The sequence below is a fragment of the Colwellia sp. D2M02 genome (assembly GCF_018860755.1).
Taxonomy (GTDB): domain Bacteria; phylum Pseudomonadota; class Gammaproteobacteria; order Enterobacterales; family Alteromonadaceae; genus Colwellia; species Colwellia asteriadis.
This window is the reverse complement of the sequence record NZ_JAHKPW010000090.1, coordinates 9,995-67,665: the sequence shown is the minus strand read 5'-3', so window position 1 is coordinate 67,665 and position 57,671 is coordinate 9,995. Positions and strand designations below refer to the sequence as shown.

The window sequence follows — 57,671 nt, the reverse complement described above, 5'->3', positions numbered from 1 at the left end:
ACATACCAGGCTTGTGATAGGCCAATATAAAGTTGGTGTACCATTACTTCTTTTTCGCCTTGGGCATTGCTTAGTGTTAAAGCAGATTGAGCATGACTAATACGTTGTTCAAAGTCATTCAGCTGCTCAAGTAACTCCAATAAAGTGTTTAGTTTTGTGGTGGTATCGGCCTCAAGCAGTTCAGTCGAGGTGAGTTTGTTATGCCATGCTTGATAAAGCGGTGGTGGTAGTTGAGGGTGAACCTGAGCAACAATTTGATAATAGCTGATTAAAGATTTGTCTAATTCAGCCTGCATAGCTTCCATGGTGTTTTGCGACTCAAGCAACTGAGCACGTTTTTTTTCTACTTCATTATCGCTTTCATTAGCGGAAGTGAGGTTTTGTTTAAGTTGTTTTTGCTCTTGCTTTAATAGTAATAAGCGTTGCTCTAACAAAGGCTTTTGCTGGTGCCAATCATTAAGTATGGCATTGCGTTGTTGCTCTATTGCTAGCCATTGTTGAATGAGCTTGTCGGTTTGTTTTACTTTATTGGTTGTGGCAAATGCGTTATTGCTGGCAAGGAATGCAAACAACACAAGTGCGATTAACACACTTATTATTTCACTGATGTACTTTCTCATGATGATATTTCTAACCTTCAAGCGTTAGCTTGTGAGTGGATTTCTAAAATTATTCGCCAATGAATATGTGGATATAAATAAACGCCACGAATTGTAATGCTAACTATTATCATTTGCAATATTTTTAGTTTAAGGTCAGAGAGTTTAAGGTAAGCGAGCTTAGTGGAAGTGACTTGGAGTAAATGAAAAGAGTGCTTTAGACAATTCTCAGAGATAAGTGGCAGTGTTTATATTTAGCTGGATCGCGCTGGCTTAGTGTTATACACAACAAGCCAGCGCTGCTCTTTCAGGTAGGAAATAAGTAACGTGACGTTTAAACCGTCAATACTTTGTTTACTGGTAAGTCTCTAATACGAATATTACTGGCGTGGTAAATAGCGTTAGTAATACTCGGTATAATAGGCGGTACTCCTGGCTCACCAACTCCACCTGGAGGAGCGTCAGATTGCACAATGTGTACATATAATTCAGGTACTTGGTGTATACGAGTAACAGGAGCATCATGAAAATTACTTTGTTCTACCACGCCATCTTTAACAGAAATTTCTCCCATTAAAGCAATTGATAAGCCCATGATCATGGCACCTTCCATTTGTGCAGTAACGCGATCAGGGGTTACGACAATGCCGCAGTCAATCGCAGTATGCATGGCTAATACTGTTACTTTATTGTTAGTCACCTCCACCTTAGTGGCTGCTGCCACAAAAGAGCCGAAGCTACGTAAAAAGCTAATACCCCAACCTTGGTTTTTAGGTAATGGTTTCTCTACTTCAGCTTTATCACAAATTAAATTAATAAGGCTTTTCATGCGCTTAGTATCAAGCGGGTGCTCGGTCATCGCTAAATTGTAATTGCTGTACTCATAGTTATTTTCAGAGGGGTTAACATGACGGTCATCGCCAAGTAAGTTAAGCCACATTTGTCGTGTTGATAAGTTAGCTTTGACAGCAAGTTCATCAACAAAAGAACCCAAAGCAAAACCATTATTAATACAGGCAACAGAGCGTAACCAGCCAGGTCTAACGTAAGATTCTGACTCTTGTGTTTCAAGGCTAAGGTTATTAAGTGCGAAAGGAATATCGCCAAAGCCTAGTGCTAAATCATTAGGTTGTGGGCTTTTTAAGTCGGCATTCCATAGCCAGCCAATAGGAGGGTAAGCTACTCGGCTTATCCAAAAATCGGCGCTGCCGCTAGCGGTTAATTCTGCTTTATGATAATTGGCGGCAATAGACTGATAGTAACCATGTTGAATATCGTCTTCGCGACTCCAAATAACTTTAACAGGTCGTTTAGTTGCCTTAGCTAACTCAACCGCCTCAACAATAAAGTCGGCTTTTGATTTTCGGCCAAATGCACCACCCATTAAAGTAATGTTCAATTCTATTTTATGATGCTCTTCTTGGCTATAGCCTAGCTCTGTAGCGACAATACCTTGTGCCCATTGTGGGTTTTGAGTACCCGCCCAAATAGTACATTTTTCATCGGTAACTATTGCCGTTGCCGCCGGAGTTTCCATGGGTGAGTGATTATTGTAAGGCACAGTATATGTGGCTTCTAGAGTGTTTTCGCTTTGATATTGATGGGTGTAAATATCACCTTTATGGGCGGCAACACTACCTTGTTGATTAACTTTTTTAACTAACGCCTGTTTGTGACTTTCGCTACTGTGTGTGCTGTTAGCACCTAAGTCCCACTCAACGGTGAGTTTTTTTCTACCTTCAAGCGCTGCCCAAGTGTTAGTCGCTAATACCGCAACGCCAGATAACGGGTTGGTTGCCACGGGGATAGAGCGCGGCTTTAAGGCGATAACATCAACAACGCCTTTAATTTTTTTAGCTTGGCTTGCATCAAACGACAGTACTTTTCCACCAACAACAGGAGGGCGCACAATAGTGGCGATTAGCATATTCGGTAATTGAATATCTTGTGCGTATGTCGCTTGTCCTGCCACTATTTCATTAAGATCTGTCAAGCTAACATCTTTACCAATTAAGGAGAAATCTTTGGTGTTTTTTAAGGTTACGTTTTTGGCATCTGGTGGCGTTAATTTAGCAGCATGGGGCGCTAATTCAGCAAAAGATATTTGCTGGCCTGTTGCACTGTGCGTAACGACATGATTTCCTGCTTTGACTGCTGATTTATCGACTTGCCAAATTGAAGCTGCGGCTTGCTCTAACATATCGCGGGCAATTGCACCCATTTGACGAATGGTAGTGAAATGACTGCGAATAGAAGCTGAGCCTGCAGTGCCTTGAGAGCCATATTTAGCATCGGCCTTTGCTTGCACTACATTTACTTTGTCCCAATTGGCACCTAATTCATCGGCAATAATTTGTGGTACGCTGGTGCGAATTCCTTGGCCCATTTCACTGCGGTGACAAACAATAGAAACAATGCCATCGATCGCGATACTAACAAAGAAGTTCAAGGTACTAGCTGCTGCTTTGGCTGGGTCTAGTGTTTTAGCGGATAAGGGTAAGTTAATACCTAAAATAAAACCACCACTGGTGATGCCTGCCGCTTTAATAAAATTACGTCGACTGACGTTTTCAATAGCAGTCATTAGCGATTCTCCTTAACTAAAGTCTCATTAGCAGAAGGCTCACTATTTGCCGCAGATTTTATCGCTGCTTTAATGCGCTTATAAGTACCGCAGCGACAAATATTGCCTTGCATAAAATCATCAATTTGTTTATCGCTTGGGTTTGCTGTTTTCGCCAATAATGCGCTGGCACTCATTATTTGTCCGCTTTGACAATAACCACACTGAGGGACTTTGTATTCACGCCAAGCAATTTGTACTTTGTCGTTATTATGCTCATCTAACCCTTCAATTGTGGTAATTTTTTGGTTGGCAACAGCAGATATTGGGGTAATACATGAACGAATTGCTTGACCATTTAAGTGTACGGTACAAGCGCCACATTGCCCTGCACCGCAACCAAACTTGGTGCCAGTAAGTTGTAATTCATCGCGCAAAGCATATAGCAGCGGCATTTGTGGGTCGACATCAAGTTCAATGGCTTTTTTGTTTATTGTTACGTTAATCATACTGACTCCAGGTTTAGACAGTGATGGTAAATATGCTAAGTTTTATTTAAGTTATTGTTAGCTAATAGCTAATAGCTAATAGCTAAGTACTAATAACTAAGTGCTCTCTTGTCGCTGTTATTTTTTCTGTTGCGATATTGTTCATTTCAGCTAATTGCTCTGGGGTATCAACATCAAGCTTCGCCATGTCACACTGCAGTGAAATTACACGGTTTTTATGACGCTTTAAAAGTTTCGCTGCACCGATATCGCCTTGAAGTTGTACTAATTCTGGGAAAAAATCTTTAGGAAAAATAACAGGCGGTAACAATAAATCATCACTGCGTGTGGCAATAATTTTGTCAGGGTGTAGTAAAGACGTATTAACGAGTGTTTGATAATGCTGCTGTGTTACTAACGGTTGATCAACTAAAGCAATTAACAAATGTGAGCTAAAAGGTGCCACTTGCTTTATGGCATCAGCTAAAGAGTGTCCGATCCCTTTTTGCCAATGACGACTGGTTAATAGAGGGGTATTTTTAGGTAATAGCGGCGATATTTTATCTTGGTGAGCGCCTAAGCTGATATAGAGCTGACTTTTTTCATTGTTGTCACTTGTATGATTAGCATTATCATCGTTATGCACAGTCGTTTGATTAAGTTGATTGAGTTGTGCAAGAGCAGGGTTAAGTTGCTCTATCGTATGCTCAATAAGCGTTGCTCCTTGAAACTTTGCTAACTGTTTTATATCGCCCTTTGAGTTTTTGCTGCCAGCAAAACGTTTTCCTGCTCCTGCCGCGAGTAAAATAATATTAACTGGCATTGGCAATATCACCTGCTAAGTGAGTTTTGATGTTTATTGCTAATTCAATCGGCTGATGCAGTGCTGTGGACGTATCTTGGTAAACGCCTAAGGCTTGTGCGCTTTTACATTCTACGGCAGCGTGCGCCTGAGCCAGAATAGCAAGTGCAATACTTTCAGGTAATTCACCACCTAAATCTAACCCAATAGGATTAGCCAGCGCTACGGGTAACTGCTTTGTTGATAATTGAGTGGCGTCAAAAACACGCTTAGTGCGATGTTGTGGTCCAAGTAAGCCTACGTAATGCGCAGAGCTTAACTGTGGATTGCTTTTAATTAAATCCAATGCTTTAGCATCTAACTCAATGTTGTGATGCATTATAACAATCGCATCAGCTTTGGGGAGTTTCTGTTTGTTTGAGGTGGTGTTTAACGTTGCGTAATTACTATTGATAATTTGATCGGCTTGCTTGAAATAAGCCGGACGGGCGTAGCTAGTTCTACAGTCAATTAAGCAGCTATACCAACCTAATGTGTGTGCCATTGCAATCAATGGTTGAGCATCAAGACCACCACCAAAAATAATCAATGCGGGAGCAGGTTTTACTGTAATAATTAGCGAGCTCTGATGTTCAATTTGTACGGGTTGCTTGTTTATTACTTTATTCAGGCCGGGGGTATTTTCGATACTGAGTTGATAGTAGCAAAGCTGGCGATTATCTATATGAGCTTTTAAGGTGAGTAAATCGTGGTAATTATTCTCGATATTAGTAGGCTGTAACAGTACTTTGACCATACCGCCACAGCCAATACCTAGCTGCCATGCAATATCGCTTTCATCTTGCATGTCGTAACATATAGTTATGCTTTCATTTTTAAACCAACACTTTTGCGCTTGACGCATTAAATCAGCTTCTAAACAACCACCGCTTAATAACCCATAGCTTTTGCCTAGGCTATTAATTAGCATCATGGCGCCGGATTTTCTATATGAAGAGCGTTGAGTCTCAATAATGGTAGCCAATACCCATTGGCAGCTATCTTTATGCTCATACCATGAGTTTAACAGCGACGCTAAACGGTTACTCATGTTTTAAAATCCATCTCTACGTGCTCGCTGTTGGTTATAGGTTAGGTTAAAACTAGCTACCCTTGACCATAAAATATATAAGCAGGAAGATAAACTAAAAAAATGTAAATATTTAATTAATGTTTTTACTCTAAAGTAGACTAGGTTTTTGTTGATTTCTCTAGTTCTTTTATTTGGCTTGCTATTACTTCTGCCTCAGCGGTAATCATTGAATAGGATCTAATATCACCATTTCTTTGCGCATACATAGCTTGCTCAAGCTTGGCTTCATAGAGTTTATTTAGTTTTTTTATAGGGTCGCGTTTAAATATAGAGAACATTACAATGACTTCTGAGTAGGTTATTTATGTTAATACGTATAAAGTAAGATTTTAGTTCTTATGCTTCAAAATAAAAGCATAACAAAAGAGTGTAGTTTAATGGTTAATAAACTATTCAAACTAATGTATGGAATGTAAATAAAAGAACAACCAATAATTGATGATATTAGATTGAGTAATAAGGACATTTATGAAGCATATTTTATTAGCTATGAGTATTTTAGTGTTAAGTGCTTGTGGTGGTAGTGGTAATGGAACAGACGCTAGTATTGATGATTCTTCAACAGGAACAGATAGCTTTACTTTGCAAAATGTCAGGTTTGACGGGGTAGATTATTACGAGGGGGAACAGGTTACAGTCATAGAAGACACTAGATTTGAAGTTCAGTGGGTATCACCAACCTCTGCATCATACAAAATAGATTTGTATTTATCGACTAACGGTGAGAGGTATTCAGATAACAATAAAATAGTAGAGCTTAAATGTGGTAGTGATTCTTTTTCACTTTGCCCTAACGCAACAGCTGAGGTGCAGTGTGAGATCAGTAATAATAGCTTATCTTGCTTCATTGGCGATGACTCTCTGGGCAATGAACCCTTTCAAAGTGAAGATCTGTCAAGCTTAGGTTTTATCATAAAGGGTTGTGACGCCCTCAGTAATTGTGATGTTAAAACGTTTAATTTATCGGTACAACAGAACACTGACGAATAAGAGTAACTTTGGTTTATTATTCTTTATTATGAAAAGGCAGCATTAACTAAAGCCACCTTTATACTTTCGCATTCTTACTGATGAGAAGAGTGCGAATTTTTGATTTGAGTCATTATATTAGGCTATGGAATTATAGGCGTTAATGGTATTTTGGCTTGCCATGATAGCCATTCGCTTTCAGGCTCTTGGTGTAAACTGAACGTTGGCAGCTTACTGTTAGTATTGTTGTTTGCGTTTGTAGGAGTAGCAAAGGCAATACCTCCTGCAATTAATGTTTCAATTGATTCTGAGTCAATAGAAACACCAGAAAATAAACCCGCCTCTACGCTTAGCCCGCTGGCATTCCAAAACTGACTGGTATTGTTAACTAATGGAGCGTAGCGCTCTGCAATATTAATAAATACGTCAACACTATCGGCGTTATCAGACAAACCAATGCCTATGACCTTACCGACGGTAACTTGTCGATAAAGTACAGGGTTACCAATACGTACTGAGCCTAAACGTTTGCTGGTTAGTTTTACATTTAAGCCGTAAGGTAATGCGGTAACTGTTGGTGGTAAAGCGAGCGCATTAAAATGCTTTTTACTTTCATTGTCTGTATTAATGTTTGGTAATAGCGCAATAAAAGCGCCATCGAGTAAAGCGCCAACATTTTTTGAACCCACTAGACCAAGCTCGGGCTCTACTTTCCAAAATTGCGTGCCTTGTTTGGCATATTGGCTACCGAGGTCATTTAATAAAACTTGTGCAATGACGCCTTGGTGATTTGGTTGAAAGCTCAAGCGTTCAATAACGCCAACTTCTTGTTCTTGATAAATAACTTTGCTATTTACTTTTAACCCGCTAGCGTCATCAAAATGAATGCTAATATTCAAGCCTGCACTTTTAGCTTGTTCGATGTGCTTGAACAACTTGAACTGTGTTAGCTCATCAACTTGCACTTCACCTTTTTCACTTTGGCTTGGGTTATAAAAGCTTAGACCACCACGTAAAATACTATCGATAGATTCAGTTTTCACAACAAAGTCACTAATACCACCAGATACGGTTACACCACTAGCGTTATAAAAACGACTATTTTGCTGGATGAGTTGCTGGTGTTCTTCATCAATACTCAGGTTGATATGAATTTTATCACTTGTTTTGTCTAGGCTGACATTATCAACTTGGCCAACAACAACGCCTCTATAGCTTACTGCGCTACCTGGTGTTGCAACGCTAGCGTGGTCGGCGATTAACGTTAGCTGTAAGCCTTGTGCGCTGGCATGCTTAGCAGGCGGATTAGTAAGTAGGTTAAATGCTGATGCATTATCGCCTTGACCGACATTAAAGGTAATATAAGTTCCACCTAGCAAAGCGTTAGTATCGGTGGCGCCCGATAAGCTTAAATTAGGCTTAACTAACCAAAATTGTGATTGGGCTTTCAAAATATAATCATATTCAGGCAACAAGCCCACTTGTAACTGTTTGTTGTTGCCATGATAGTCAATATTATGAATGGCACCAACCTCAACACCACGATATAAAATACGTGTATTAACATCTACTTCAGTGGATATTTTGGTTGTTAAGGTAAAGTTGGCTCGGTGTTTAGCTAACTTGTCGTTAGTAAATAACTTAAATTTATCACCATTATTTACTTGAGAGCTGTTGCTGTTAGTAGCTGTTTCTTGCTCATTGTTAGTAAATGAAATACCACCCGTTAATATACTTTGTAAAGACTGAGCTTGTATATTTACGCCTTGTAAACTGGCTTTTATTTGTAAACCTGAATTATTATAAAAATGACTAGTATTGGTAACGTAATGACTATGCTCAGGTTGTATGTGAATATGAATTAAGTGCTTTGCCGGAGCTAAGGTTTCAATTGCTTGCACATTACCGACAACTTGTTGCTTATAATAAACTTCACTACCGACTTGTAGCGAGTTTCTGTCTATTGCATTAAGCATTAAATGCAAACCTGGCTCACTATATTTGTAAGGTGGTTGGCTATTGAATACGCTAAACTTATTGGTGGGCTTGCCAGCAAGTGAAGGTCTTATACTTACGTAAGCTCCGGTCAGTAACGTTTTTGCATTAGACACACCTGTTAGACCTAGCTGTGGTGCAACAATATAAAATTGTGATTGCTCTGTTAAGTAAGGTGCAACTCTGGGGTTTACTTTCGCTTTAGCGGTTATCTTACGACTTACAGGGTCAATTTTACTAAATGACTCAATTACACCAATGGTTAAGCCTTGGTATAAAATTGCGGCGTTATGATCAATGCCTGAATTCCAATCTAAGGTTAACTCAATTTCGTGTCCCATTTCAGCAGACTGAAAATCAGGGTGTAACGGGTATACTCTACCATTTTTAGCTGGCGCTAAATCTGCTTGGTAACTTAAGGTGTCGACGGCAATTCCACCAGCCATTATCGAAGCGATAGAGTCGGTGTTTATTTTTAAACCAGCAGACAATGAAGCCGTAACTTGTACGCCACTGGTATTGTAAAATAGGGAGTTCTCTTTGATTAAGTGTGCGTGCTCAGGCTTGATAAAAACATTAATCGCAATTTTTTTACGACTTTCAATATAATGATAGCTAGTTACATGGCCAATAGGAATTTGTTTGAAGCTAATAGGAGAGTTCTCGCCTATTGAGCCTAAAACGTCGGTTTCTAAGGTTAAATGTAAACCTGGTGTGGTCATATCAAGCTCAGGTGGCTCGGTTAGCGCAATAAAGCTGTCTTGACTGTCGGCTGATTGGTTGGTGTCAGGTAAAATGTTAATGTAACTACCTGAAATTAAAGTATCTAAACCTGAAATACCTTGTAGGGAAATATCAGCACTGACCAACCAAAATTTTGTATCGGTCGTTAAATAATCACTAAAGTCTCGTGAAATTTCTACTTCAGCAATTACTTGGCTTAAGTCGCTTGATGGTAATACCTTTTTTACTAAGCCGGTAACTAAGCCTTTGTACCGTACTTCGGTTTTATTAGGAACAATACCTGCACCATTATCAAATTTAATGGTGATAAATGTGCCTTGCTCTGAAATAACCTTAATGGTTAACCAAAGTCCAAAAATTAAGGCAATAAAAGGTACAAACCAAATAATAGAAACCCCTTTGCGTGGTACAACCTCGGCTTGGTTTTGAGGCGGAACTACTGGGTTATGTTGTTTTGAGTGCATTTTTTTCCTTTGATTGTATTTCTTTTTTATCCCATAACAGCCGAGGATCAAAACTATTGGCAGCAAACATGGTAAAAATAACGGTAATGGTAAAGTAGTTAATAGCAGGCCCAGCAGCAACGGAGGTAACAAAGCCTAGTTCAACAATGGTTACCATCAAAGCTACGACAAATACATCTAACATTGACCATGGCCCTAAAAATTCAAGTATATGATAAATTTTACTATGTTTGTTTGGTTTTAAGCGCATTCCAGTATGTACTTTATAAACCAGCACAAATAAGCCAATTATTTTCATCAGCGGTACTATAATACTGGCGGTAAATATAATAACGGCGATAGGGTATAAACCATGGTCAATAAACTCACCAATACCCGAGAGTATAGTTGCCTCTTTCGGCACACCTAGCTGATAAACTACCATTATCGGATATAGGTTTGCTGGAATAAAGGCGAGTAAGGCAGCTAAGTTCCATGCAAAAGTGTATTGCAGGCTGTTATATTTTCGTTGATAAAAAGACCCCATGCAACGACTACATTGTATAGGTTCACTCACAACCTTATTGACTTTATGGCACTTGGGGCACAACGCTAAGCCCTTGCTTTTAGCGGTTCTCATTTATGCTATTTCATCGGTAGTATTTGGTTCGAGAAATGCTTGTTCTAGTTCTTCCCAAATATAATCTTGATCGAGTGCTGCTGATGCCATGGTTGAACATACCAGCCATAAAATAAAAGATAATAAGCCTAAATTAACAGAAAGCTCTGTGTCATCAAGTAATTTATACATAGAGACAACAATCCCTAGCATAAAAACATTAAGCATAGCCCAGTGATCTAAATGATGATATGCCCGAAAAAAATTAAGTAATGATGGTTTTAAACGGTTAAATTTAAAACTGTACGATAAGTATAAAGCGCCGGATAGCCTGACTATTGGCACGGCAATAGCAAATAAAAACAACAAGCTGGCAATCATAAAAAAGTCACGTTCTATCAGTACTAATACACAATCAAATAGTGAGGCTTGATGGTGTTGTCCGGCTAAAGTCACTCCCATTAAAGGTAGTAAAATAGCAGGTAACATTAATATTAAACCCGCTAGAGACCAGTGAAAGCTACGCTCAATAGAGTCGACTTTACGTTCAACTAAAACGCTGCCACAACGAGTACATTTAGCACTTTGTCCTTGTTTTAATAAAGGCTTGTCAAACAATGCATCACATTGCTGACATGCTACCCACTGTTTCGGTTGTTTTTTTTGTGTCATATCACAGCTGTTAATATCTGCTTTAATTAATTTTAAAGAAAAAAAAGCAGCGATAAACGCTGCTTTATATAGATTAGTTTATAAGTGAATATTGAGCACTTATTTTAAAGATGACATATATTGAGTTACTTCTTCAATATCAGCATCAGATAATTTAATAGCAATGTTGCGCATAATGCCGTTGTTGTCATTGGCACGACTACCATCACGGAAAGTCGCTAATTGCTTCTTCAAGTAATCTTTACTTTGACCTGCGATTGCAGGGAAGCCAGCTTGTTGCATGCCTTTACCATTAACACCATGACAGGCGATACAAGCGGTAATGCCTTTAGCGGCATCACCACTGAAGTATAGTTTTTTACCTAAGTCACTACCTTCACCAGTACCCGCTTTAGGTGCTTGAACGGCAAAGAAAGCGGCTAAGTCATGCATATCTTCTTCGCTTAATGCCGCAACCATACCAGCCATAACCGGGTCGTTACGATCACCCGATTTAAAATCGTGTAATTGTTTCGCAATATAGTTAGCACTTTGACCGGCTAAACTTGGGTACATAGGAACTAAGCTATTACCGTCAGCACCATGACACGCAGCACACGTTGCCGCTTTTGTTTTACCAGCACTCACATCGCCTTTATAAATTGCTGAAGCAGGTGTTGAGGCAACTATTTCAACATTACCAGCAACTGGCGCTGCGCCCGCTGGAGCATCGCCTGTTGCCGCTACCACTTCGCCTGAACGAGGAATGCCTGAGAAATATGCTGCCACGTCGGCCATATCTTGCTCAGATAAATTAGCTGCCATTGGTGACATTAGAGGGTCTGAACGAGTGCCTGCTTTAAAGTCGGTTAACTGCTTAATAATATAAGCGCTGTTTTGTCCGGCAAGGTTAGGGTAGTTTGGAATAGCACTAATACCAGTCGCACCATGACAAGCCGCACATGTTGCAGCTTTTGTTTTACCAGCGGCGGCATCGCCTTCTAGTGCTTGTGCAGCACTTATTGAACCTATAGCTAAAAATAGCGAAAAGATAATTTTTTTCATTGAGTTGCTCTCTGCTTGTCATTAATTACACAGCTTATTTGAGTAGTATAGTCGCTATCTAATTAAAAAATGATAAAAAAGTACTAAGTAATTATTTTAAAAAAGTGACCGCATTTTACACTAATATTTGTACGGTGTAAGAGCGACAGAGTAAAAATCCTGATAAAATCTACGTATTTTAACTTTTTATGTGTTTTTTAATAATAAAAGTACAAGAAAAACGCTATAATGCGGAAAATTTTTTAACGAGTTAAGCTCTTGTCTTCTACAAAGATCCATTTAAGCAAAGCCACTTTTACTTTAAGTGCACCTGATATTCGTCGTTTACCTGAAGATACAGGTATTGAAGTTGCTTTTGCTGGTCGTTCAAATGCCGGTAAATCGAGTGCATTAAATACATTAACTAACCAAAATGGGTTAGCTCGTATCAGTAAAACCCCAGGACGTACGCAACTTATTAACGTTTTTGAAGTTGCCGAGAATAAACGTTTGATTGATTTACCGGGTTACGGTTTTGCTAAAGTGCCGTTAGAAATGAAAAAGAAATGGCAAAAAGCACTAGGCGAATATTTAGAAAAGCGCGATAGCCTTAAAGGGTTAGTGGTATTAATGGATATTCGTCACCCATTAAAAGATTTAGATATGGATCTTATTCAATGGGCAGCCGATAGTGATCTACCTGTACTGGCTTTATTAACTAAGTGTGACAAATTATCTCAAGGTAAGCGAAGCGCAGAAGTCTTAAAGGTGAAAAAAGCCCTAGCAACATTAAATGCTGATATTCGAGTACAAGCCTTCTCATCATTAAAGCGCACCGGTGCCGAGCAAGCAGATGTTGTTATTTGTGATTGGTTAGCACAAGACGACTTTATTCAAGATGAAGCAGACAACCTCGAACTATCATAGGTACTGTCATACTTTCTCGTAGCTATAAAAAAGCCGATGACATAAATGGCATCGGCACATTAGCTTATGGGGAAGCTAGAAAAATTATTACAATAAGTGTTCGCTTAAGAACTAAATAATTATAGAGTGATAACTCTATTGTTGTAAAGCACTTGTTTGTAGTAATTTTGTACCACTTCTCTCCAACTCAAGCTATTTAATTCTAACCTCGATTAAGATATTTCTGTACTACCCTTTGTCGTACTACTACATCTGATTGTTTCTTCTCCAAGGTGGTAAATATTATTTACCCCGACATAAACGCCCGATACCACACCTGATATTGGTAATAAAATAATACCACTAATGGAATAGTAGCTATTTGAGCCTTTAGCGATATCTACCACTTTTAGATATTTTCGGTCGCTAGAAATTTCGCACTGATTGATGTAGCCGCTATCCGTTACTGGTAACACTACACACCCAGATAATGCGAGATAACAACTTAATAAAAGGAGCACAGGTTCTCTCACGATAAACTTCCCTATAATTGCAATGATGTTGGTGCTTGCATTGAGTGTATATGTTGTTGTTAACAATTAATAGGCTGAGATAACAAGGTACTGTTGAAATAAAAGTGCTTGAGAGGAGAGCGTGGTAAATTTTAGGCAAAAAAAACCGGTAGCAATTGCCACCGGTGAGTTAGCTATGAGGAAAGCTAGAATATTCAATTATTACAACAAGCGTCCGTATAAGGGAACGAAGAGAATTATAGAGTACTAGCTCTAATGGTGCAAGCAAATAATGTAATTTTATTTCATATTTGTTGCTTTGTTACAGAATTATTGCAGGTTTCTAATGATTAAAGCGATTTTATGTGTGAATTTATTGTATTAAACGCTATTAATATTGGTATAGATCAAGAAAAAACCAGTTGGGTATTTGGTGATTTAGCATGCATACAGTAAACTATCGCTAATTATCGTTTTAAGTGAAATAATCATGTCAACATTAGATAAAAATACAGAGCAAAATAACTCTGCTATTGATCAACAATCCCCTTCTAATGGTGCTAACGACAGCACTACTCATTTTGGTTATAAAACTATAGAAAAAGAAGACAAAGTTTCTATGGTTGCTGGTGTTTTCCATTCTGTTGCTAAGCAATATGATGTTATGAATGATTTGATGTCATTTGGTATCCACCGTTTATGGAAGCGCTTTACGATTGATGCCAGTGGCGTAAGACCAGGAAATAAAGTACTTGATTTAGCAGGTGGAACTGGCGACTTAACGGCAAAATTCTCACAGTTAGTGGGTCGTAATGGTCAAGTGGTTTTAGCTGATATCAATAGTTCAATGTTAAATGTGGGTCGCGATAAATTACGTGATAAAGGTTTAGTGCAAAATATTGAATATGTGCAAGCCAATGCTGAATACCTACCGTTTGAAGAAAATACCTTTGATATTGTTACTATCGCCTTTGGTTTGCGTAATGTTACCGACAAAGATAAAGCATTACGTTCTATTTATTCAGTGTTAAAACCTGGTGGTCGTTTATTAGTTTTAGAATTTTCTAAACCAGAACATGATGTTGTTAGCAAAGCTTACGATTTTTATTCATTTAACGTATTACCTAAAATGGGTGAATTAGTAGCTAAAGATGGCGATAGTTACCAATATTTAGCTGAGTCTATTCGTATGCACCCGGATCAAGAAACCTTAAAAACAATGATGGATGAGGCTGGGTTTGAGCAAACCAGTTATAAAAACCTAACCGGTGGTGTTGTTGCGTTGCATAAAGGTTATAAATTTTAGTCATGAGCCTTATGTCGCAAATATCACAGCAGCTATTATTACCTCAGGTATTAAGTGCTGTAATTGAATATATTGTTAATAAAGCATTGAGCTTAAGTACAAACAAAGTAGCGCTAAACACATTAAATGAAAGTACGTTAACAGTACACTTAGCTGAATTAAAATTTCCGTTAAGTTTTAGTGTTTGTAGCAACTTACAGGCTAGTCAAAGCGAACATAAGTCAATTATTGTTGGCAGTACGACAGAGCGCAGTGATTGTACTATTTATACGAGTATTCAAACGTTAAAAAAAATTAACGCCGAACAGCAAATCACTCAACTGATTAAAGCGGGTGAATTAGATGTTGAAGGCGATATTAAAATTGCTCAGCAATTTGCGACGATAGCGCAGCAGCTTGATATTGACTGGCAAAGTGAAATAGCGAAACACATTGGTGATGTACCAACACATAAAGCGGTACAGTTTGGTAATAAAATTACCAAAAACATGAAGGCAACGAACAAAAGTGTCGAGAGTGATATTGTTGAATACTTAGTTCATGAAAAAAGACTAATTGTTACTAAAGGGCAGTTAAGTCAATTTAATCAATCTGTTATTGCGACTGCACAGCAGGTAAATACTTTATCTGAACGCATGGAAAAATTAGAAAAAACCTTAGCTTCAGCAAATAACGATGCCCCCGTTAAGTAACCTAATAGGAAGATCAAACCTCTCGTGAGTAGTTTACGCCTTTATCACATAGTGAAAACCTTTTTACACTTTGGTGTAGATGACATGGTGCCTAAGCACTTACTCCCTTGGTATGCTAAATTGGCAAGGGCTTGCATTTTTTGGCTGCGTAACAAGCATAAAGACAAAAGCCCAGAGCAACGCTTTAGACTTGCGATTGAAAGTTTAGGCCCAGTGTTTATTAAATTTGGGCAAATGCTTTCTACGCGTCGTGATTTATTACCACCTGAACTCGCAGATGAACTCGCGTTATTACAAGATCAAGTAAAACCATTTTCGGGTGAGCAAGCTAAGCAGCTAATTATTGATTCTTTAGGTAAAGACGCGTTTGAGCAACATATTCATGATTTTGAGCTGCTACCTTTAGCCTCTGCTTCCATTGCACAAGTACACACAGCGACATTAATTGAAGAGGGCGTACAAGAAAAAATCGTCATTAAAGTACTGCGTCCCAATATTGATAAAACTATTTTAGCTGACATTAAGGTGATGACCTTATTTGCTGGTATTGTCGCGCGTTGGTTACCCGATGGAAAGCGCTTACGCCCGAAAGAAGTGGTTAACGAATACCGAAAAACCATTCTCGATGAGCTTGATTTAAATCGCGAAGCGGCTAATGCCATTCAATTAAAGCGTAACTTTACGCAAGGCAGTGAGTTTGACAAAGCACTGTATGTGCCGAAAATTTACAGTGAATATTCATCAAAAAACGTTTTAGTGATGGAGCGAATTTACGGCATAGGTGTCGGTGAGGTTGATAAGCTAAACGCCCTTGGTGTTAATATGAAACTGCTAGCAGAGCGTGGCGTAGAAACCTTTTTTACCCAAGTTTTTCGCGATAGTTTCTTTCATGCAGATATGCACCCAGGTAATGTTTTTGTCGATGCAACTACGCCAGAAGATCCAACGTGGATTGCCATTGATTGCGGTATTGTTGGTACGTTAAACCGAGAAGATAAACGCTATTTGGCCGAGAATTTTGTCGCCTTTTTTAATCGCGATTATCGTAAAGTTGCGCAGTTACATGTTGATTCGGGCTGGGTGCCACATAATACCAGCGTTGATGAGTTTGAATTTGCTATTCGTACAGTTTGCGAGCCTATTTTTAATAAGCCGTTATCAGAAATTTCTTTTGGGCAGGTATTGGTTAACCTTTTTAATACTGCACGCCGCTTTAATATGGAAGTGCAGCCACAATTGGTATTGTTACAAAAAACCTTACTCTATATTGAAGGCTTAGGTCGTCAGTTATATCCTCAGTTAGATTTATGGCAAACCGCTAAGCCATTTTTAGAAAACTGGGTAAAAGAGCAAATGGGCGTAAAATCAGTATTTGCTAAAGTAAAAGAGAACCTTCCATTCTGGAATGAAAAACTACCTGAAATACCTGATTTAATTTATGATTATTTAAAATCAGGCAAAGAAAACCAACATCAGCAAGCACAATTAATGCGTGAAATGTTAGCGGCGCAAAAGAAGCAAAACCAATATCTGGTTTATAGCGTAATAGCCGCAGCGTTAATTATTGCAGCAGCAGTTGTTTATAGTGCTTAGTCGTAGTTACCTATATTTCAACTTCATATAATGTTTAATTTTGGGGTTGAGCAAACCGTAAAGTTAAGTAGGTCAACAGAGAGTCTAAATAGCTAGTAAGCGAGGAAGGGAGATCATCTTAGTTAAAGCTCCTTTGATACGATAGAGGAAATTAGCTTTGGCTTAGCTAATGAAAGAAAATCCGATAAATAGCCCAAATAAGACTTCTTATACCACCTCATTTTCAAATTTATAAAATTCAATACTAAAATTTAATCGGAAACTTCGAAAGCGGACATTCGAATGTAATGAACTATAGGCGTAAAAAATTAATTTTCTATCTCACTTTGGGGCACAAAGTGAGTTGGCTAATATGTATTAAGCAAACCTCACCACCTAAAATGAAAAGCTAATATGATATTTTTCACAAACGCATGTAAATCCAGTCTGGAAGTTAACTAAAAAATGATAAATAAATTAGGGCTAATTAGTGTGCTTTTTTGAGTGTACTTAAAACTTACAATACCTATTCAATGTGCTGAGCTTATAATTACTATGTTCCCATGATTCATCGACCCATAACAGTCGATACTGTTAGATAAGTTTAAGGTGTAAAAACATAGAAAGCATCACTTAATAATGAATCTATTATATTAAGTGATGCTTTTATTTTGAATAAACTAACTAAGGACAAACACCTGCTTTCGGTGTAGGCGGAACCCCTGTTACACTATTTGGCACTCCATTAGTCACGCCAAGGAGATCATCGGGAACAGTTTCTAGATTACAGTTATCACCTTTGCAAGCTGCTGAAAAGCTAAAGTGCCTGTCTTTCAATATGACCACATTGTATTTATGAGCAAGTGGGTCGAGTCGTCCCAAATGACCAATATCTGTCCCTGAATTCGTATTTGCTTCGGTAAAACCTGTCGCTTTGCCAGTAAACCAATCATGATTTACTTCTTCCGCAGTAGCGCAGCGACGGGTTACATAGCGTGAACCATCTTGGAGGTTTTCAATATCATTAATACAATATTGTAAATCGGAATTGACCGTACCCGAGGCATGATTTCCGAAAGAAACATCACAAACTGTTAAAACATGTGAGCGCTCACAAATGAATTTAGGTCCACGGCAAATTTGACAGCTGACTGGTTTAATAGGATTTAGGGAAGGTGTGCTACTATATGTTACATCGCCAGTAGCGGTATCACCATTTGCATCTGTAACGGTGAGCGATATTTTCCCTGAAATAGCGGTACAAGTGCTAGGTACCGCAGGAAAAGCGACGGTTGGATTGTCTGTAGTACCACCGGTAATTACTAAACCATTGGCATCGGCACCTAGCCCCCAATTATAATGGTAAGGTGGTAAACCTCCTGAGATGGTTGGGACATGCAGTGAATGATTGCCTGCAATACCTGCCACTGTTAGCCCTGTATTCGCACTAAGATCAACAGTTTTAGGCATCGGCGGAGTAGCAGGTTTAATGTCAATAACAAATGACTTGCTGCCTGATTGGTAATGGTTTGCAGAATCACCTGCTGTCATCGTCGCTGTGTAAGTACCTTTTGAAGCGCCAATTGGGTTGATTTCCAAAGTTGCCGTATTCAATCCAGAAAACACCATGTCCAATGTTGCGGGGGGAGTAGGATTAGGAGTAATCGTCCATGTTGTTGTGGCTGGCGTGACGTCACTACCACTTACGCTATCTGCAAAGGTTGTGTCAATAAAGGTCGGCGGCTCCGAATCATCTGCAATTAGGTTAATACGGTGGGCGCTGTTCGTATTTACTACGATGGTTGGTTCGAAAATAGTCACATTAATTGTGTCAGTTCCCGGTATTCCACCACCTGTTACATCAACTTCAAAGGTCAGTGTTGTGTCCGCAGTTACATCAGGCGCGACGAAACTTGCGCCATTGGTATTGCCATTAATCAGCGTTACCGTAGGAGTGCCTACTGTTTGTGACCATGCGTAGTTAGCCGCATTGCTTGATACAGCGTGTAGCTGGACCGTTGCGCCCGATCTAACGCGAATATCGCCACCTGCACTTACCGTTAAGGGATTAGCAATAATAGTAACCGTAACAGGTACATGTACTACATTGCCTGCGCCTGTTGCGGTAAAGTCAAAGGTCAGGGTTGTATCTGCGTTAACTGCAGGTGCAACAAAACTCGCATTTAAATATTTTACATCGCCTATTACAGAAGCGTTAGTAATAGTACCTACAGATAGTCCCGCTGAACTCTGAGTCCATGCTAAATTTTCGACAGTACCAGCGCCTGTAACACTACCCGCTAGATTAACCGTTGCTCCCGCATGCACTGAAACATTGTTTGAATGCGCCGCAATATCAGGAACTCCCTGAACAACAACATTTACAGACGCACTTTTAACTTGTCCATTGCTGGTTCCTGTCACGGTAAAGCTAAATGTTTCTTTCACGCCTTCCGCTTGTGAAGGTGCAATAAAGGTTGGGTTAGCCAGTGTTGCATCAGACAATGAAACGTTTTGACCTGCGGTTTGTATCCATTGCCATGTTGCTCCTGCACCATTTACTCCCTGAGCGCGTAATTGAACGGTACTGCCTTCTGTTACCGAGAAGTCAACGCCTGCATTAACACTAAACGGCGGTTGTTCTACGGTCATTATTATACTACCAGAAGCGGTATTATTAAGACTGTCAGTGACCGTTACGCCAAATTGTAAATCAACACTGTGGGTAACATTAGGTGCTGTAAAACTCGGGTTATTGGTGCTAGTAGCGCTAAGGCTAGGAGGGGTAGAGTCTGTCCATGCATAACTAAAAGGACCTTTACCGCTAGTAACATTGGCATGTAAATGGCCGGTGTTCCCAGAAGGGATATTTGCCCCCGCCCCTAAGTCGACTCGCATTTTTAAATCACTAATGTTAATAGTAACTGTCGCTTTAGCGGTTGCAGAGTTAGCACTGTCAGTTGCAATAACTTCTAAAACCAAGATTCTATCTTGGTCAACTGCCGGAATATCAAGACTGGTATGAGCTAGCGCGGGGTTGGCAATATCTCCTGTTACCACACCGGAACCGCCATCACTCACAACGCTCCAAGCATAAGTCGCCGTGCCATTTACATCTGTTGTTGATGCAAGTAAATCAACTGTATTTCCTTCAGATACCGCACGTATAGGAGCTCCTGCAGTGAGTTTGATAGCTGTTTGCACTTGATAGCTTACCGTGTCCGTAATAGGGGTATTGTCATTATCTGTTACGGTGACTTCAAGTACTATCGTGCCACTGGTTGTGGGCGCCGTAAAACTTGGCGTTGCCGTATTTGCATCGGTAATTATAATGGTTGTGCCACTGGTTTGAGCCCATGCATAAGTCGGCGTGCCATTAGAGTTTGTTACAGTCGCTCTTGGGGTTACCACTGCGTTAGCAACAACTGTTTCATCATTAGACGCGACAACAGTCAATGGTAATTTCGGTGGTATGTTTAATGGGTCAATATCAAAAGTTACTTGCGCTGTTTTGACGTCAGTGCCATCACCCACTTCAACTTCTAATACTAAATTTTGATGACCACCGGTGATGGTTGGCACTGTAAAGTAAGGATTGCCTGTTGTATCACCAATGATACCCCCAACAATATTTGGCCCACTTATTTGTGTCCACTTGTAAGTGATGGTGCCTGCTGCATTCATGACCGAAACAGTAGGGTTCGCTAGACGACCACCAATCACACTTTCATGCCCCGCCATGCTTAATGTTAATGTGGGTTTACTAGGTGAATTATATGGGACAACTTGATATTGAGAGTGAACCGTTTTACTAATGCTTTTACCATTAACGCTATAAGAGATAACAGCTTGCAACTCAACAGGTGTTGTACTGGTAACACTAGGTGCACTCACAACGGGCTGTGCAGTATTGGCACCTGCAATGACTAAATCTGCAGGTGCGGGGTTAGGTTTCACTACTGTCCATACATACGTAAAAGTACCACCAGATGCAGCATTTTCGTGTACATCAACACTGGGTTTAAAGGTCTTGCCTGACTCAATTTGATTGTTCTGATGTGTACTTTGATTAGGACCTGTGGCTAGGTTACTGCCGCTTTGGTTCTGATGCGAATTTACCGTAAATAAAGGTTTAGCTGTGTATCTTACACTTCGCGTGATTTGATTAACGCCGTCGCTCACTGCTAAATTCACAACAATTGTGGTGTCTTTGCTGACTGTTGGTACAACAAAGCTTGGTGCTGCGGTAGTTTCATCAACCAAGGTAACTACAGAACTCGTCCAACGAATGGAATAATTGCCTGTGCCTCCACTAATGTGTGCTTGCGGTAGTACGGTGTCGCCTTCAGCAACGTCCGTGCTTGCAGGGTGTAATATAGAAACAGCTAACTTAGGGGCTGCTTTTACAGTGACTACATGCGTAGAAGTAACACTTTGATTATTCGAATCTGTTACTGTAACAACCCAAGTAATGTCTGTATCGGTTGTGACTATTGGCGGTGTTACAGATGGATTTTCAGCACTTGTGCTGCTAATTATAGCTTGTGGACCAGTTGTTTGTGCCCATGAATAGCTAAAAGGCGCTGTTCCTCCATTAACCCTACCTTTTAATTCAATTTGTCCATGTCCACTAAATACCGAATGCAGCGCACCTTGTTGTGGGGTAAACGGCTTGCCTAATACGTTAACTACTTGCGTTTGCGAAATGCTTTTTCCACTGCCAGATTCCGTAGCCGTTACACTAAAAGTTAATTTCCCCGCGACAGAAGGCGCGACAAAAGTTGCGGTAGGTTGAGATATATCTGGATGAGCTATAGCAACTGGAGTACCTGTCACCTGTTGCCAAGCATAAGTAAATGAGCCGCCACCGCCAGTTTGGCTAACCTGTGTCGTTAAGTGAACTCTATCACCAGAAGTAGCTTGTTTTACTGTATGAGCTGTTTGTTGTTGACTGTTAACTTGTGATTGCCCTGTATTAGGCTGATTAGTAAATGCAATATCGGGAGGAGTTACTGTAACAAACCACAATGTATCGAAAAGTTCACCCGCATCGTTAGTGGTTTGAGCACTAAAGGCAAGCTCTGTATCTTGGTTAACATCTGGTGCAGTAAATGATATTTCGCCATTATTGGCAGTAAACCCAACGTCAGGCCCTTCATCTTGTGACCAAACAAAAGTCGCATCTGCTTTTACTGCACTGGTTTGTGTATAAAGTGCATTTAAAATCACCTCATCAGACGACTTTACCTTAGTTGGACCACTAATAGTCAACGCACCTATTTCAACAGGTTGCACTGAGCTAAGCACAGCAATAGACACTTTTTCGCTCACTGTCGCGCCTTTGTAGCTCGCTGTGATTAGCACAATTGATTCATCAATACCTGCAACAGCAACAAAATGAGCGGTATTATCCTTACTTGCTAAACCAATCGATTGTGCAGATTTATCTTCCCACAAATAAGTAACACCATTATTAACATCAACTCCATCAGCATTGACCATAGCACTAATATTGACATTGTCGCCCACATTAACCGTAAGCGGTGCAGTAACAGTTAAACTCAAATTAGGGGGCGGGTTAATAGTAATATTCGTTGTTTTACTCACAGTGACGCCATCAAAAGAAGCGGTTACTAATATGACGGCTTCATCGATACCAGAGATGGCGACAAAATTAGCAGTATCGCTACTGCTTGTTAAACCAACTTGTTGGGTAGACTTATCTTCCCACGCATAAGTAACACCACTATTAACATCTACTCCATCAATACTTAATACCGCACTAAGATCAACGCTAGTGCCTACATCAACAGCTGAAGGGGCCGTGATAGTTAACTTAGGTGGTTGATTAATGACTATGTTAATCGTTTCATTGACAGATGAGCCATCAATAGAGGCTGTTACCAATATAATCGCCTCATCAATACCGGCTAAAGCAACAAAACTCGCGGTATCGTTATTACTCGTTAAACCAAGTTGTTGTGCAGATTTATCCTCCCACACATAAGTAACGCCACTATTAACATTTGCTCCATTAGCACTAAGTATCGCACTTAGGTTGACTGTTTCACCCACATCAGTGATAGAAGGTGCAGTAACCATTAAACTTAAATTAGGAGAGGTATCTGAAGGAACACTTGCTTTCTCGCAAGCGGTTAACCCCAAAAGTAACAATAAACTTACAAAACGAAGTAACATCATAAAAAAGTCCAAAAATTAATTAAAAGTGTAAGCCAAATAAAAGGCTTAAGTTTGGTAAGTGAACCGTGTCATCGCCATCTTCAATGGCGAAGTAAGATAATTTAACACCAATGTAGGGTTGAATGGCTGAATGTGGCATAAAGTAAATTTGATTGCCTACCTGAAAACCTGTTGCGCCATCACGCCAAGCTTGACCTTTAATTTCACCCTCAGCCCAAATATATGAAACACCAGCATAAACTGAAGATTCCAATGTGGAAGATTGATGCCATTGGTAATGATAATTTAGCTGTAGTGATTCAAAGTTAAGCTTAGTGGTTTCTTGGCAGGCTTTATCACCACAATGCGCAAGCACATCCGCGCTATATTCACCGGTTTTGCTCCAGCCTAATGCAAGGAACGCATTTTTTGGCAATACTTGGTGATGTAATTGAATTGAAACATCAAACCCTAGTTGCGTATAGGAGTCAGTGGTAAATACGTCACTGGTATTTAACTGATAGTAGTCTTCTGCATCCATGTAATTAGCATGAATACCTGCTTCAAATTGAAACAAGGGCTTATTTGCGACTGTATTTGTTTCTGATGCAAAAATGCTAGTTGAAAAAAACAAGAGGAGGATAAATAGACGATTTTTTATTATTGTTAGATTGTTAAATAGTTTCAACATTTTTATCCTTAAAGTGTCATAATTTACTTGTTAATTATCTACTTAAATTAGAGTAGATAATGACTGTTGTAATTGCAAACTTATCCTGAAATCCCTTAATAAAATTGGAAAAATTATAGTTTGATATAAGGAAAGTCTTAAAGGTATTAAATGACCGAATAAAACCAACCTATATTAATCGGTCAACCTTCAACGGCAATGTTCGAGTATCTCTGACTATTGTTATTATTGTCCCGAATCTTTAAGGATAATGACCTGCGATGGAAATAATGATGTTAGCCTAATCGTCGGCTTTTTTAATATCAGTTTAGAGGGTTTGTTAATGAAAGGTTCAAATGGCGATAGTGTTGGTGCGGCATCTAGTTGAGTTCCAGTTAATCATACTCCTTTTAACTTCACTTTTTTTGACAATAAAGTTACAGCATATTAGGTGCCAGACGATGTTCTTATTGATACATTTTACTTAGGTGTGATAAAAATTAACTTATTAGAAAAAGATAAATAATAATAGTCATTTAGCGTTAACTGTCGTTTATATTAAAGCTAATTAACCTCAGATCGGCTTAAGCGGCAATCATGGCATTCCTCTCAACGTCAGATATATTAAGGCGTGGCTTATTTTCTTTAAGGCAATAAGCCACAAGTCCTGCTAACATATTCAACATAAAACCGTTTGGGCTACGGTGGCGTGAGTGCTCTATTTGAGAAATATTCTTTAATTGGTCATTTATCGTTTCAATAATAAACCTCCTTGAGAGCATAGCTCTATCCCATAATGACATAGCTTTGGCTTTCATATTTCGTCTTACTGTGGTGATCAAATCCACACCATCATCTTTTAATTTCTCTGACAATTTTTTGCTGATATAACCCTTATCCGCATATAGCTTACCCGATAGTTTTTTGGTGATATCAGGTACAGGCTTTGTATCATGTACATTACCGGTGGTGAGTTTTGCATCCACTATTTCACCCCGATAATTAGTGACTAGGTGAAGCTTAAATCCATAAAACCATCCCATTGTTCCTTTACCCCGTTGAGTAATCCCACCAAATGTTTTGTGTCTAGGAATACGTAAGTTATGGCAGACCTTAATACTCGTTGAGTCAATAAATTCAATCCCTGTAGCCTCACCTTTGAGTGTTGAGAAATAACTAGATAAAGGAATGATTGCTTTAGGAATAACCTCTAAGAATCGTGTGTAGCTTAATAAATGAGGGAAGTGACTTTTATAAAACTTTGCAATGTAACCCTTATAATAGTTTTTAAAGTCCCGGTGATGAGACATGTGAAAGGCAATGAGGATCGTGATGATTTCACTCATTGTCATTCGACTTGAACGTCTGCGCTTTTGACTTCCATCTTCAATGAGTTGCTTTTCTAATTCGGGGATAAATACTCGGCAAAAATCATCGACATCACAGAATATTTCAACTAGTTTATTCATGCCTGTTCCTTTTTATCTTTCTGTTTTTTCTTAGTCGAAAGATCGGATCGTGGAACAGGCATTTAGTTCAATTTAATAATTCTTATCCCGATCTGAGGTTAATTATTAAGTTTTGATCTATTTTAAATCACAAGCCAAGATAGATAGTAATAAATTATTAATTCCAAATATTTAAAATAACAACATAATTAGTAAGGCAGATAACAATAATAAAGTGAAATACATTTTTGTCTGGTCATTTTTAATTAAAAGCTAGCGCCAATTAAAAATAAATTTACTCTACTATTTTATAAAAATATAAGTTATAGGTTCATGAATGAAAGTATTCTTTAAGCTTTTAGTTATGACGGCTTTAATATTAAGTACTACTTCTCTGTCAAATTGTTTTGCACAACAATCTAAAGAAGAAGTAGTACTAAACAATATAGAATCTGTTGATCACTTTTCAGTATCTCAGTTAGAAAATATGGCAATAGAGCTAAAATATTATGATGAAGTACTGACTTCATCAGTTCTGAGTTATGCATTTTCATCAGATATAAAGTGGCTCGATAGATATAAAGAATATGAGTCTAAACTTAATGGATTGTTAGAAAAGTTATTATTAAATCAACAGAATGAAGACCCCCTTTAATTGCAAAGCTAAACGAAATAAACAATGTACTGATTAAATTAGAAATGAGGGCTATAGCCGCCATTCAATCAAACGATAGATAAAAAGCCATGGCTATTATAAACAGCCAAGAATACCATCAAAATAAAATGGATTTTATGGCGTAAATAATGAGTTACTTAGCTCAGCTTAAAAATCGCATTCAAGATAAATCAATAATTAAATTTGTTGTAGTTGCTTAGACCTGTTCTGCCGTCAGTGACTCAAAAGTTAATGTCAGCTATTGGCTAATTTAAGACATAAGACAATGTCTTAAATTACGAGAATCAGCCTAAGCCAACTTAGTACTATGAGGTAGTCGTCCACCTCATTTCGGCTATTGACAACATTGTGCTATTTTTTAAACAGAGACCGTAAGTTAGCCACACCTTGTTTATTTGATTGTTCAACATGCGCTTCGGTTTTCTTCTTAACTTGACCTAATTCCCAGTTTAAATCATCTTGCGGTAGTTCATGTAAAAAGCGGCTGGCTTCGGTTCTAGCTACTTCACCAAATTGACGGCGCTCTCTCGCATAAGTGAATATTAACTCACGTTGAGCGCGAGTAATACCAACGTAAGCGAGGCGACGCTCTTCTTCAACCGAGCCCTCATCAATACTTGTTTGATGGGGTAATAAACCTTCTTCCATGCCAATAAGGAATACATACGGAAACTCTAAACCTTTAGAAGCATGCAGTGTCATTAATTGTACTTGATCACTGCTGTCTTCTTCTTCATTGCGCTCCATCATATCGCGTAAGGTTAAGCGAGTGACAATTTCAGGCAAGGTCATCGGCTCGTCATCTTCATTGCCTTCTAGCATTTGTGTGACCCAGCTGAATAGCTCAGTGATGTTTTTCATGCGCATTTCTGCAGCTTTAGCGCTTGGTGAGGTGTCGTATAAAAAGTCTTCGTAATTTATTTCACGAATCATTGACCGTAAAACGGCAGCGGTATCGCCACGCATTGCGTTATCACCGGTTTCTACTAGCCATTGAGTAAAAGCCTGTAGTTTCATTAGTCCACGACCTGAAAGCGTTTGTTCTAAGCCAAGTTCAAAACTTGCGGCAAACATACTAATTTGACGCATATTGGCATAAGTACCGAGTTTTTCTAATGTTGCCGGACCTAATTCGCGTTTAGGGACATTAACAATACGTAAAAAGGCATTATCATCGTCAGGGTTTACCAATACGCGTAAATACGCCATTACATCTTTTACCTCTGAACGAGAGAAAAATGATGTGCCACCACTGATTTTGTAAGGAATTCTGTTTTGCATCAGTGCTTTTTCAAGTAAGCGAGATTGGTGGTTACCACGATATAATACTGCGTAATCTTTATATTGACTGCGGTTCATAAAGCGGTGACCAATCAACTCACCAATAACACGCTCTATTTCGTTTTCTTCATTTTTGGCCTGCACCACTCTTAGCTCAACACCGTAAGCAAGCTCACTAAATAAAGCTTTATCATAAACGTGCGGGTTATTAGCAATGAGCACGTTAGCGCATTTTAAAATACGACCACTTGAGCGGTAGTTTTGTTCTAATTTGATCAGCTTTAAATTAGGAAAATCTTTACCCAGTAAAACTAAATTTTCTGGTTTTGCACCACGCCACGAATAGATTGACTGATCGTCGTCGCCTACTACGGTTAAACGCGCACGTTCACCAGCAATATGGCGAACTAATTCATATTGACTAGCGTTAGTATCTTGGTATTCGTCTACTAATAAGTATTGAATTTTTTGCTGCCAACGCGCTCTAACCTCAGGGTAGTTTTTGAGTAATAACGTGGGAATAAGAATTAAGTCATCAAAGTCGAGTGCGTTATAGGCAATCATATGTTTGTAGTAGCGTTGATAAAATTCAGCATTTTCAACCTCATCAGCACCGTTAGCTCTTTTTATGGCAGCATCGGGCAATAGTAAGTCGTTTTTCCAGTTGGAAATCATACTTTGCAATTTACTGAGTAGGTCTTTATCGCCATCAAGTTCATCAATGGTTAATTCTTTTAATAAGGCGAGGGTATCTTGGTCATCAAATAAGGTAAAACCGGGTTTGTAACCTAACGTTTTTATTTCACGGCGTACAATATCAAGGCCTAATGAGTGAAAGGTTGATACCGTTAAACCACGTGTTAATTCACGGCCGAGCATTTTTTGAATACGCTCTTTCATTTCTCGAGCGGCTTTATTGGTAAAAGTTACCGCAGCAATATTTCGTGCTTTATAACCACATTTTTGAATTAAATACGCTATTTTCTGACAAATAACCCCAGTTTTACCTGAGCCAGCGCCTGCCAGCACTAAGCAAGGTCCGCTGATATATTTAACTGCTTCATTTTGTCCGGGGTTAAGTTTCATAGCTACTCAATAGAAAAATTGTCTCGGGTTAATTTTACCTGTTTTTCCTTGGCGGCAAAACAGTTACAATGCAGCTAAGAGCAAAAAGTTCACAAAGTACTCATGTAGGAAAAATAATGATCAACGCTAAAAAAATTGAAGAAATTGCAAAACAAGTTTCAGAGTCTATTCCTCCAGGCTTAAAAAGCATGGCGAATGAGTTTGAAGATAAAGCTAAAACAGTATTGCAAAGTAAATTAGCACAATTAGATGTTGTTACCCGTGAAGAGTTTGATGTACAAACACAAGTGCTTATTAAAACACGTGCTAAGTTAAGTGAACTTGAAGCTAAATTTGCTGAGTTGGAAGCTAAGGTTACTGAAAATAATCATTCAGTAGATTAATATCACCGCAACCATCTTTTAATCACACCACTAAATTTCAATAACATAACTAAGGACGAGTTTGCTTAATGACCTCATTAACTAATGCCGCTGCTAATAATACCCCGAGTAAAATCACTTGTTTTAAAGCGTACGATATTCGTGGCAAATTAGGCACAGAATTAAACGTTGATGTTGCTTATCGCGTCGGCCGTGCTTTTGCTCAGCACACTAAAGCAAAAAAAGTGGTTGTTGGTGGCGATATTCGCTTAACCAGTAATGAGTTAAAACAAGCGCTAGCGCAAGGTTTAATGGCGGGTGGTAGTGATGTTATTGACTTAGGTTTAGCGGGCACTGAACATATTTATTTTGCGACTAGTCATTTACAGTGCGATGGCGGCATAGTGGTTACTGCAAGCCATAACCCTATTGACTACAACGGTATGAAGTTGGTCAGGGAGAACTCAAAACCTATTAGTGGTGATACGGGATTATTTGATATTCAAGCCTTAGCTGAAAGTAATGTTTTTGAGGAAGTTACCGCTACTGGAAAATTAAGTACTCATGATATTAGCGCTGCCTATACTGAGCACCTACTTAGTTATATTGATACAAAAAATATTACGCCCTTAAAGTTAGTTGTTAACGCGGGCAATGGCGCAGCAGGTCCTGCACTTGATGCAATTGAAGCGGCTTTTAACTTATTAAACCTGCCAGTGGAATTTATTAAAGTTAACCATGAACCTGATGGTAATTTCCCTAATGGTATTCCTAATCCGTTATTGGTTGAAAACCGTAGTGCGACAGCTGATGCCGTTATAAAACACGGCGCTGATATGGGTATAGCGTGGGATGGTGACTTTGATCGCTGTTTCTTATTTGATGAACAGGGCGAATTTATTGAAGGCTATTATATAGTTGGTTTGTTGGCAGAAAACTTTTTAGCGAAAAAATCAGCGACCAGCGTCAGCAAAGATAAAATTATTCACGACCCAAGATTAACGTGGAATACCATTGATATTGTTGAACAATCGGGCGGCCAAGCCATTCAAAGTAAAACCGGTCATGCTTTTATTAAAGAGCGTATGCGCAGTGAAGATGCTGTATATGGCGGTGAAATGAGTGCGCATCATTATTTTAGAGATTTTTTCTATTGTGATAGCGGTATGATCCCGTGGTTACTGATTGCAGAGTTAGTGTGTTTACGTAAACAACCCTTATCTTCTTTAGTGAAAGCTCGTATTGCTGCTTATCCATCATCAGGTGAAATTAATAATAAAATAGCAGATCCCAAAGCGGCTATTGCACGTGTTTTTAATCATTACCAACAGCAAGCGCAGGTGATTGATGAAACTGACGGTATTAGCATGGAATTTGGTGACTGGCGCTTTAATTTACGTAGTAGTAATACCGAGCCAGTCGTGAGGTTAAATGTAGAAAGTAAAGGTGATGAAGCGCTAATGCAAGCCAAAACAGAGCAAGTACTCGCTCTATTACTTGCTGAGTAAATTAGGCTAAATGACTAACATGGAAGCTAGTTGTCATATATCGTATCAAACATTGACCTTCGATGACTTTGTCAGTCGTTATCAAGAGCAGCTTCCTACTGTTAAATTATTTGAATTAACACTGCCATGGTTAATGGCAACGCGTGATTTTATGATGGCCACTAATGATAAATTAGTGGTGCATTGCCTTTACTCAAATGATGAAACAGCGCCTCAGTTATTGATCGCTTGGCCGTTAATTCATCGCGGTAAGCATAATAAGTTACAGCTACATTCACTCAGTAGTTTTTATTCTGCAATGGCTGAGCCTTATTATACAAGTGACGACGGTAAGGCTCATCTACCTAGTTTATTAAAATATATAGATAAAAATACTACTTGGCACAGTATGAATCTTGGTGGTTTTGCTGAAAATGCTAATGTACCTTGTGCGCTAACTAAGTACTTTAAAGCTTGTAAGCTATTTAATGAAACGGCTAATTTCTATCAAGATAACTTGGTTGATTTTAATAGTTATTATCAACAATTACCTAGCCAATTGCGTAATACCGTTAAACGACGTAGTAAAAAACTAGCGGCTGCACACCCATATAATATCCGCATTATTAATACTCTCGATGATTTTATTACTGCCTTTGAGGGCTATAAAAGTATTTATCAGCAAAGCTGGAAAGGTGAAGAGTTCAGCTTTGCGTTTATTGAGCAAGTTTGTCGTGCGGCCATAGCAGAAAATAAATTGCGCTTTGGTATGTTATACGTTGATAACAAACCTGCTGCGGCGCAGTTATGGTTTTTACAATCAGGCACAGCATCAATTTTCAAGTTGGCTTATGACCAGCAATATAAAAATTTTTCAGTGGGCTCTATTTTATCAATGGCACTGTCAGAGCACGTACTTGAGTATGATAAAGTCACCTGTATTGAGTTTGGTATGGGCAGTGAGCCTTATAAAAAAGATTGGTTAGCAAAACAGCGGCAGCGTGTTAGTTATCAAATTTTTAATCAACAACGCTTTTTAGGAAAAATAGCCTCGTTTCGTTATATTACCTTACCGTATTATAAAAATTTATGGTTTAGTAAAAACAACGAGCAATAGCGCATTTATTTTAATTTTTACGTTAATTTTTATAGTTATTGTCAATGGAGTAAGCAGGAAAAACATGAATCTATCACAAATATCACAACAGCTTATTACGCTGCTCAGCGGCATAATTCCAAGCTATGAAAAGAGCTTTTGGCATGAGCAGACTGAACTATTTGGAGCCATCGCCGAATTTGACTCTATGGTGATAGTAACCTTAATTGGAGAAATAGAAGAGCAATTTGATGTGGTATTAGATGATGATGATATTAGCGCTGAAAATTTTGAATCAGTCGCCAGCTTGAGCCAATTGATTTATGACAATATTGATGGTTAATTATCACGACTTTTCGTGGGCTTGATATGATGATTAATATGACAGCTAAATTCTATTCAGGTAATGCTGGACCGCTATTTCAATTGAAACGCAGCCCTGAAAATATTTGTGCATACATTATTTATGTTACGCCATTATTTGAGCAAGCTAATCAGACTCGTCATATGCAGACAAGATTAGCGTTGAACGCCTATCAATTAGGTGTTGAAAGTCTTATTTACGATCACTACGGCTGTGGTGATAGTGGCGGTGAATTATCGCAAGCCAGCCTTTCTCTTTGGCAGCAAGACCTTATTGCGCAAATTAACGCGATTAAAGCAAAAATGGCGCAAGATGTACCTTTCAATGCTAACCCCAGTTCTAAACCTAAACCTATTTACCTTTCTTGTTTGCTATCCTCAGCGTTAGTTTTGAATAGCGATATAATCGCGTTGATTGATGGCTTGTTATTAGCGCAACCTGAATTTAATGGTAAACGCTTTGTTCAACAATTCAAACGCTTAGCATTAGCGAGTAATTTAACCAAAACCAATAATATTGAGCAAAACTCAACCGAGATTGAAATTGCGGGTTACGTGATGCAACCATCATTACTCGACGAGTTAAGCCAGCAAACTTTAACGCAATATGAAAGTATTGATAAACACTGCCATTGGCTAGAATGGAGTGATAGCGATCAATTACCTATGGCGCGAGCTAAACAGCAGCAGCTATTTTCAACTAAAAGCTCAGATAGCTCATTAACTGTTTCAGCTATTAACGATGTAAAGTTTTGGCAAAGCACAGAGTTGACCTTATCAGAAAAAATGCTCTCCTTTGAAGAGCAAACCTTGCGTAATTTACTCAAAGAAGCCGGTTCAACTGAGCAGGGGGGATCATGTTAGAAACGCCTCTGATTTTTACCTGCAAAGAAAAGCAACTTGTCGCTATTGAGCACAGCCCAGATAAACTTAATCAAAAAAGTACCCAAGGTGTACTTATTGTTGTTGGTGGGCCGCAAACTCGAGTAGGTAGTCATCGTTTATTTGTACAACTGGCTCGTGCTTTAGCTGAACAAGGTTATTATGCTTTACGATTCGATTATAGCGGCGCAGGGGATAGTGAAGGTGCTATTAGTCAATTTACCGATATTCAAGATGATATTGCTGCCGCGCTTGCTTTATTTCGTCAACAACAACCGCAGTTAACAGAAATATATTTATGGGGTTTATGTGATGCCGCTTCGGCGATTTTATTGCATTTAGCCGAAAATAAACAAAATACCGTTAGTGGTTTAGTACTGGTAAATCCTTGGGTGAGGCAAGCATCGACCCAAGCCAAGACATATTTGAAATCGTATTATGTTAAGCGTTTGCTAAGTAAAAGTTTCTGGGGAAAGTTAATACGTGGGAATGTAAAGCCGACTAAAGCCTTGAGTGATATTTGTACTTTTCAACAGCAGAGCAAAACGAGTCCAGTCGCAGGAAGTTTTGTTGATAATATGTATATAGGCTTACGTCATTTTGCTGGAAACGTAACCGTTTTATTGAGTGAATGTGATTTAACCGCAGAAGAATTTAAGCTGTTAATGGTTGAAAATACTTCATGGCGAACAATTAGTACACAAGAAAATATTAAAATCCATACAATAGCTCAAGCGAACCATACATTTTCAGAGGTAAAATGTAAGGATCGACTAATCACGGAAACCTTGAATGCTATTAAATCGTTAAAATAGTTAAAAATACATTAAATAAATTACATCATTGCAAAATTGTTTTACAATTGAGCATATATATAGCATTAACTACAATTCGACACCTTTAAGGACGTAAAATGAAAATAGGGATTATCGTTGGCACTCGCCCCGAAATAATCAAAATGGCTCCCGTAATTCGTGAATGTAAAAAACGAGGTATTGCCCACTTTATTATTCACTCGAATCAACATTACTCTCAAGAAATGGATAGCATCTTCTTTAAAGAATTAGAATTACCGGCACCTGATTATAATTTAGGTGTTGGCTCTGGCTTACATAGCAATCAAACAGGTAATATTTTAATTAAAATGGAACCTATATTATTGCAAGAAAAGCCTGATATTGTGTTAGTGCAAGGCGATACCAATACAGTTCTTGCTGGCGCTTTAGCGGCATCAAAGTTAGATATTAAAGTAGGACATATTGAAGCAGGCTTACGTAGTTATGACCGCAGTATGCCTGAAGAAACTAACCGTATTTTAACGGATCACATGAGTGAGTATTTATTCGCTGTTGGTCCTAATCAACATGCTATTTTGGCTAAAGAAGGTTTAGAAAGCGATAAAATATTTACCGTTGGTAATACCGTATCAGATTCTCTTTTTCAACATTTAGAAATTTCAGCGAACACCAGTACAATTCTTGCGGACTTAGGTGTTAGTTCTAAAGCTTTCTTCCTTGTTACCGCGCATCGCGCTTCTAATGTTGATGTTTCAGCGAATTTATTAGAACTACTAGCGTTATTCGATAAGTTGCATGCTAAATATAGCCAAACAATTGTTTGGCCTATTCATCCGCGAACTCAAGCAAAATTAAAAGAGTTTGACATTGAATTGCCAAGCTACTTAAAACTCATTCCGCCAATTGGTTATTTAGATTTTATTCAATTACAAAAACACGCTCAGCTTATTTTAACTGACTCAGGCGGTATTCAAGAAGAAGCCTGTCTATTAGGTGTTCCTTGTATTACCTTACGTGACAATACTGAACGCCCAGAGTCTATTGAGGTTGGCGCTAACGTTTTAGTGGGTAGAGATGCAGATAAAGCATTAGCCGCAGCAGACAAGTGGTTATCAGCGGAAGCGTCAGGCGAAAGCTTTAACTGGAAAAATCCATTTGGTGATGGTCATGTTGCTGAATTGATTTTAGATATTATTACTAATAATACGCCTAATACCTTAGATCAAGACATTGTCGCTAAAAATGAAACATTAAGCGTTATTGGTATGGGCTATATGGGCTTACCTATCGCAAGTTTATTAGCCGAAGCGGGTTACAGTGTTACCGGTGTTGATTTGAACAGTGAAAAAGTTGCTGCGATTAATAATGCCCAATGTCCATTTGACGAAGCAGGTTTACCTGAGCTTATTAATAAAGTGGTTTCTCAAGGCTTCTTAAAGGCGAGCACTGAAATTCCATCAAGCGAAACTTATTTAGTCGCGGTACCAACGCCACATAAAAATAACAGCTGTGATAGAAGTTATGTTTTTAGTGCAGCAGATGCTATTGCTAAAGTCGCTCAAAATGGTCAAACCGTTATTGTTGAGTCAACCATTTCACCACAAACCAGTTTAGCGGTTGCGCAGCGTTTCGCCGATGCAGGTTTAGATATTAATGTAGTGCATTGTCCTGAACGCGCTATTCCTGGTCAAACTTTATATGAGTTAGTGCACAACGACCGCATTATCGGTGCAACAAACGAATTAGCACAGCTAAAAGTTAAAGCGATTTATCAAAGTTTTGTTAAAGGAGAAGTATTCTTAACAGACTTAACCACAGCAGAATGTATCAAGCTTGTTGAAAATACATCGCGTGATGTCGGTATTGCTTTTGCGAATGAGTTATCTGAAATATGTCAGGAACTTGAAGTTGATGTCTATGAAGTGATTCGTTTAGCTAATCGCCATCCTCGAGTGAATGTATTAACACCAGGACCTGGAGTTGGCGGTCACTGTATTCCAATTGATCCATGGTTCTTAGTTGAAAATACCAAAGCGGGTGAATTTGTGCGTTTGGCACGTTCTATTAACGATACTCGTCCAAGTATTGTTGCTCAACAGGCATTAAATTTATTGGGTAGTGGCGATCTTAAAGGTAAGAAAGTTGGAATTTTAGGAGTCGCTTATAAGGCTAATGTTGACGATTGTCGTGAATCACCAGCAGATGCGATTTTAGAGCACTTTCTTAAAGCTGGCGTAACCGTTAGCTACCATGATCCGTTTGTACCTAGTTGGCAATGTGCGCGTTTAGAAACATTAAACGAAATAGATAGCTGGGCTGACGTGCTCATTTTGGTCACAGACCATGAGTGTTACGCTAATCTATCGTTAGCTAGCCCGTTACTTAATACGCGAGCTTAACTCAAAAGCCCATTTGCTTCACAGTTGATGGGCTTTGTTCTAATTAGTATGTTTAGAATTCATAGCGACAGAATTAAAAACGAGCCAGTAAGAAGAATAATCGATAATAAAGGATAATAAAATGAGATTAATTAAAACTACACTTTGTGTAAGCATTATGTTGGCGTTGAGCGCCTGTGGTGAAAAAGAAACGGTTGAATCGCATATTAATAGCGCTAAAACGTATATTGATGCCAATCAAGTTAATGAATCGATTATTTCTCTAAAAAATGCTATCCGTTTAGATAGTAAAAACGCTCAAGCCCGCTTTTTATTAGGTGAAATTTATTTACAATTAGGTGATGGTCCTGCTGCGGTAAAAGAGCTTGAGCGATCTAAAAAGCTTGGCTCTAATAATAAACACCTTATTCCTCTTTTAGCTCGAGCTTATCTGTTAACAGAAAGCGATAATGACGTAATTGCATTAAATGAAGCGGCTACACAGCTTGCTAGTGAACAACAAAGTCATTACTTAGCGTATCAAACATTATCCGCATTACGCTTAGAAAATACTGAACTCGCTAAAGAGAGTGTCACAACAGCGCAAAACATTGCAGCGCAAAGTATGTATAGCATGCTAGCTAATGCCTATTTACAGTTATCTGAAAACAATAATGAAGAAGCGAAAACGCTTGTCGACCGAGTTTTAGCAATTGATAGCAAACAAGTTGATGCATTAATGCTGCAAGGTCAAATTGCAACAGTAATGAAAGACTATAAACAAGCCAGTGATAGTTATGAACAGTACTTAGCCTTACAACCTCGCTCAGGCATTATAAAATTGCTATTAGCGGATTCACTATTAAAGGCTGAAAAATATGTTGAGGCAGAAAAATATGCAGATGCTATTTTAGCGAGTATTAGTACACAGCCTTTTGCTCATTATATCAAAGCAATGGTAAGGTTTGAGGATAAGGATTTCGCAAAATCTAGTGAACATGCGGAGTCAGCTCTTGCTGCCGACTTTAACCAAATGAACTTAAAATTAGTTGCGGGGGCTAGTGCTTTTTACTTAAAAAACTGGGAGCAAGCGACTTATCATTTACGTAGTGTGGTTAAGTATTTGCCAAAAGATCATTTAGCAAACAGAATGTTGGCAGTGAGCCAATTAGAGCTTGGGTTAGTCAGTGATATTAGCGATACACTGGATGGTTTTACAGATGTTGATAGCCCAGCAGCCAATGCTGATTTTTTAGCTTCGGTAAGCTTTAAGCTATTAGAGTTAGGCGCCGTTAATGAGGCAAAAAAACTTGTTGTACAAAGTGAAAGCCTTAACTCAGATAATGCCGAGGTTAACGCTCGCCAAGGTATTTTAAAATTAATGATGAACGACCCTTCGGGAATCGATGACTTGAAAGATGCTGTCAAACTTGATCCTGAGCTGGTTGAAGCAGAGTTGGCTTTAGCGTTTGCAGCGCTACAATCAGGTGATATTGACCAAGCCAAGTCGATTGCCACATCATGGCAAGAAAAATACCCAGAAAAAGCGGGTGGTAGCAACTTAATGGCTAGTATTGCGATTCAACAAGAGCAATATGATGAAGCTGAAAGGTTGTTAGAGCAGAGCTTACAATTAGAGCCCGATAATTTATTTGCCTTAACACAACAGCTACGTATTGCACGTCAGCAAAACAATGAAGAGTTAAGTCATAGCCGAGCAGATTATATCATTACCGTTTACCCAGCTAACACGCATGTATTGAAGTTATATTTTTCAGCTTACCGTAATGACGCTGCTTTAGAAAAGCTAATCGCAGCTTATAAACTGGATAGTGAAGACATCAATAAAGTCACTTTACTAGCCGAAGCCTACTTAAGTTTAGGTAAAGATAAAGAAGCAGAATCTGTATTAAATACCATTGAAAATCAAAAGAATTTACCTAAACGATACTGGCAGTTGGTGGTTTTAATTGCAAAGCAACAGCAAGACTTAGACCAAATGCTAGTAGCGCTTGAAAAATGGCAGCAAGCTAACCCTTACCATTTAGAGCCTGTTGTTTTATTGGCTGATTTATATGCTAAACAACGAAACTATGATCGTGCTCTAATCACTGTAAAACGAGGTTTAGAGCAACATCAAGATAATTTAATCTTACAGTTAGTAAATATGCAGTTATTACTTAACGCTAACAAGTTATTAGAAGCAAAAGAACAGTATAAAGTCTTAGCCGTTAAAGATATTGATGCTAATTTAAAAGATGGCATGCAAGGACGTATTTTCTTACTTGAGAAGAATTTTGTTCAAGCAGTGCCTAAGCTAGAGAGCTTTTATAAAGCGTATAGTAATACACAGAATGCTTTTTATTTAGCAGGTGCCTATATTAGCAATAATGAGGGAGAGAAGGCTCTCTCATTATTGGAAGATTATTTAGCTGCTAATCCTGATGATATACGTGTTAAAGCAACATTGGCAGGGCTTTACCTTGAAAACGAAAGTAGCAAGGAAAAAGCAATCAGTTATTATGCGGATATTGTACAGCAGCAACCTAAAGACGTTATTATCAATAATAACTTGGCTTGGCTATACTTAGAAAAAGGGAATGTCGAGCAAGGGCTTAAGCATGCAAAAACTGCGTTCGATTTAGCTCCGAATGTTCCTAATGTTGCAGATACTTATGGACAAGCGTTGTTAAAGTCTGGCGATAAAGCAGCAGCATTAAAATTTTCAGGTCAAGCCATGGAGCTTGCTCAAGGAAAAGATGCTGATATAGCCCTTAATTATGTTGAAATATTGATGGCTAATGGTCACCCAAATAAAGCGGAAGAAGTACTTGATACCGTGGTAGTAAAAACCAAACAACAAGAAAAAAGAAAATTGATGTTATCTACGCAACTTTAATACAGGCTCATTTCTGGTTTAGTTAAACCAAAAAGTAATTGATGTTTTTATAAGCGACTATTATATAGTCGCTTTTTTATTTTTCTGTTAATTAATATCCAACCCACCACTTTTTAGGTTAATTAATGACCTGTCAAGATTTTTTACAAAAATAAAACTCACCTTATACCAGAATTAATTAGCTGTATGTTTTATAAGATTTTATTGCTTATGGTCTGATAATTGCTACTTATTTATATTATTAGCCATACGCTAATATAGGCAGTTACTATTAAGATGTTAGTTTTACTGGATTATAACGGAATATATAAAGGGTAAAAACAATGAATAAATTTAAAAAAATTATTGCAGCCTCAGCGATCATACTAGCAAGCGCCAGCGCTTCAGCATCAGTAATCAATGTTGGTGGTGTAACTTGGGACCCAGATTATAATAATGGTGCTCCTAATCCATTTAATACCGCTGATTTTCTAGGTAAGGGCGAGTTCTTTCAGTCATTTCAAGATAGCTTGGGTAACTATGTAAGTAATGCTCTTGCGGTAAATGGCGATATATTAAGTGGCTTTGGTGAGTTTAACCTATTTAATGGTGCTCCTTCTCAAGGGGCAGGTGACTTCTGTGTTGGTTGCTCATTAACATTAGAGTTCGGTGGTTTCACCCTAGCTGGTGTTGGTCCTAACCCTCTAAAAAATGGTGTTGTTGGCCCATTATTCACTGGCGGTTGGGCTAAAGTGTTTGTTGATACTAATGGTGTTAGTAATGGTCAATTAAATACTTATAATGATGGAGTTGAATGGTTAACGCTTTCAGCGATGCCTCAATTTGGTAATAGCACCATGACCCTAGATGGCTCTGTAGCTGGCGGTGGCTCAGCAGAAATATTTTGGAATGTAACTGGCGGTATAGCTGCTGGAAACTTCGATACTAATGGCGCATTCCAAGGCTCTGATATACACTATACTGCTTCTGCTCAAGGCAATGATGGTACATTTGAAGCTAATGGTAATACTATTCCTGAACCAACAACTTTAGCAATGTTTGGTTTAGCATTATTAGGTTTAGCTGGTACGGCTCGTCGTAAAAGCAAGTAAATTGAACGAATAGTTCTAATAAAATAATCTATGTTTAACATAGTGAAATAAAAAAGGCCTTAAAAGGCCTTTTTTATTGGTTTAAAATAATACTAACAGATATTATTTTAAACTTGAGTAATATGCTGCAAGATCTGCAATATCAGTATCGCTTAATGGTGCAGCCATACCAGCCATAACAGGATCTTTACGAGTACCCGCTTTAAAATCTTTTAATTGTTTTACTAGGTAAGCTTCTTTTTGCCCTGCTAAGTTTGGGTACATTGGAATTGCTGCAATACCATCCGCGCCATGACAAGCAGCGCATGTTGCTGCTTTACTTTTACCGGCTGCTGCATCACCAGCAAATGCTGATGTTGATAATAGTGCTGTAGTTGCAACAGCAATCATAAGTTTATTCATAGTAATTACTCTCTTATATTTTTGACAAATAATAATAATATTTATAACTAAAATACGAGCAAGACAGGCTTAGTTATAAAAAGAATATTTCTAGTTTGAGTATATGAAAAATAAACTAATTTGTCGTGTTTTTTTTAGAGAAGAAGTGAGTAAGGCTTGATTAATATCAAGCTTTTATTTCGATTATATTAGCCTTCATGATTAAATAAAACTTTGTATAGTTACTTAAACATTACAGGGTATAGTTATAGTTAACGTAACCTCATAGCTGGTAGAAATATTTAGTATGTCAAAAAATAACCCATTCATTATTACAAAAGCTGAACTTTTTGATAACCAGTTACTCTTTAGCTATCAAAAACAGTGGTTTCAAGAAGATATCGAAACTTTATCTACTGATGTATTTTCGAAGTTAGCTGAGTTCACGATAATAGAAAAAATACAAGGCGCTGATCGTGAAAATATTCGCTTTTCTTGGGAGAAGCGTCATTTTATTTTGAATTTTGATTGTTATAGTCAATCTTGTTGGATCGAAGGGGGAGATCAGCAAAGTACAGAGTTAATACCAGACTTAGTCAAAAGCTTTGAGCTTGTTGATTAAAATGATCAAATGTACTTAAAATAATTGATAATAGTGAGAGTTTCATGCAAGACAAAATATTGGTTAGCGCATGCTTTTTAGGGAAAAAAGTTCGATATAACGGAGAAGTAAAGTCATTGTCTAATCAATTGATTACTCAATGGCAGCAAGAAGGTCGCTTAATGGCTATTTGCCCAGAAGTTGAAGGAGGGTTGCCTGTACCAAGATCACCTGCAGAAATAAATCGCAATAGTGGCAAGGTGTTTACCTGCGATGGGACTGATGTTAGTGAAGCATTTTATTTAGGTGCTCAAAAAGCGTTGGCGTTATGTCAGCAGTTTAATATTCGCTTTGCGCTATTGAAAGAGTCTAGTCCCTCATGCGGTAGTGCAACAATTTATGATGGCTCTTTTAATGGATCTAAGGTTGAAGGGGCGGGAGTAACAACAACGTTACTAAGAAAACACGGCATCCATGTATTCTCGGAAAAAAATCTATCAGAATTAGCTAACTTAATCGATTCTCCTGCTCTATGACTGGATAAGGATGCCTATCCTTAATCAATGGTATAAAATACCAGGAAAGGAATTAATGATAATAAAACGTAGCTATGATAAGCCATGATAATATGAACAAGAAAGATATTCAGGTAGAACAGCCAGTAAATAATTTATCGAGTAGTGTTTCACTTCAACAAACGTTAATTGATAAAGTTAAGCCATATTCATTTTTATATTTAGCCACTATAGGGTTAATTATTTGTAGTCTTTTTATTGTGACTGGTGGTGCTTACTATTTTAAATACAAGAAAGATATTGTTCTTATTTCTGATGATTTAACTAAAGTAGAAAATAAACTCTCCGAGCAAAAGCTATTGCTATCAGCATTACGTATAACAAATAGTATGCTCGCTAGTGATAATTTAGATAGTTACCTTCTGCTAGAGAAGGAATTAGCGATAATTAATAAGAAATTATCTTTACTTAAATCAAGCCATCAATCTATTTATCATGATTGGAAAACCAAGCGACAAGCTGCATTTAACGCACTTCGTCATATGAAATCAAATGCTGATAGGCTGCAAAATCATAAACAAGAAGTATTAGTTAAAGTCGCAGCGCTTAAAACTGCTGTCGAGAATACTCAAATACAAGTTAGTGATAGTGAAGAGCAAGCAAAATGGTTACAGTTTTCACAAACAATTAGTCAGTTTTCGTTTTTATTGAATAAATTAAACATCGCAACATCACCTATAGTTTTTAAGCAACTTAAAGAGTCATTTAATAGCCTCAACGAGTATTCTACGCCTATGATTAACCTAGACATTGAAGCTGCGTTAGCACAATTTAATGACGCTTTTTATGTCAGAGATAAAAACACTAATAATCAAAGTGAGACTATTGTAAGCCACTGGCAGGAAAATCTGCAGACTATTGTTGATTATAACCAACTGTTGAAAAAGCAAGTATTGGTATTTACGGGGATTCTTTACGATAACTCAAGTAAAGCAGAGCAGAATATTTCGAAACGCCAGCTAAATTCTTCATGGGATATTAATCATGCGCTTATAACGCATATGGCAATGGTTTTTGCTGCACTTTTAAGTGTAATTATCTTATTGTTTTGGTTGTTATCTCGTCACTTAAAGCAACACTTACGACAATATCAAGCACTCGAATTAACGTTATATAATCGAGAGGATACACATCAATCATTAGGTTTTGAGGAGCGAGAGCAACAGCATAACCTTGAGGTTGATGCTCTAACTTTAAAAGCTGAGCAGTTAGCCGCTGAAAAGGAGTTAGCCGAGTTGACAGCAATATCTCAGCGGAAAACGAATGCTCTTATTGAGAAAGAGAATTATGGTCAATTTTATAATCTTGCACTTAAACTGTTAGAGCGCATTACACTTGTTAGTTCTAGCCATCAAAAAATAACCTCTAATCAGCATTTATTTCAGAGTTATCAATTTAGTAAAAAATTAGTTCGTTTGATAAAGCAAGCGAGTTTCCATCGCTATATGCAAGCAGAAGGTATGAGATTAACGCTAAGTGATATCAATATAATTTCAACAACAGAAGCTGTGTTACTGAATCAGGCTGCAGCCATTAATAAACAAAATAATTTACTTAAATTACATGTTGATGGAAATATATGCCCTGAAGTAAAAGTTGATGTAAATATTTTTACGGAGATGTTGCAAGTTTTTGTTCAGTTATTAGGTGATGATTTAAGTGCTGGACAGTTAGACGTTTCATTTAAGCTACAAGATCAAAATAATGGTCAACAGACTGTACTTATTATGGGGCAAGTTTTGTCTAGTAAGGAGGTGCGAAAATTACCTAAACTTTTGCAAGAGCTACAGGAAAAGTCAGAGCACTATATTAGCAGCGAATTAAATAGTTACTTCATTGCTTTATTAAAGTGTTTGCATGGTGAAAATATTACCGCAGCTCTTACTGAAAAAGGCTATCAATTAAGCTTCACTTTACCGTTAGCGGTCATGTTAAATCGTAACTTAGGTGAAAATACGACAGCACAATTAACTGAATACCTTCTAGATAAGACACAAATTAACAACACACCGTTAGCGGCTAAAGCTATTGATGTGTTGATTGGCGTAAAATCACCAATACAGTACCAGAAATTACAGCAGCAATTACAACAACTAGGATTACAAGTTACTTTTGTTGCACAAGCAGCCCAACAGAAAGAATATTGGCAAAGTGGCTGTTACGCAATTCTATTCTCAGAGTTTTCTACTTCCCCTTTTATTCATTTTATTGATAAAGGAAATGACTGCATTAGTGGCAGTGAAGTAATACAACGAGGTATTTTTGGTCTAGATATAACCTATATAAAAGATGAAGATGTAATATTCTCCCATTGGATTGTTGATAGGTTATCAAATGCAGTCTCAATTGAGCAGTTAATGACTTTATTGTCACCTTGGTTAGCCGAGGAAAAAACAATAGAGCAAAAAGCAGAAAGTAACGTTGATCTATTAACTGTTGATAACAATAAGGCCATTCATCAGTATAAAAGTACAAAGAGTTCACTACAAAATAGACAAGCTCAATTGACAGAATTACCGGTTAAAGAGTTAACAGAGCCAAAAGTTAATCTGGAACTATATATTAAAAATCAAGGTTCACCTGAGCTGGCATTTTTCATGATTAATGAATATGTTAATAATATTAATCAGTTAGCTCTTAAACTCAACCGTGCGCTAAAGAGCAACAACTTAGTGCAAGCTAAACAAGCTATAGTTATATTGCAATCTGTCAGTAGTATTTTATCCGCACCAAACCTACAGCAATTATGTAAAGACTGGCAAAAATTATTGATAGACCCCGTGTTAAATCAAAACAGGGCTTTTATTGATAAATTATTAGCCAAAACTCAACAAGAAATAACGGATATTACTGCTTATGTTAAATCGATGTAGTTTATATTGTGTGTCACCTCACTTGAGATAAATATGAAGTATCATAATGAAGAGCCTCTCGAAATCGCTAGCCCCTGTATTGGAAATTGTTGCCTGAATGAATGCGATATTTGCTTAGGTTGTTTTAGACATATAGAAGAAATAAAGGCATGGCGGGAAAGTAGTAATGAAGAAAAGAAAACCATATTAAAGCACTGCCAAGAGCGAAAATATGAAAAATGAGGCTAATTATGTTGAACAGATCTTATACTTCTGCTTTTTAATAACTCTCTGTCAATCTTATTAGTTTACTTGGTAAGGGGCTGTGCATTATTATCTTTAGCTTATAAAAGTGCATGCTTACCCTAGACACTGAAATAAAGGATATATTGTGTTAAAAAAGAAAACCTTAAAATCGCTACTTGTATTTACCGAAAATCAACACCCAGCACCCAGTTTTATTCTTATATATTTTTTTACTTGGTTGGCGTGGCATAACCAAGTTATTAGTCATTTTTTTGGGGCGACAGGCGATTTCTGGTCACGTATCCATATCGCTTTTAGTTCACTTGAAAAAAATCAATATTTAGTTGTACTCCTACTAACGTGCGTCATCTTTATATTGCGTTTAGCTTATAGTTTTTTACGTTTTAAGTCGGCAGAATTGCTTAATGCAAGTGATGATGACTATGCTAACGATAAAGAAGGTAAAGACTTCGAGAAAAATGAAGATATTGCTCAATTAATGGCGACTCTAACTGCGGTGCAAAAGCAGCTCGCTGCGGCTAAAGAGCGCGAGAAAAAAGCAATCAGTGAACGTAATGAGCAGGTAAAAAAAGTATTAGCAATACAAATGGAGTTAGAAGAAGCTCGTGCCGATATTGCAATACTTAGCACTAATACACAAAATGGTTAAGCTAAATATAACTAATCTGAACTCGAGTTAACTAGCTTTGTAATTGCTTTTTAACTTGAAGTCGGCTTAATAAATATCTCTTAACCGAGTTGAGGTTATTTAGGCATCTCTTGTTAAGCCTTTTTCAATAGAACGAACTAAGCGCATTGTTAAACGATGGTTTTTTTGTGTCGTTTCTGCGTTAGTGACGGTGAGTAGCTGTTTCTCTTGCTGTTGTGCTAAAGCCCAATGAATGTGCTCAGCAACTAACTCATTAGCTGAATTTAATGCCCGTTCAAGTGCTGTTGTTATATCGCTAGAGTAAGGTGCATTACCCAAGGCTACGGCAATATTTCTTTGCCAGCTTTGAAAGCCAATACGTCGAATAGGCGAACCTTGTAAAGTATTTAAGAAGTACTCTTCTGTCCAAGAAAACAGCTCAAGTAAGCCAACATCATCTAGTTGGTTTCTAGCTTGAAAGTCATCTACAACACTCAATTTGGCAAATTTATTCCAAGGGCAAATTAGCTGACAATCATCACAGCCATAAATTCGATTACCCATCAGCGGACGTAACTCTACTGGGATAGGATCGGGTGACTCAATAGTGAAATAAGAAATACAGCGGCGAGCATCAACAACATAAGGCTCAACAATCGCTTTTGTCGGACATATTTTTATACAAGCGACACAAGTGCCGCAGTCGTTAACTTTCTCATCTAAAGCGATAGAGTTAAGCGCGTTATCACTGTATTCGTTGTGAGTAATAGGTAATGGAATATCAACAAAAAGCTCCCCTAAAAAAAACCAAGAACCGGCGGCTTTATTAATAAGTAAGGTGTGTTTCCCTGTCCAACCTAAGCCTGCCTTTTCGGCTAATGGTCTTTCTAATACAGGAGCGGAATCAACAAAAGGGCGACAATTAAATTGTTCACAATGCTGAGCAATTTTTTGTCCTAATTGCTGTAAACGCTTACGCATTAACTTATGATAATCTCGCCCTAAAGCATAGCGACTAATATAGGCTTTATTTTTATCATTTAAGATGCGTGCAAACTTCGCATTTTGAGGTAAGTAATCTAAACGAACACTAATAACACGCACTGTGCCAGGGACTAACTCTTCAGGTCGAGCACGCATCATACCGTGGCGTTCCATGTAATCCATATTGCCATGATAATTATTTGCCAACCATCGCTTTAGGGCCGCTTCATGAGCTTTTAAGTCAATATCACAAATACCGAGCTGTGAAAAACCTAACTCTTCACCCCAGCATTTAATGTTATCGGCTAATTCTTGATAGTTTATTGAAGTTTCTGTCATGAAAGAAGTCAGCTAATGTTCAGTAATAAGGTGTAGAGTAAATATTACTGAATCAATATTTTAATGGTGCAATTTATGATTAGTTTAACACAATATGAGTGATGAATATCAGCCTTTAATAGCTCTTCAATACAAAGCTATAAGGACACTTGCTCAGGTGAATTATTCAATGGCATAATTATCAAACTATATTCACGGCGCAGCAGCTGATATTATTAACGTTACTATAGGCTCCATTAACTACCTTCATTACGATTGCGGTAAAACATACTAGATAATACGAGTAAAGTTTGTAACTGCTATTACATATAGATTGAGAAAATGAAACAAATTGAATATTTTTTAAAAGATGAGCAGGCAACATTAACGGTTGGCGCGCAATTAGCGCAAGCGCTGCAAAGTTTCGAGCACCAGCAATCGCTAGTCGTTTATCTTAATGGTGATTTAGGTGCTGGGAAAACTACCTTAACCCGTGGTTTTGTTTGTGGAATGGGGCATAACGGTAACGTCAAAAGCCCTACTTACACTATTGTTGAGCCTTATGAGCTTGCTCAGTGGCGTGTATTTCATTTTGATCTTTATCGATTAAGTGATCCTGAAGAATTAGAGTATATGGGAATTCGAGATTATTTTAATGATGATTGTTGCTGCTTTATTGAATGGCCAGAAAAAGGCACTGGGCTATTGGCTAAAGCCGATTTAATCATTAATATGGCTTATCAAAATGAACAACGCACAATTAACTTACAGGCAGAGACGCCTCGTGGTGAAGCTATTTTAACGGTATTAAATAGTGAAGTAGCCAGCAGTTTATCATGAAGTAATGAGAATATTGATGTATCTAACGCGAAACCGTTTTACTAAAAAATGTATCCAGTTTATCACCGTTATCGGGTGCTTATTTTTTGCCGCTAGTGTTTGGGCAACTAATAGCATTAACGGGATTCGTGTTTGGCCGGCACCTGAAAATACACGTATTGTCTTTGATGTTAAAAATAAACCAGATTATAAATATTTTACCTTACAAAACCCACACCGATTAGTGGTAGATTTTGCGAATACAAAGAATACCGTAGCGTTAGAAAAGTTAGCCGAGGGTGATCCCAGAATAAAGCTATTCCGTGGTAGCCAAAGTAAAAGTAAAGCCCGCTTAGTATTAGAGCTAAATCAGTCTTATCAATTAACTGTATTTCCATTGGCGCCTGCAGGACAGTATGGTAATCGATTAGTTATCGATTTATATGATAAAAATCGCAATAGTGTTGTTATGGATAAGCCAACAGCTAACTTAGGTGATATTGTTATTGGTATTGATGCTGGTCATGGCGGTGAAGACCCCGGCTCTATTGGCGGTAAAGGTACTTATGAAAAACGTGTTACCTTAGCTATTGCTAAAAAACTTCAAACGCTAATTAATAATGAAAAAGGCATGAAAGCGGTCTTGATACGTAGCGGAGATTACTATGTTGATATTAACCGCCGGACGAGCTTAGCGAGACAGAAAAACGTTGATTTCTTTGTTTCTATTCACGCTGATGCTTTTCATACTCCTGGGCCAAGTGGTGCTTCAGTTTGGGTGGTAACTAAAAAGCGTGCAGATTCTGAGCTCGCTAGGTGGTTGGCTAATCGAGAAGAAAAGTCTGAGTTATTAGGCGGCGGTGGCGGTGTTATTAAGCATACTGCAGATAGCCATTTAGCATTAGCATTAGCAGATATGAGCAAAGAGCACTCTTTGGGAGTGAGCTTTGGGGTTGCTAATAATGTAATTCGTGAGTTAAAAAAGATCACTAAAATGCATAAGAGCACACCGCAAAATGGTAATTTCGGTGTGTTAAAGTCATCAGACATCCCCTCTATTTTGGTGGAAACTGGCTTCATCTCTAATCATAAAGAAGAAAAGAATTTAACGTGGCCAAAACACCAGCAACGACTAGCCAATGCAATTCATTTAGGGATTAAAAATCACTTTATGGATCATCCGCTTACCGGCTCTTATTTTGCGTCTATTGGTTATAAAAAGCATAAAGTACGTAGTGGCGAGTCGCTATCGGTACTCGCTAAGCGTTACAATATTTCAATGAATAAACTTAAAGCGATTAACAATTTGAAATCTAATTCGTTACAAATTGGTCAAACCTTAAAAATTCCCCGTACGGGATAACTTACTTTAGTTGATGCTATTACTATGACCATTGCCATATTACCCGCACGTTTAGCTAACCAAATTGCGGCGGGTGAAGTTGTTGAACGTCCTGCCTCTGTTATTAAAGAGTTGATTGAAAATAGCTTAGACGCTGGCGCTACTGCGATCCAAATTACGGTGGATAAGGGTGGCGTAAAAAAAATTAAAATTACTGATAATGGCAGTGGTATTGCCAAAGATGAGCTAGCCTTAGCACTAAGTAGGCATGCTACCAGTAAAATTAAAGACTTATCTGATCTTGAAGCCATTGATAGCTTAGGTTTTAGGGGCGAGGCCCTAGCCAGTATAAGTTCAGTGGCACGTCTCACGCTAACATCTAAACCACAACATCAAGATACTGCATGGCAAGCAACTGCTGCAGGGCGTGATATGGCCGTTAATATTCAACCAGCTGCACATCCCGATGGCACTACCATTGAAGTGCTCGATTTATTTTTTAATACTCCAGCACGACGTAAGTTTTTACGCACTGAAAAAACTGAATTTAACCATATTGATGAAATTGTAAGACGTATCGCCTTAGCGCGTTTTGATGTGAGTTTTACGCTTACTCATAACGGTAAAGTTGTGCGTCAATATCGTATTGCCAATACCCAAGCACAAAATGCTAAACGGGTTGCTATGGTGTGCGGACAAAAGTTTATTGAACATGCCATTGAAGTCAATTGTGAACACGACAACATGAAATTATCAGGTTGGGTGGCTAAGCCAAGCTTTGCTCGTAATCAAAATGATTTATGCTATAGCTATGTTAATGGACGTATGATGCGTGATAAGTTAATTAACCACGCTATTAGGCAGGCATACAGTACATTACTACCTGCTGATACTTATCCTGCTTTTGTTTTATTTTTACAAGTAGATTGCCGCGAGGTTGATGTAAACGTTCATCCAGCCAAGCATGAAGTGCGCTTTCATCAAAGCCGCTATGTACATGACTTTATTTATTCGGTATGTCATAAAGCCTTATTATCGATAAACAATACTGATAATTTATTTAACGAAGAAAATAATGCCGAGGAAGATACCCTTGGAGTCGATAATATCCGTGATGAAAATAGCTTAATTAGTCCATTACAGCCTGAGCAGTCGTATCAGACTCATGAAAACTCATACAGTCATACTTCTCAAGCTGGTTCTACGTTAGATTCATCAGGTGCCAGCTCAGTAAGCCACTCTGTTGATTATCAACGCCCTAGTTATGTTACGCCGTTACAGCATGTTAATGACAACAGTAGCCGCTACGCTAATCAAAGTGGCTATCAATCGAAACAAGTATCCCCCGCTGCAGTCAGTCATTATGAGCAATTGTTAAATACAACTAATGCTCATGAAACAACAAGTATTGATGCAGAGAATGAAAACCATAACCAATTAAACCCTGACGCAAACAGTAGTACGCAAGCCTATGAAAAACCAATGAGCGAATCATTGTTTATTCACTATGCAGCTCCAGGTTACGGCTTATATAAGCATGACGGTGCTTTGCGATTACTTTCACTGTTTAAGTTTGCTCAACAGCTCAATAGTAAAGTAGTAGCAAGCCGTTGGTTATCTACGACACAAACGAGTTTTGATTATAACAACACTAATAATAATCAAGAACAGGGTTTAGTGAGCCAGCCCTTATTGTTGCCAGTGATGATCACATTATCTGTAGCACAAGAAAGTTTGCTAAGAGCGTGTGAGGATCTTTTAACGAAAGCTGGTATTGTTTTTGTTATAAAAACTCATCATAAAGTACAAATTAGGCAGTTTCCTGCACTATTACGCGATAAAGATGTTAGTAGCAGTTTTATTACTATTATTGATGCTTTGCAGGAAGTCACTGCGCAGCAGGCTGATACACTTATTGCTGAAAGTGATATTTTTCAAGCGATTGGCCAGGCAATGCTGCATAAAGAATATACTCAAAATCAAGCTGATAACCTTATCAAACAAGCCATAACTGTGCTCGGAGATAAGTTTAGTACAAGCTTGCTCTTGAATTCTGTACCCGTTGACCTTACATCCTCTATAAAGCAGCTACACTAATCATATAAAGCGTCTTATTTTAGTCCTTTATTTAGTACGACTTAAATTATCAATCGTTAAGGGCAAAGTTTTCGTGTCTACTCAATCTTCACCTATAGAGCTACCTGTTATTTGTTTAATGGGGCCAACGGCTTCAGGAAAAACAGCATTAGCCATGGAGCTATACGATACTTTGCCATGTGAAATTATCAGCGTCGATTCTGCACTCATATATCGTGATATGAATATTGGTACAGCAAAACCTACAGCGGATGAATTAAAAAAGTACCCTCACCATTTAATTAATTTACGTGATGCCAGTGAAAGCTACTCTGCAGCTGATTTTTGTCGTGATGCGCTCCTTAAAATTGATGAGATTAAAGCTAACAATCGTATTCCAATATTAGTTGGCGGAACTATGATGTACTTTAAAAGCCTAATTGAGGGCATTTCACCATTACCAACCGCAAATGAAGCAATTAGGGCAGAAATTGAAGCACAAGCTAATAATATTGGTTGGCAAGCGCTACACGATCAGTTAGCTGAAATAGACCCAGTGTCGGCAAAGCGTATTCACCCTAATGACCCACAACGCTTAACCAGAGCGCTTGAGGTCTACCGCATAACAGGTAACACTTTAACACAACTGACCGAAATTAAAGGTGATAAGCTCGCTGGCAATATTTTACAATTAGCTATTACTCCCAAAGAGCGTAGTACATTACATCAACGTATAGAGTTACGTTACCAACAAATGGTTGAGCAAGGCTTTGAAGAAGAAGTTAACAAGCTTCAAGCCCGTGGGGATTTACACGAAGATTTACCATCAATCCGTTGTGTTGGTTATCGACAAATGTGGCAATACCTCAATGGTGAGTGCAATCATGATGAAATGATTTTTCGTGGTGTTTGTGCAACACGACAACTTGCGAAAAGACAACTAACATGGTTACGTAGTTGGCCAGATTTACATTGGCTTAATAGCGACGACGAGACAAATTTAGCGCAAGTGTTAACGCTACTAAAACAAAGCGATAAAGAACAAGCAAATATAAAGCAATAGTTAAAAATTGATGTATAATTAATTTGTTAGTTTTTTATACATAGCTACAAAAGGGATTTTCAGCGTATTTTGTATAATTTAATGCGTTTTAGGTTAATCATAAACAAACAGTAATTTATTAATAATAATAAAAGGGACCATATAATGGCAAAAGGGCAATCTTTACAAGACCCATTTTTGAATGCTTTACGTCGTGATCGCATTCCAGTTGCAATTTACTTAGTAAACGGTATTAAGCTGCAAGGACAAGTTGAGTCGTTTGACCAATTTGTGATTTTGCTGAAAAACACCGTAAGCCAAATGGTATACAAGCACGCAATTTCTACTGTTGTACCTTCACGCGCAGTGAATACAACTCCCACATCAGATCAAGATGGTGATCAATCGTCAGATGCGTAAATTGCATATCGATTTTTATACCACTAAACATATCGTTAAGGTTTAATTCAGTTGTTTGATCGTTACCAAGCTGGTGAACAAGCAGTACTTGTTCACCTCGACTTTCCCGATGAAAGTACTCGTGAAGATTTAACCGAATTTAAAATGTTAGTTTCTTCTGCTGGCATTGAGGCGTTAACCGTTGTTTCAGGCAAGCGTAATACACCACACCCACGCTTTTTTGTTGGTAGTGGTAAAGCTGATGAAGTTGCCGAAGCGGTTAGGCTTTTCGGAGCTAACGTGATTTTATTTAATCACAGCCTAACGCCATCTCAAGAAAAAAATATGGAAGCACTTTGTCAGTGCCGTGTTGTTGATCGTACGACATTAATTTTAGATATTTTTGCACAACGTGCTCGTACTCACGAAGGTAAACTACAAGTTGAGCTGGCGCAGCTACGACATTTAAGCAGCCGCTTAATTCGTGGTTGGACCCATCTTGAGCGACAAAAAGGTGGTATTGGACTTCGTGGTCCAGGTGAAACCCAATTAGAAACCGATAGACGTTTATTACGTGAACGCATGATCAATATACGTAAACGTTTAGAGAAAGTTGAAGTCCAACGACAGCAAGGGCGTCGAGCTCGTGCCCGTGCAGAATTGCCAACATTATCACTTGTTGGTTATACAAACGCGGGTAAGTCAACATTATTTAATGTGATAACACAGGCTGAGGTTTACGCAGCTGATCAGTTGTTTGCTACTTTAGACCCTACCTTAAGACGTATTTCTTTACCAAGTGTTGGACGAGTAATTTTAGCCGATACCGTTGGCTTTATTCGACATTTACCTCACGATTTAGTCGCGGCATTTAAAGCTACACTGACAGAAACTCGAGAAGCTGAGCTTTTACTGCATGTTGTTGATATAGCAGACGACAGACGTACAGAAAACATTGAACAAGTTGAGTATGTTTTAAAAGAAATTGAAGCGGATGAAGTACCACAGTTAATTATTTGTAACAAAATAGATAATCTAGATGATATAGAGCCACGTATTGATAGAGATATCGATGGCATGCCAATCAGAGTATGGCTGTCGGCGCAGGCAAATATAGGGATAGACTTGTTATTTATCGCATTAGCTGAGCGTTTGGGAACGCACGTGGTAAAACATCAGTTAAATATTCCGCCGCGAGCAGGTAAATTACGTGGAGAATTGTATAAACTTAATTGTATTACTAGTGAAAGTTACGATGAAGAAGGTTATTGCCATCTTGAAGTTAAATTACCATCAAGAGAATGGCAGCGATTAGTAAAAAGCAAACATAGTGAGATAGCAGAGTTTATCGAGCATTAATTTTTTAATTGTACGGATGGTTATGATGATAACCATTGAATAAGTGGAGAAAAGTATGGCTTGGAACGAACCGGGGAATAATGATAAAGACCCCTGGAAAAATAAAGGTGGTAAAAATCAAGGTCCACCTGATTTAGATGAGTTATTAAATGACCTAGGTAAAAAGGTTACCGGCATTTTTGGTGGTAAAACAACCAAAGGCGGACCGGGCAAAAGCTTTTCAAGTATCGGTGTTAGTATTTTACTTATTATTGGCTTAGTTGTTTATGCGTTTAGTGGTTTTTATACCATTAAAGAGGCTGAGCAAGGGCTAGTTTTACGTTTTGGTCAATACTCAGGTACCGTTGAACCGGGCTTACGTTGGAAGTGGACTTTTATTGACCGCGTTATTCCTGTTGATATGCAAAGTACGCGCGAAATGCCTTCTTCAGGCTTCATGCTGACACAAGATGAAAATGTTGTGAATGTTGAAATGCAAATTCAATATCGTGTTGTTGATGCGCGTAACTATATATTCAGTGTTACTAATGCTGATGATAGCTTAAAGCAATCACTTGATAGTGCTTTACGTTACGTTGTTGGTCACGCGAAAATGGATGACATTTTAACCAGTGGCCGTGAAATTATTCGTCAATCAGTTTGGGAAGAACTTGATAAAATAATTGAACCTTACCAATTAGGCTTAATTATTGTTGATGTTAACTTTAAAGATGCACGTCCACCAAACGAAGTAAAAGATGCGTTTGATGATGCCATTGCAGCGCAAGAAGATGAAGTGCGCTTTTTACGTGAAGCAGAAGCCTATGCACGTGGTATTGAACCACAAGCACGCGGTCGAGTTAAGCGTATAGAGCAAGAAGCTTTAGCTTATAAATCTCAAATAGTATTAGATGCGCAAGGTGAAGTTGCTAAGTTCGAAAAGCTTTTACCTGAATACTTAGCTGCTCCAGAAGTAACACGTCAACGTTTATACATTGCCACTATGGAAAATGTCTATAGCAATACCAGTAAAGTAATGGTTGATGTTGAAGGCGGTAATAACATGATGTACTTGCCACTTGATAAAATAATTCAACAGCAGTCAACTAATACTCGTGCAAACTCACCTCAGTCTTATGTACCAGTTAGTCAACCGAGTCAGAACAGCGCACCATCGACATCAGATCGTGCTGATAGATTTAACAGTGGGAGAAACTAACACATGAAGAACTTTTCCATTGCTATTGTAGCGTTAGTATTTATCTTAGTTGTTTCGTCTGTTTTTGTTATTTATGAAGGTCAACGCGGTATCGTGTTTGAATTCAACAAAATTAAACGTGACAGTGCTACCGGTGAAATGATGATATTTGAGCCTGGCTTAAACTTCAAAATACCTTTCATTCAATCGGTTAAAAAACTTGATGCGCGTATTCAAACTCTTGATGAAGCAGCAGATAGATTTGTAACCGCTGAGAAAAAAGACTTAATAGTCGACTCTTTTGTAAAATGGCGCATTGTAGATTTTTCTACTTATTATTTAAGAACGTCAGGTTCAATTGATAATGCCCGTGCGTTACTAAAACAAAAAGTAAATAACGGCTTACGTACTGAGTTTGGTCACCGTACTATTAAAGAGATTGTTTCGGGTGATCGCGATGCGATTATGGCTCAAGCGCTAGAAAGTGCTAAAAGTAGTCGCGAAGACTTAGGTATTGAAGTTGTTGATGTTCGTATTAAGGCAATTAACTTACCGACTGAAATCAGTAACTCTATTTATGATCGTATGCGTGCTGAGCGTACTGCAGTAGCTAAAGAGCATAGATCACAAGGTCAAGAGCAGGCTGAAATTATTCGAGCAACTATTGATGCCAAAGTAACCATTATGTTAGCTGAAGCGCAAAAGAACTCTTTTACTACACGTGGTGAAGGAGATGCATTAGCAGCTAAAATATATTCAGATGCTTATAATAAAGACGCTGAGTTTTATGGGTTTATTCGTAGCTTAGAAGCTTATGAAAAAAGCTTTAGCAGTAAAAATGATATTATGGTTGTTAAACCAGACAGTGACTTTTTCCGTTATTTAAAAGATGGCGTAAAGGGTAAATAGTTTAACGGTTATACAACAATCAAAAGCCAGCTTTATTGCTGGCTTTTTTATAGCAAAAATACACATTCTTTTTTCGAGGTAGCAAATGAAAAATACAATAATAGCGTTAGGTTTGGTTTTTTCGAGTTTAAGTGCGTCAGCTGTGGTGCTTGAAGCGCCACTGGTATCAATTCCGAGCCACGATGCTTTCTTTAATAACATTAGTCAACATTGTGGCAAGTCATATCAAGGTGAAGTGACTATTGATAATGCAAAGGGTAGTAGCTTTGCTAATAAGCCATTGATTATGTATGTGAGAAAATGTACTGATAATGAATTACAGGTACCTTTTTATGTTGGTGATGACGCATCACGTACCTGGATTATTACTAAAACAGGAGCGGGGTTATCATTAAAGCATGATCACAGAAAGGTAGATGGATCTTATGACGAGTCAACTATGTATGGTGGCCATACTATAGATGCGGGTTGGTCTAACGTGCAATCATTCCCTGCTGATCAATATTCAAAAGAGCTCTTCGTTACTCAAGGTATCCCTCAGTCGGCCACCAATATTTGGCAGATGTATATTTACCCAACTAAGTTTACTTATCGCTTAGTGAGAGAAGGAAGAGAGTTTAGGGTTGACTTTGACTTAACCAAACCGATTAAAAACCCGAAAGCGCCATGGGGTTATCAGGAGTAGTTGCCTACTCTATAACCTATTAATATATATAGTTAATAATTATTAAAAAGCTGTCCAAGGAAAAAATGTCGCTTTTTCCCTTGGACTAGGCTGCTATATTTGATAAAATCCCCGCCTAATTTTCTTACGAAATAGTAAACATGGGCAAAAATGTAGTTGTTCTCGGCACTCAATGGGGTGACGAAGGTAAAGGTAAGATCGTAGACTTACTAACAGATAAAGCTAAATATGTAGTTCGTTATCAAGGTGGTCACAATGCTGGTCACACTTTAGTGATCAACGGTGAAAAAACCGTATTACATTTAATTCCATCAGGCGTATTACGTGATAACGTAAAATGTTTGATTGGTAATGGTGTAGTGTTGTGTCCTAAAGCCTTAATGACCGAAATCACTATGTTGGAAGCGAAAGGCGTACCAGTACGCGAACGTTTGCTTATTAGTGATGCATGTCCTCTAATACTTCCTTATCACAATGCCTTAGATGCGGCTCGTGAAGTTGCTCGTGGCAATAAAGCTATTGGTACAACAGGTCGTGGTATTGGTCCAGCATATGAAGATAAAGTTGCACGTCGCGGTTTACGTGTTGGCGACTTATTCTGCGCAGAAACATTTGCAGCTAAGTTAAAAGAAATCGTTGAATATCACAATTTCTCTCTGGTTAATTATTATAAAGTTGAACCAGTAAGCTATGAAGAAGTACTAGCTGATGCGTTAGCTGTTGCAGATATTATCAAAAACATGACAGCCGATATCTCTGAAATTCTTGATCAAGCACGTAAAAACGGTGATTCAATCATGTTTGAAGGTGCTCAAGGTACTTTACTTGATATCGATCACGGTACATACCCATACGTAACTTCGTCAAACACTACTGCTGGTGGTGTTGCGACAGGTTGTGGTGTTGGTCCTCGTCATCTTGATTATATCTTAGGTATTACCAAAGCTTACACTACTCGTGTTGGCTCAGGCCCTTTCCCAACAGAGTTAAATGATGAAATTGGCAATCATTTAGGTACTGTAGGTCATGAGTTTGGCGCTACTACTGGTCGTGAACGTCGTTGTGGTTGGTTTGATGCTGTTGCTATGCACCGTGCAATTCAAGTTAATAGTGTAACAGGTTTTTGTTTAACTAAGCTTGATGTACTTGACGGCTTAGAAACATTAAAGATCTGTACTGGCTATAAAACACCAGAAGGCGACATTATTACTGTGCCGCCAACAGCTGCTGAAGGTTATGAGAAAATAACTCCAGTATATGAAGAGCTTCCAGGGTGGTCAGAAAGCACTGTTGGTGCTACATCAGTTGATGCCCTTCCTGCCAATGCACTTGCTTATATTAAACGTATTGAAGAAGTTACTGGTATTCCTGTTGATATTATTTCTACTGGACCAGATCGTGTTGAAACAATTATTAAAGTAAACCCTTTCCTTTAATAAACGTTATCAATGCTATAAAAATCCGACCTAGTGTCGGATTTTTTTTGTCTTAAAATTTGTTCATAAATAACCTGAACTCGGTTTA

The 57,671-nt window shown here is 38.2% G+C and carries 46 protein-coding genes (1 of these 46 cut by a window edge); 30 read left to right on the top strand and 16 right to left on the bottom strand.

The window, feature by feature from the left end:
* The 6 genes from KO495_RS17185 to KO495_RS17160 form a co-directional block, all read right to left on the bottom strand.
* Positions 1-620, bottom strand: partial view of a DUF3450 family protein gene (locus tag KO495_RS17185; RefSeq protein ID WP_215981639.1) — the 5' portion only. The gene continues 193 nt to the left of window position 1, outside the view; only the first 620 of its 813 coding nucleotides appear in the window; it begins with the start codon at positions 618-620; its stop codon lies off the left edge, out of view.
* Positions 621-933: 313 nt separating this feature from the next.
* A complete protein-coding gene (locus KO495_RS17180) occupies positions 934-3,183 on the bottom strand; it encodes a molybdopterin cofactor-binding domain-containing protein (RefSeq protein ID WP_215981638.1) in 2,250 nt (749 codons plus the stop codon).
* A complete protein-coding gene (locus KO495_RS17175; protein ID WP_215981637.1) occupies positions 3,183-3,671 on the bottom strand; it encodes a (2Fe-2S)-binding protein in 489 nt (162 codons plus the stop codon). The genes KO495_RS17180 and KO495_RS17175 overlap by 1 nt, the downstream gene beginning before the upstream one ends.
* An 82-nt stretch (positions 3,672-3,753) precedes the next feature.
* Positions 3,754-4,473, bottom strand: coding sequence for a nucleotidyltransferase family protein (locus KO495_RS17170; protein WP_215981636.1), 720 nt, complete (start codon positions 4,471-4,473; stop codon positions 3,754-3,756).
* Complete coding sequence (locus tag KO495_RS17165; RefSeq protein WP_215981635.1) at positions 4,463-5,542, bottom strand: XdhC/CoxI family protein; 1,080 nt, start codon at positions 5,540-5,542, stop codon at positions 4,463-4,465. The genes KO495_RS17170 and KO495_RS17165 overlap by 11 nt, the downstream gene beginning before the upstream one ends.
* A 140-nt stretch (positions 5,543-5,682) precedes the next feature.
* Entirely contained in the window at positions 5,683-5,862 is a 180-nt protein-coding gene (locus KO495_RS17160) for a DUF6435 family protein (RefSeq protein WP_215981634.1), read from the bottom strand.
* A gap of 190 nt (positions 5,863-6,052) precedes the next feature.
* Here KO495_RS17160 and KO495_RS17155 point away from each other — a divergent pair, with 190 nt between their 5' ends.
* The gene (locus KO495_RS17155) at positions 6,053-6,574 is read left to right on the top strand and encodes a hypothetical protein (RefSeq protein ID WP_215981633.1); all 522 of its coding nucleotides are present in this window, start codon (positions 6,053-6,055) and stop codon (positions 6,572-6,574) included.
* Between the two features lie 122 nt (positions 6,575-6,696).
* Here the strand turns inward: KO495_RS17155 and KO495_RS17150 are convergent, their stop codons facing one another.
* From KO495_RS17150 to KO495_RS17135, 4 genes are all read right to left on the bottom strand, one after another.
* Complete coding sequence (locus tag KO495_RS17150) at positions 6,697-9,756, bottom strand: MlaD family protein (protein WP_215981632.1); 3,060 nt, start codon at positions 9,754-9,756, stop codon at positions 6,697-6,699.
* Positions 9,737-10,312: a paraquat-inducible protein A gene (locus tag KO495_RS17145; RefSeq protein ID WP_215981631.1), complete on the bottom strand. Its 576-nt coding sequence runs from the start codon at positions 10,310-10,312 to the stop codon at positions 9,737-9,739. Before KO495_RS17145 ends, KO495_RS17150 begins: the two co-directional genes overlap by 20 nt.
* A gap of 63 nt (positions 10,313-10,375) precedes the next feature.
* A complete protein-coding gene (locus tag KO495_RS17140; protein WP_215981630.1) occupies positions 10,376-11,026 on the bottom strand; it encodes a paraquat-inducible protein A in 651 nt (216 codons plus the stop codon).
* A 99-nt stretch (positions 11,027-11,125) separates the two neighbouring features.
* Complete coding sequence (locus tag KO495_RS17135; protein ID WP_215981629.1) at positions 11,126-12,070, bottom strand: c-type cytochrome; 945 nt, start codon at positions 12,068-12,070, stop codon at positions 11,126-11,128.
* Between the two features lie 258 nt (positions 12,071-12,328).
* Here KO495_RS17135 and yihA point away from each other — a divergent pair, with 258 nt between their 5' ends.
* The 4 genes from yihA (at position 12,329) to ubiB (ending at position 17,058) form a co-directional block, all read left to right on the top strand.
* A complete protein-coding gene (yihA, locus tag KO495_RS17130) occupies positions 12,329-12,976 on the top strand; it encodes a ribosome biogenesis GTP-binding protein YihA/YsxC (RefSeq protein WP_215981628.1) in 648 nt (215 codons plus the stop codon).
* A gap of 981 nt (positions 12,977-13,957) precedes the next feature.
* Positions 13,958-14,773 (top strand): bifunctional demethylmenaquinone methyltransferase/2-methoxy-6-polyprenyl-1,4-benzoquinol methylase UbiE, encoded by an 816-nt coding sequence (ubiE, locus tag KO495_RS17125; protein ID WP_215981627.1) that lies wholly within the window; start codon positions 13,958-13,960, stop codon positions 14,771-14,773.
* Between the two features lie 11 nt (positions 14,774-14,784).
* A complete protein-coding gene (locus KO495_RS17120; RefSeq protein WP_252739040.1) occupies positions 14,785-15,465 on the top strand; it encodes an SCP2 sterol-binding domain-containing protein in 681 nt (226 codons plus the stop codon).
* A 24-nt stretch (positions 15,466-15,489) separates the two neighbouring features.
* Positions 15,490-17,058, top strand: a complete 1,569-nt coding sequence (gene ubiB / locus KO495_RS17115; RefSeq protein ID WP_215981625.1) for a ubiquinone biosynthesis regulatory protein kinase UbiB — start codon at positions 15,490-15,492, stop codon at positions 17,056-17,058.
* A 663-nt stretch (positions 17,059-17,721) separates the two neighbouring features.
* On the opposite strand, the gene KO495_RS17110 is transcribed toward ubiB, so the two are convergent.
* The 3 genes from KO495_RS17110 to KO495_RS17100 form a co-directional block, all read right to left on the bottom strand.
* Positions 17,722-23,238 carry a hypothetical protein gene (locus KO495_RS17110; RefSeq protein ID WP_215981624.1) on the bottom strand — a complete coding sequence of 1,839 codons (5,517 nt, stop codon included), beginning with the start codon at positions 23,236-23,238 and terminating at the stop codon, positions 17,722-17,724.
* 19 nt (positions 23,239-23,257) lie between these two features.
* Positions 23,258-23,794 carry a hypothetical protein gene (locus KO495_RS17105; protein ID WP_215981623.1) on the bottom strand — a complete coding sequence of 179 codons (537 nt, stop codon included), beginning with the start codon at positions 23,792-23,794 and terminating at the stop codon, positions 23,258-23,260.
* A 677-nt stretch (positions 23,795-24,471) separates the two neighbouring features.
* On the bottom strand, positions 24,472-25,356 hold the full coding sequence (locus tag KO495_RS17100; protein ID WP_215981622.1) for an IS982 family transposase: 885 nt from the start codon (positions 25,354-25,356) through the stop codon (positions 24,472-24,474).
* 316 nt (positions 25,357-25,672) lie between these two features.
* On the opposite strand from KO495_RS17100, the gene KO495_RS17095 reads away from it, so the two are divergent.
* Positions 25,673-25,990, top strand: coding sequence for a hypothetical protein (locus KO495_RS17095; RefSeq protein WP_215981621.1), 318 nt, complete (start codon positions 25,673-25,675; stop codon positions 25,988-25,990).
* A gap of 372 nt (positions 25,991-26,362) precedes the next feature.
* On the opposite strand, the gene rep is transcribed toward KO495_RS17095, so the two are convergent.
* Positions 26,363-28,378, bottom strand: coding sequence for a DNA helicase Rep (rep, locus tag KO495_RS17090; protein ID WP_215981620.1), 2,016 nt, complete (start codon positions 28,376-28,378; stop codon positions 26,363-26,365).
* Between the two features lie 116 nt (positions 28,379-28,494).
* Here rep and KO495_RS17085 point away from each other — a divergent pair, with 116 nt between their 5' ends.
* The 9 genes from KO495_RS17085 (at position 28,495) to KO495_RS17045 (ending at position 39,733) form a co-directional block, all read left to right on the top strand.
* Entirely contained in the window at positions 28,495-28,761 is a 267-nt protein-coding gene (locus KO495_RS17085; protein WP_215981619.1) for an accessory factor UbiK family protein, read from the top strand.
* Positions 28,762-28,829: 68 nt separating this feature from the next.
* The gene (locus KO495_RS17080) at positions 28,830-30,248 is read left to right on the top strand and encodes a phosphomannomutase CpsG (RefSeq protein ID WP_215981618.1); all 1,419 of its coding nucleotides are present in this window, start codon (positions 28,830-28,832) and stop codon (positions 30,246-30,248) included.
* A gap of 10 nt (positions 30,249-30,258) precedes the next feature.
* A complete protein-coding gene (locus tag KO495_RS17075) occupies positions 30,259-31,344 on the top strand; it encodes a GNAT family N-acetyltransferase (RefSeq protein WP_215981617.1) in 1,086 nt (361 codons plus the stop codon).
* A gap of 64 nt (positions 31,345-31,408) precedes the next feature.
* Positions 31,409-31,666, top strand: coding sequence for an acyl carrier protein (locus KO495_RS17070; RefSeq protein WP_215981616.1), 258 nt, complete (start codon positions 31,409-31,411; stop codon positions 31,664-31,666).
* Positions 31,667-31,692: 26 nt separating this feature from the next.
* The gene (locus KO495_RS17065) at positions 31,693-32,550 is read left to right on the top strand and encodes a hypothetical protein (protein WP_215981615.1); all 858 of its coding nucleotides are present in this window, start codon (positions 31,693-31,695) and stop codon (positions 32,548-32,550) included.
* Positions 32,544-33,383 (top strand): hydrolase 1, exosortase A system-associated, encoded by an 840-nt coding sequence (locus tag KO495_RS17060; RefSeq protein WP_215981614.1) that lies wholly within the window; start codon positions 32,544-32,546, stop codon positions 33,381-33,383. Before KO495_RS17065 ends, KO495_RS17060 begins: the two co-directional genes overlap by 7 nt.
* Before the next feature lie 98 nt (positions 33,384-33,481).
* Entirely contained in the window at positions 33,482-35,764 is a 2,283-nt protein-coding gene (gene wecB, locus KO495_RS17055) for a UDP-N-acetylglucosamine 2-epimerase (non-hydrolyzing) (protein ID WP_215981613.1), read from the top strand.
* Between the two features lie 121 nt (positions 35,765-35,885).
* Positions 35,886-38,642, top strand: coding sequence for an XrtA/PEP-CTERM system TPR-repeat protein PrsT (gene prsT / locus KO495_RS17050; protein WP_215981612.1), 2,757 nt, complete (start codon positions 35,886-35,888; stop codon positions 38,640-38,642).
* 323 nt (positions 38,643-38,965) lie between these two features.
* Positions 38,966-39,733, top strand: a complete 768-nt coding sequence (locus KO495_RS17045) for a PEP-CTERM sorting domain-containing protein (RefSeq protein ID WP_215981611.1) — start codon at positions 38,966-38,968, stop codon at positions 39,731-39,733.
* Between the two features lie 102 nt (positions 39,734-39,835).
* Here KO495_RS17045 and KO495_RS17040 read toward each other — a convergent pair whose 3' ends face one another.
* Positions 39,836-40,135: a cytochrome c gene (locus KO495_RS17040; RefSeq protein ID WP_215981610.1), complete on the bottom strand. Its 300-nt coding sequence runs from the start codon at positions 40,133-40,135 to the stop codon at positions 39,836-39,838.
* A 286-nt stretch (positions 40,136-40,421) separates the two neighbouring features.
* On the opposite strand from KO495_RS17040, the gene KO495_RS17035 reads away from it, so the two are divergent.
* From KO495_RS17035 to KO495_RS17015, 5 genes are all read left to right on the top strand, one after another.
* Positions 40,422-40,736, top strand: coding sequence for a DUF3630 family protein (locus tag KO495_RS17035; protein ID WP_215981609.1), 315 nt, complete (start codon positions 40,422-40,424; stop codon positions 40,734-40,736).
* A gap of 44 nt (positions 40,737-40,780) precedes the next feature.
* Positions 40,781-41,251, top strand: coding sequence for a DUF523 domain-containing protein (locus KO495_RS17030; protein WP_215981608.1), 471 nt, complete (start codon positions 40,781-40,783; stop codon positions 41,249-41,251).
* A gap of 92 nt (positions 41,252-41,343) precedes the next feature.
* A complete protein-coding gene (locus KO495_RS17025; RefSeq protein ID WP_215981607.1) occupies positions 41,344-44,163 on the top strand; it encodes a hypothetical protein in 2,820 nt (939 codons plus the stop codon).
* A 33-nt stretch (positions 44,164-44,196) separates the two neighbouring features.
* Complete coding sequence (locus KO495_RS17020; RefSeq protein WP_215981606.1) at positions 44,197-44,385, top strand: DUF1289 domain-containing protein; 189 nt, start codon at positions 44,197-44,199, stop codon at positions 44,383-44,385.
* Between the two features lie 148 nt (positions 44,386-44,533).
* A complete protein-coding gene (locus tag KO495_RS17015) occupies positions 44,534-45,058 on the top strand; it encodes a hypothetical protein (RefSeq protein ID WP_252739039.1) in 525 nt (174 codons plus the stop codon).
* 99 nt (positions 45,059-45,157) lie between these two features.
* Here KO495_RS17015 and queG read toward each other — a convergent pair whose 3' ends face one another.
* Positions 45,158-46,360 (bottom strand): tRNA epoxyqueuosine(34) reductase QueG, encoded by a 1,203-nt coding sequence (gene queG / locus KO495_RS17010; RefSeq protein ID WP_215981605.1) that lies wholly within the window; start codon positions 46,358-46,360, stop codon positions 45,158-45,160.
* Positions 46,361-46,681: 321 nt separating this feature from the next.
* Here queG and tsaE point away from each other — a divergent pair, with 321 nt between their 5' ends.
* From tsaE to KO495_RS16960, 10 genes are all read left to right on the top strand, one after another.
* The gene (gene tsaE, locus KO495_RS17005) at positions 46,682-47,179 is read left to right on the top strand and encodes a tRNA (adenosine(37)-N6)-threonylcarbamoyltransferase complex ATPase subunit type 1 TsaE (protein ID WP_215981604.1); all 498 of its coding nucleotides are present in this window, start codon (positions 46,682-46,684) and stop codon (positions 47,177-47,179) included.
* A gap of 16 nt (positions 47,180-47,195) precedes the next feature.
* Complete coding sequence (locus tag KO495_RS17000) at positions 47,196-48,521, top strand: N-acetylmuramoyl-L-alanine amidase (protein ID WP_215981654.1); 1,326 nt, start codon at positions 47,196-47,198, stop codon at positions 48,519-48,521.
* A 24-nt stretch (positions 48,522-48,545) separates the two neighbouring features.
* Positions 48,546-50,597, top strand: a complete 2,052-nt coding sequence (mutL, locus tag KO495_RS16995) for a DNA mismatch repair endonuclease MutL (protein ID WP_215981603.1) — start codon at positions 48,546-48,548, stop codon at positions 50,595-50,597.
* A gap of 118 nt (positions 50,598-50,715) precedes the next feature.
* Entirely contained in the window at positions 50,716-51,639 is a 924-nt protein-coding gene (miaA, locus tag KO495_RS16990) for a tRNA (adenosine(37)-N6)-dimethylallyltransferase MiaA (RefSeq protein WP_215981653.1), read from the top strand.
* A 144-nt stretch (positions 51,640-51,783) separates the two neighbouring features.
* Positions 51,784-52,038, top strand: a complete 255-nt coding sequence (hfq, locus tag KO495_RS16985; RefSeq protein WP_215981602.1) for an RNA chaperone Hfq — start codon at positions 51,784-51,786, stop codon at positions 52,036-52,038.
* 51 nt (positions 52,039-52,089) lie between these two features.
* A complete protein-coding gene (hflX, locus tag KO495_RS16980) occupies positions 52,090-53,376 on the top strand; it encodes a ribosome rescue GTPase HflX (RefSeq protein WP_215981601.1) in 1,287 nt (428 codons plus the stop codon).
* 55 nt (positions 53,377-53,431) lie between these two features.
* Entirely contained in the window at positions 53,432-54,574 is a 1,143-nt protein-coding gene (hflK, locus tag KO495_RS16975) for an FtsH protease activity modulator HflK (RefSeq protein ID WP_215981600.1), read from the top strand.
* A gap of 3 nt (positions 54,575-54,577) precedes the next feature.
* Positions 54,578-55,462 carry a protease modulator HflC gene (hflC, locus tag KO495_RS16970; RefSeq protein WP_215981599.1) on the top strand — a complete coding sequence of 295 codons (885 nt, stop codon included), beginning with the start codon at positions 54,578-54,580 and terminating at the stop codon, positions 55,460-55,462.
* A gap of 85 nt (positions 55,463-55,547) precedes the next feature.
* Entirely contained in the window at positions 55,548-56,147 is a 600-nt protein-coding gene (locus KO495_RS16965; RefSeq protein ID WP_215981598.1) for a hypothetical protein, read from the top strand.
* 140 nt (positions 56,148-56,287) lie between these two features.
* A complete protein-coding gene (locus KO495_RS16960) occupies positions 56,288-57,583 on the top strand; it encodes an adenylosuccinate synthase (protein WP_215981597.1) in 1,296 nt (431 codons plus the stop codon).
* The last annotated feature ends 88 nt before the right edge of the window (positions 57,584-57,671 follow it).

What these genes read in the sequence shown, in the direction of transcription:
- KO495_RS17110 (WP_215981624.1), bottom strand. Translation starts at nt 23,238, where the DNA reads ATGATGTTACTTCGTTTTGTAAGTTTATTGTTACTTTTGGGGTTAACC.
- KO495_RS17075 (WP_215981617.1), top strand. Translation starts at nt 30,259, where the DNA reads ATGACTAACATGGAAGCTAGTTGTCATATATCGTATCAAACATTGACC.
- rep (WP_215981620.1), bottom strand. Translation starts at nt 28,378, where the DNA reads ATGAAACTTAACCCCGGACAAAATGAAGCAGTTAAATATATCAGCGGA.
- KO495_RS17045 (WP_215981611.1), top strand. Translation starts at nt 38,966, where the DNA reads ATGAATAAATTTAAAAAAATTATTGCAGCCTCAGCGATCATACTAGCA.
- queG (WP_215981605.1), bottom strand. Translation starts at nt 46,360, where the DNA reads ATGACAGAAACTTCAATAAACTATCAAGAATTAGCCGATAACATTAAA.
- KO495_RS17070 (WP_215981616.1), top strand. Translation starts at nt 31,409, where the DNA reads ATGAATCTATCACAAATATCACAACAGCTTATTACGCTGCTCAGCGGC.
- KO495_RS17120 (WP_252739040.1), top strand. Translation starts at nt 14,785, where the DNA reads ATGTCGCAAATATCACAGCAGCTATTATTACCTCAGGTATTAAGTGCT.
- KO495_RS17080 (WP_215981618.1), top strand. Translation starts at nt 28,830, where the DNA reads ATGACCTCATTAACTAATGCCGCTGCTAATAATACCCCGAGTAAAATC.
- tsaE (WP_215981604.1), top strand. Translation starts at nt 46,682, where the DNA reads ATGAAACAAATTGAATATTTTTTAAAAGATGAGCAGGCAACATTAACG.
- KO495_RS17150 (WP_215981632.1), bottom strand. Translation starts at nt 9,756, where the DNA reads ATGCACTCAAAACAACATAACCCAGTAGTTCCGCCTCAAAACCAAGCC.
- hflC (WP_215981599.1), top strand. Translation starts at nt 54,578, where the DNA reads ATGAAGAACTTTTCCATTGCTATTGTAGCGTTAGTATTTATCTTAGTT.
- wecB (WP_215981613.1), top strand. Translation starts at nt 33,482, where the DNA reads ATGAAAATAGGGATTATCGTTGGCACTCGCCCCGAAATAATCAAAATG.
- KO495_RS17140 (WP_215981630.1), bottom strand. Translation starts at nt 11,026, where the DNA reads ATGACACAAAAAAAACAACCGAAACAGTGGGTAGCATGTCAGCAATGT.
- KO495_RS16960 (WP_215981597.1), top strand. Translation starts at nt 56,288, where the DNA reads ATGGGCAAAAATGTAGTTGTTCTCGGCACTCAATGGGGTGACGAAGGT.
- KO495_RS17100 (WP_215981622.1), bottom strand. Translation starts at nt 25,356, where the DNA reads ATGAATAAACTAGTTGAAATATTCTGTGATGTCGATGATTTTTGCCGA.
- KO495_RS17065 (WP_215981615.1), top strand. Translation starts at nt 31,693, where the DNA reads ATGATGATTAATATGACAGCTAAATTCTATTCAGGTAATGCTGGACCG.
- KO495_RS17020 (WP_215981606.1), top strand. Translation starts at nt 44,197, where the DNA reads ATGAAGTATCATAATGAAGAGCCTCTCGAAATCGCTAGCCCCTGTATT.
- hflK (WP_215981600.1), top strand. Translation starts at nt 53,432, where the DNA reads ATGGCTTGGAACGAACCGGGGAATAATGATAAAGACCCCTGGAAAAAT.
- KO495_RS17155 (WP_215981633.1), top strand. Translation starts at nt 6,053, where the DNA reads ATGAAGCATATTTTATTAGCTATGAGTATTTTAGTGTTAAGTGCTTGT.
- KO495_RS17025 (WP_215981607.1), top strand. Translation starts at nt 41,344, where the DNA reads ATGAACAAGAAAGATATTCAGGTAGAACAGCCAGTAAATAATTTATCG.
- KO495_RS17095 (WP_215981621.1), top strand. Translation starts at nt 25,673, where the DNA reads ATGAAAGTATTCTTTAAGCTTTTAGTTATGACGGCTTTAATATTAAGT.
- KO495_RS17170 (WP_215981636.1), bottom strand. Translation starts at nt 4,473, where the DNA reads ATGCCAGTTAATATTATTTTACTCGCGGCAGGAGCAGGAAAACGTTTT.
- KO495_RS17035 (WP_215981609.1), top strand. Translation starts at nt 40,422, where the DNA reads ATGTCAAAAAATAACCCATTCATTATTACAAAAGCTGAACTTTTTGAT.
- prsT (WP_215981612.1), top strand. Translation starts at nt 35,886, where the DNA reads ATGAGATTAATTAAAACTACACTTTGTGTAAGCATTATGTTGGCGTTG.
- mutL (WP_215981603.1), top strand. Translation starts at nt 48,546, where the DNA reads ATGACCATTGCCATATTACCCGCACGTTTAGCTAACCAAATTGCGGCG.
- miaA (WP_215981653.1), top strand. Translation starts at nt 50,716, where the DNA reads ATGGGGCCAACGGCTTCAGGAAAAACAGCATTAGCCATGGAGCTATAC.
- ubiE (WP_215981627.1), top strand. Translation starts at nt 13,958, where the DNA reads ATGTCAACATTAGATAAAAATACAGAGCAAAATAACTCTGCTATTGAT.
- KO495_RS17180 (WP_215981638.1), bottom strand. Translation starts at nt 3,183, where the DNA reads ATGACTGCTATTGAAAACGTCAGTCGACGTAATTTTATTAAAGCGGCA.
- KO495_RS17175 (WP_215981637.1), bottom strand. Translation starts at nt 3,671, where the DNA reads ATGATTAACGTAACAATAAACAAAAAAGCCATTGAACTTGATGTCGAC.
- KO495_RS17060 (WP_215981614.1), top strand. Translation starts at nt 32,544, where the DNA reads ATGTTAGAAACGCCTCTGATTTTTACCTGCAAAGAAAAGCAACTTGTC.
- KO495_RS17000 (WP_215981654.1), top strand. Translation starts at nt 47,196, where the DNA reads ATGTATCTAACGCGAAACCGTTTTACTAAAAAATGTATCCAGTTTATC.
- KO495_RS17040 (WP_215981610.1), bottom strand. Translation starts at nt 40,135, where the DNA reads ATGAATAAACTTATGATTGCTGTTGCAACTACAGCACTATTATCAACA.
- KO495_RS17165 (WP_215981635.1), bottom strand. Translation starts at nt 5,542, where the DNA reads ATGAGTAACCGTTTAGCGTCGCTGTTAAACTCATGGTATGAGCATAAA.
- KO495_RS17085 (WP_215981619.1), top strand. Translation starts at nt 28,495, where the DNA reads ATGATCAACGCTAAAAAAATTGAAGAAATTGCAAAACAAGTTTCAGAG.
- KO495_RS17030 (WP_215981608.1), top strand. Translation starts at nt 40,781, where the DNA reads ATGCAAGACAAAATATTGGTTAGCGCATGCTTTTTAGGGAAAAAAGTT.
- KO495_RS17160 (WP_215981634.1), bottom strand. Translation starts at nt 5,862, where the DNA reads ATGTTCTCTATATTTAAACGCGACCCTATAAAAAAACTAAATAAACTC.
- KO495_RS17135 (WP_215981629.1), bottom strand. Translation starts at nt 12,070, where the DNA reads ATGAAAAAAATTATCTTTTCGCTATTTTTAGCTATAGGTTCAATAAGT.
- KO495_RS16965 (WP_215981598.1), top strand. Translation starts at nt 55,548, where the DNA reads ATGAAAAATACAATAATAGCGTTAGGTTTGGTTTTTTCGAGTTTAAGT.
- hfq (WP_215981602.1), top strand. Translation starts at nt 51,784, where the DNA reads ATGGCAAAAGGGCAATCTTTACAAGACCCATTTTTGAATGCTTTACGT.